Annotated in this window: 42 protein-coding genes (2 of these 42 cut by a window edge); 22 read left to right on the top strand and 20 right to left on the bottom strand. The window is 64.3% G+C overall.

Annotated elements, in window-relative coordinates:
- Positions 1 to 1,177, top strand: the 3' portion of a protein-coding gene (locus tag C2L66_RS09905; protein WP_060600313.1) for an aminotransferase class I/II-fold pyridoxal phosphate-dependent enzyme. Its footprint begins 47 nt before the window's first position; 1,177 of the gene's 1,224 nt are visible here — the last part of the coding sequence; the start codon falls outside the window, past its left edge; its stop codon occupies positions 1,175 to 1,177.
- 114 nt (positions 1,178 to 1,291) lie between these two features.
- Positions 1,292 to 2,680 (top strand): DHA2 family efflux MFS transporter permease subunit, encoded by a 1,389-nt coding sequence (locus C2L66_RS09900; protein ID WP_060600316.1) that lies wholly within the window; start codon positions 1,292 to 1,294, stop codon positions 2,678 to 2,680.
- 28 nt (positions 2,681 to 2,708) lie between these two features.
- On the opposite strand, the gene C2L66_RS09895 is transcribed toward C2L66_RS09900, so the two are convergent.
- Positions 2,709 to 3,257, bottom strand: coding sequence for a hypothetical protein (locus tag C2L66_RS09895; RefSeq protein ID WP_060600318.1), 549 nt, complete (start codon positions 3,255 to 3,257; stop codon positions 2,709 to 2,711).
- A gap of 109 nt (positions 3,258 to 3,366) precedes the next feature.
- Between C2L66_RS09895 and C2L66_RS09890 the strand changes: the two genes are divergently transcribed.
- Both C2L66_RS09890 and C2L66_RS09885 read left to right on the top strand, forming a co-directional pair.
- On the top strand, positions 3,367 to 4,302 hold the full coding sequence (locus C2L66_RS09890) for a helix-turn-helix transcriptional regulator (RefSeq protein ID WP_060600320.1): 936 nt from the start codon (positions 3,367 to 3,369) through the stop codon (positions 4,300 to 4,302).
- A complete protein-coding gene (locus C2L66_RS09885) occupies positions 4,299 to 6,191 on the top strand; it encodes a DUF3857 domain-containing transglutaminase family protein (RefSeq protein WP_060600322.1) in 1,893 nt (630 codons plus the stop codon). The genes C2L66_RS09890 and C2L66_RS09885 overlap by 4 nt, the downstream gene beginning before the upstream one ends.
- 900 nt (positions 6,192 to 7,091) lie before the next feature.
- Here C2L66_RS09885 and C2L66_RS09880 read toward each other — a convergent pair.
- From C2L66_RS09880 to glgC, 6 genes are all read right to left on the bottom strand, one after another.
- Positions 7,092 to 8,246: a branched-chain amino acid ABC transporter substrate-binding protein gene (locus C2L66_RS09880; RefSeq protein WP_054930193.1), complete on the bottom strand. Its 1,155-nt coding sequence runs from the start codon at positions 8,244 to 8,246 to the stop codon at positions 7,092 to 7,094.
- Between the two features lie 9 nt (positions 8,247 to 8,255).
- Positions 8,256 to 8,702, bottom strand: coding sequence for a hypothetical protein (locus C2L66_RS40600; RefSeq protein WP_148654571.1), 447 nt, complete (start codon positions 8,700 to 8,702; stop codon positions 8,256 to 8,258).
- A gap of 131 nt (positions 8,703 to 8,833) precedes the next feature.
- Positions 8,834 to 9,295: a hypothetical protein gene (locus C2L66_RS09870; RefSeq protein ID WP_007738430.1), complete on the bottom strand. Its 462-nt coding sequence runs from the start codon at positions 9,293 to 9,295 to the stop codon at positions 8,834 to 8,836.
- Between the two features lie 128 nt (positions 9,296 to 9,423).
- Positions 9,424 to 10,287: a pyridoxal kinase PdxY gene (gene pdxY / locus C2L66_RS09865; protein WP_060602593.1), complete on the bottom strand. Its 864-nt coding sequence runs from the start codon at positions 10,285 to 10,287 to the stop codon at positions 9,424 to 9,426.
- Between the two features lie 265 nt (positions 10,288 to 10,552).
- Positions 10,553 to 12,013, bottom strand: a complete 1,461-nt coding sequence (glgA, locus tag C2L66_RS09860) for a glycogen synthase GlgA (RefSeq protein WP_060600326.1) — start codon at positions 12,011 to 12,013, stop codon at positions 10,553 to 10,555.
- A 214-nt stretch (positions 12,014 to 12,227) separates the two neighbouring features.
- Complete coding sequence (gene glgC / locus C2L66_RS09855; protein WP_036004475.1) at positions 12,228 to 13,502, bottom strand: glucose-1-phosphate adenylyltransferase; 1,275 nt, start codon at positions 13,500 to 13,502, stop codon at positions 12,228 to 12,230.
- Between the two features lie 532 nt (positions 13,503 to 14,034).
- Here glgC and C2L66_RS09850 point away from each other — a divergent pair.
- On the top strand, positions 14,035 to 15,060 hold the full coding sequence (locus C2L66_RS09850) for an alpha/beta fold hydrolase (RefSeq protein ID WP_060600328.1): 1,026 nt from the start codon (positions 14,035 to 14,037) through the stop codon (positions 15,058 to 15,060).
- 100 nt (positions 15,061 to 15,160) lie between these two features.
- Here the strand turns inward: C2L66_RS09850 and C2L66_RS09845 are convergent, their stop codons facing one another.
- Entirely contained in the window at positions 15,161 to 16,153 is a 993-nt protein-coding gene (locus C2L66_RS09845; RefSeq protein ID WP_060602596.1) for an LLM class flavin-dependent oxidoreductase, read from the bottom strand.
- 924 nt (positions 16,154 to 17,077) lie between these two features.
- On the opposite strand from C2L66_RS09845, the gene C2L66_RS09840 reads away from it, so the two are divergent.
- Positions 17,078 to 17,647 carry a hypothetical protein gene (locus C2L66_RS09840; protein ID WP_409372555.1) on the top strand — a complete coding sequence of 190 codons (570 nt, stop codon included), beginning with the start codon at positions 17,078 to 17,080 and terminating at the stop codon, positions 17,645 to 17,647.
- 124 nt (positions 17,648 to 17,771) lie between these two features.
- Complete coding sequence (locus tag C2L66_RS09835) at positions 17,772 to 18,815, top strand: patatin-like phospholipase family protein (RefSeq protein WP_054930198.1); 1,044 nt, start codon at positions 17,772 to 17,774, stop codon at positions 18,813 to 18,815.
- Positions 18,816 to 18,846: 31 nt separating this feature from the next.
- On the opposite strand, the gene C2L66_RS09830 is transcribed toward C2L66_RS09835, so the two are convergent.
- Positions 18,847 to 19,455: a class I SAM-dependent methyltransferase gene (locus C2L66_RS09830; RefSeq protein WP_060602602.1), complete on the bottom strand. Its 609-nt coding sequence runs from the start codon at positions 19,453 to 19,455 to the stop codon at positions 18,847 to 18,849.
- A 411-nt stretch (positions 19,456 to 19,866) separates the two neighbouring features.
- Here C2L66_RS09830 and C2L66_RS09825 point away from each other — a divergent pair, with 411 nt between their 5' ends.
- The 10 genes from C2L66_RS09825 to astE all read left to right on the top strand — a co-directional run bounded on the left by C2L66_RS09825 (position 19,867) and on the right by astE (position 31,410).
- Positions 19,867 to 20,556: an ABC transporter permease gene (locus C2L66_RS09825; RefSeq protein WP_054930207.1), complete on the top strand. Its 690-nt coding sequence runs from the start codon at positions 19,867 to 19,869 to the stop codon at positions 20,554 to 20,556.
- A gap of 25 nt (positions 20,557 to 20,581) precedes the next feature.
- A complete protein-coding gene (locus tag C2L66_RS09820) occupies positions 20,582 to 21,295 on the top strand; it encodes an ABC transporter permease (RefSeq protein WP_054930199.1) in 714 nt (237 codons plus the stop codon).
- 63 nt (positions 21,296 to 21,358) lie between these two features.
- Entirely contained in the window at positions 21,359 to 22,150 is a 792-nt protein-coding gene (locus C2L66_RS09815; RefSeq protein ID WP_036004494.1) for an ABC transporter ATP-binding protein, read from the top strand.
- 24 nt (positions 22,151 to 22,174) lie between these two features.
- Complete coding sequence (locus C2L66_RS09810) at positions 22,175 to 23,230, top strand: GlxA family transcriptional regulator (RefSeq protein WP_060600330.1); 1,056 nt, start codon at positions 22,175 to 22,177, stop codon at positions 23,228 to 23,230.
- Positions 23,231 to 24,209: 979 nt separating this feature from the next.
- The gene (locus C2L66_RS09805; protein ID WP_060600332.1) at positions 24,210 to 25,439 is read left to right on the top strand and encodes an aspartate aminotransferase family protein; all 1,230 of its coding nucleotides are present in this window, start codon (positions 24,210 to 24,212) and stop codon (positions 25,437 to 25,439) included.
- A 29-nt stretch (positions 25,440 to 25,468) separates the two neighbouring features.
- The gene (gene aruF, locus C2L66_RS09800; protein WP_036004502.1) at positions 25,469 to 26,521 is read left to right on the top strand and encodes an arginine/ornithine succinyltransferase subunit alpha; all 1,053 of its coding nucleotides are present in this window, start codon (positions 25,469 to 25,471) and stop codon (positions 26,519 to 26,521) included.
- Positions 26,518 to 27,543, top strand: coding sequence for an arginine N-succinyltransferase (gene astA / locus C2L66_RS09795; protein WP_054930210.1), 1,026 nt, complete (start codon positions 26,518 to 26,520; stop codon positions 27,541 to 27,543). The genes aruF and astA overlap by 4 nt, the downstream gene beginning before the upstream one ends.
- A gap of 8 nt (positions 27,544 to 27,551) precedes the next feature.
- A complete protein-coding gene (gene astD, locus C2L66_RS09790) occupies positions 27,552 to 29,015 on the top strand; it encodes a succinylglutamate-semialdehyde dehydrogenase (protein ID WP_060600335.1) in 1,464 nt (487 codons plus the stop codon).
- A gap of 9 nt (positions 29,016 to 29,024) precedes the next feature.
- Positions 29,025 to 30,374 carry an N-succinylarginine dihydrolase gene (gene astB, locus C2L66_RS09785; RefSeq protein WP_060600337.1) on the top strand — a complete coding sequence of 450 codons (1,350 nt, stop codon included), beginning with the start codon at positions 29,025 to 29,027 and terminating at the stop codon, positions 30,372 to 30,374.
- Complete coding sequence (gene astE, locus C2L66_RS09780; RefSeq protein ID WP_060600339.1) at positions 30,358 to 31,410, top strand: succinylglutamate desuccinylase; 1,053 nt, start codon at positions 30,358 to 30,360, stop codon at positions 31,408 to 31,410. The genes astB and astE overlap by 17 nt, the downstream gene beginning before the upstream one ends.
- Before the next feature lie 18 nt (positions 31,411 to 31,428).
- On the opposite strand, the gene C2L66_RS09775 is transcribed toward astE, so the two are convergent.
- From C2L66_RS09775 to C2L66_RS09750, 6 genes are all read right to left on the bottom strand, one after another.
- On the bottom strand, positions 31,429 to 32,883 hold the full coding sequence (locus C2L66_RS09775; protein ID WP_060600341.1) for an MdtP family multidrug efflux transporter outer membrane subunit: 1,455 nt from the start codon (positions 32,881 to 32,883) through the stop codon (positions 31,429 to 31,431).
- A 1-nt stretch (position 32,884) separates the two neighbouring features.
- Positions 32,885 to 34,981, bottom strand: a complete 2,097-nt coding sequence (locus C2L66_RS09770; protein ID WP_060600343.1) for an FUSC family protein — start codon at positions 34,979 to 34,981, stop codon at positions 32,885 to 32,887.
- 7 nt (positions 34,982 to 34,988) lie between these two features.
- Positions 34,989 to 36,041 carry a multidrug transporter subunit MdtN gene (gene mdtN, locus C2L66_RS09765; RefSeq protein WP_054930215.1) on the bottom strand — a complete coding sequence of 351 codons (1,053 nt, stop codon included), beginning with the start codon at positions 36,039 to 36,041 and terminating at the stop codon, positions 34,989 to 34,991.
- Between the two features lie 30 nt (positions 36,042 to 36,071).
- Positions 36,072 to 36,329 (bottom strand): YtcA family lipoprotein, encoded by a 258-nt coding sequence (locus C2L66_RS09760; RefSeq protein ID WP_060600344.1) that lies wholly within the window; start codon positions 36,327 to 36,329, stop codon positions 36,072 to 36,074.
- Positions 36,330 to 36,439: 110 nt separating this feature from the next.
- On the bottom strand, positions 36,440 to 38,101 hold the full coding sequence (locus tag C2L66_RS09755; protein WP_176052646.1) for an arylsulfatase: 1,662 nt from the start codon (positions 38,099 to 38,101) through the stop codon (positions 36,440 to 36,442).
- A gap of 154 nt (positions 38,102 to 38,255) precedes the next feature.
- Complete coding sequence (locus tag C2L66_RS09750) at positions 38,256 to 39,542, bottom strand: anaerobic sulfatase maturase (RefSeq protein WP_060600348.1); 1,287 nt, start codon at positions 39,540 to 39,542, stop codon at positions 38,256 to 38,258.
- Positions 39,543 to 40,078: 536 nt separating this feature from the next.
- Between C2L66_RS09750 and C2L66_RS09745 the strand changes: the two genes are divergently transcribed.
- Both C2L66_RS09745 and C2L66_RS09740 read left to right on the top strand, forming a co-directional pair.
- Positions 40,079 to 40,879 carry an ABC transporter substrate-binding protein gene (locus C2L66_RS09745; RefSeq protein ID WP_054930219.1) on the top strand — a complete coding sequence of 267 codons (801 nt, stop codon included), beginning with the start codon at positions 40,079 to 40,081 and terminating at the stop codon, positions 40,877 to 40,879.
- Between the two features lie 312 nt (positions 40,880 to 41,191).
- A complete protein-coding gene (locus C2L66_RS09740) occupies positions 41,192 to 42,541 on the top strand; it encodes an EAL and HDOD domain-containing protein (RefSeq protein ID WP_060600350.1) in 1,350 nt (449 codons plus the stop codon).
- A 65-nt stretch (positions 42,542 to 42,606) separates the two neighbouring features.
- Here C2L66_RS09740 and C2L66_RS09735 read toward each other — a convergent pair whose 3' ends face one another.
- Positions 42,607 to 44,064: an HDOD domain-containing protein gene (locus C2L66_RS09735; RefSeq protein ID WP_054930221.1), complete on the bottom strand. Its 1,458-nt coding sequence runs from the start codon at positions 44,062 to 44,064 to the stop codon at positions 42,607 to 42,609.
- Positions 44,065 to 44,149: 85 nt separating this feature from the next.
- The gene (locus tag C2L66_RS09730) at positions 44,150 to 45,997 is read right to left on the bottom strand and encodes a putative bifunctional diguanylate cyclase/phosphodiesterase (RefSeq protein WP_060600352.1); all 1,848 of its coding nucleotides are present in this window, start codon (positions 45,995 to 45,997) and stop codon (positions 44,150 to 44,152) included.
- Between the two features lie 307 nt (positions 45,998 to 46,304).
- On the opposite strand from C2L66_RS09730, the gene C2L66_RS09725 reads away from it, so the two are divergent.
- From C2L66_RS09725 to C2L66_RS09715, 3 genes are all read left to right on the top strand, one after another.
- Positions 46,305 to 47,627 carry an EAL and HDOD domain-containing protein gene (locus C2L66_RS09725; RefSeq protein ID WP_060600354.1) on the top strand — a complete coding sequence of 441 codons (1,323 nt, stop codon included), beginning with the start codon at positions 46,305 to 46,307 and terminating at the stop codon, positions 47,625 to 47,627.
- Between the two features lie 181 nt (positions 47,628 to 47,808).
- Complete coding sequence (locus C2L66_RS09720) at positions 47,809 to 48,372, top strand: peroxiredoxin (protein WP_054930224.1); 564 nt, start codon at positions 47,809 to 47,811, stop codon at positions 48,370 to 48,372.
- Positions 48,373 to 48,475: 103 nt separating this feature from the next.
- Positions 48,476 to 48,940 (top strand): hypothetical protein, encoded by a 465-nt coding sequence (locus C2L66_RS09715; RefSeq protein WP_054930225.1) that lies wholly within the window; start codon positions 48,476 to 48,478, stop codon positions 48,938 to 48,940.
- Positions 48,941 to 49,832: 892 nt separating this feature from the next.
- On the opposite strand, the gene C2L66_RS09710 is transcribed toward C2L66_RS09715, so the two are convergent.
- The 3 genes in view from C2L66_RS09710 to C2L66_RS09700 are tightly spaced (at most 17 nt apart) and all read right to left on the bottom strand, a layout consistent with a single transcriptional unit that may run on beyond the window.
- Complete coding sequence (locus C2L66_RS09710; RefSeq protein ID WP_060600356.1) at positions 49,833 to 53,135, bottom strand: efflux RND transporter permease subunit; 3,303 nt, start codon at positions 53,133 to 53,135, stop codon at positions 49,833 to 49,835.
- A 17-nt stretch (positions 53,136 to 53,152) separates the two neighbouring features.
- Positions 53,153 to 56,290: an MdtB/MuxB family multidrug efflux RND transporter permease subunit gene (locus C2L66_RS09705; protein ID WP_060600357.1), complete on the bottom strand. Its 3,138-nt coding sequence runs from the start codon at positions 56,288 to 56,290 to the stop codon at positions 53,153 to 53,155.
- 17 nt (positions 56,291 to 56,307) lie between these two features.
- Positions 56,308 to 57,671, bottom strand: the 3' portion of a protein-coding gene (locus tag C2L66_RS09700) for an MdtA/MuxA family multidrug efflux RND transporter periplasmic adaptor subunit (protein ID WP_060600359.1). 61 nt of this gene lie beyond the right edge of the window; only the last 1,364 of its 1,425 coding nucleotides appear in the window; its start codon lies beyond the right edge, outside the window; its stop codon occupies positions 56,308 to 56,310.

Below are 57,671 nucleotides of genomic sequence, written 5' to 3'. Positions count from 1 at the left end.
GCTCGACATGTCGCGCGGCAAGCCGTCGCCCGAGCAACTCGATCTGTCGCGCGCACTGCTCGACGAAGCGGGCACGGTCGGTTACGTGTCGCGCGACGGCATCGACTGCCGCAACTACGGGCATGTGCTGGGCTTGCCCGAGGCGCGCGAGTTCGGCGCGCAATTGCTGGACGTGGATGCGTCGCAAGTGGTCGCGGCAGGCAATTCGAGCCTCGAACTGATGCACGATGCGCTCGCGTTCGCGATGCTGCACGGCATGCCAGGGCACGCCCCGTGGAGCCGGCAGGGCGAAGTGGCGTTCCTGTGCCCGGTGCCCGGCTACGACCGGCATTTCGCAATCTGCGAGGCGCTCGGCATTCGCATGATCCCCGTGCCGATGACCCAGGACGGCCCCGACGTGGACGCCGTGGAAGCGCACGTGAAAAGCGATCCGTCGATCAAAGGCATCTGGTGCATGCCGCTCTACAGTAACCCGAGCGGCGCGATCTGGTCGCGTGAAACCGTCGAGCGCCTTGCCGCGTTGCCCGCCGCCGCGAGCGACTTCCGGCTGTTCTGGGACGACGCATACCGCTTCCATCATCTGACGGACACGCCGCGTAGCACGCCCGGCATCGTCGAACTGTGCGAACGGGCGGGGCATGCGGACCGCGCGCTGGTGTTCGCGTCGCTGTCGAAGGTCACGGTGGCGGGCGGCGGCATCGCGTTTCTCGCGGCGTCGCAGCGCAATATCGGCTGGTGGCAAAAGCATATGAGCGTGCGCACGATCGGCCCGGACAAGCTGAACCAGCTGCGCCACGTGCGCTTTCTGCGCGACCGCGACGGACTCGAACGCCTGATGGCGAAGCACCGCGCGCTGCTGCGTCCGAAGTTCGACGCGGTGGTGGCCACGTTCGAAGCACTGCTCGCGGGCGTCCCTGGCGTGTCGTGGAATCGTCCTGAAGGCGGCTATTTCATCAGCCTGTACGCGCCGAAGGGCTATGCGAAACGCACGGTCGCGCTGGCGGCGGAGGCCGGTCTCGTGCTGACGCCGGCGGGCGCCGCGTATCCGTATGGACGCGACGACGAAGACAGGCACCTGCGCATCGCGCCGTCCTTCCCGTCGCTCGATGAAGTGACGCTCGCGGCGCGCGGCATCGCGCTTTCGTTGCGGCGCGCGCTAGAAGAAGACGCGCGCTGACGGCCCCGTGCGCACGAGATGTACTGCATCGGGCCGTAGCGGGCGCAACAAACCGTAACACCGTGCGTGCTTAGAGACTCGCCATCGGCGGCTGTTTTGCGGTAAAAGAACGGGATGACCGACCGCGCCCGCATCATTCCGCTGATCGTTGCCTGTCCGCTGTTCCTGCAAAACCTCGATACGTCCATCATGGCGACCGCGCTGCCTTCCATCGCGGGTTCGCTCGGCGTCGAGGCGCTGCATCTGAATCTCGCGATCACCTCTTATCTGCTGAGTCTCGCCGTGTTCCTGCCGGCGAGCGGCTGGCTTGCCGACCGCTTCGGCGCGCGCCGCGTGTTCTGCTCGGCAATCGGGATGTTTTCTCTCGCCTCGGCGCTGTGCGGGATCGCGACATCGCTGCCGCAACTCGTCGTATTTCGCGTGCTGCAGGGCATGGGCGGCGCGATGATGGTGCCCGTCGGCCGCTTGATCCTGCTGCGCAGCGTGCCGCCCGCGCGAATGGTCGCCGCGATGGTGTGGTTCACGGTGCCGGGTGCGGTGGGGCGCCTTGCCGGTCCGCTGCTCGGCGGGGTCGTGGTGACGCTCACGTCGTGGCGCTGGATCTTCCTGTTGAACGTGCCGTTCGGCGTGATCGGCGTGCTGTGCGCGCTTGCGTTCATCGACGACACGCACGAACGCATCGACGAGCGTTTCGATCTGCCCGGCTTCGTGCTGCTGTCGACGGGCCTCGTGGGGCTGGTCGGCGGGCTGGATACTGCTGGCCGCGGGCTCGTGCCGCAATGGGTGACGCTCGCGTTCACGGGCACGGGCGCGCTGTCGATGCTGCTGTATTGGCTGTATAGCCGCCGCCACGTCGATGCGATCATCGATCCCTTGCTGTTGCGCTACAAGGCGTACCGGACGGCCGTGCTCGGCGGCATGCCGCTGCGCATCGGCATTGGCGCGTCGCCGTTCCTGATGCCGTTGATGCTGCAACTGGGCTTCGGCCTGTCGCCGCTCACTTCGGGCTCGCTGAGCGTCGCGACGGCGGTCGGTTCGCTGGCGGTGCGCGGCGTGATGACCCAGGCGATTCAGCGCATCGGCTTTCGCACGCTGCTGATCGTCGCGACCTGCATGACGGGCTGCTTCTATGCGTGCTATGGGCTTTTCACGCCCAGTACGCCGCATCTGCTGATCTTCTGCACGCTGCTGGTGGGCGGCCTGTTCAATTCGCTCGCGATGGTCACGCTCAACACGCTCGGCTACTCCGACATGCCGAAGCCGAAGATGAGCCGCGCGACGGCGCTCTCCGGCATGGCGCAGCAGCTCTCGGTGAGCCTCGGCGTTGCGTTCGGCGCGTCGCTGCTCGCGCTGACCGCGCATCTGCACGGCGGCAGCGCCGCGCATCTCACCGCGCGCGATTTCTCGCCCGCGTTCTACGTCGTCGGCGCAGCGGTGCTGTGCTCGCTGTTCTTCTTCGTGAAGCTGTCGAAGGACGAGGGCGCGGAATTGCGGCAAGCCTGATCAGTGCGCGCGGCCCGCTGCAGATACGCTAGCCGCGTCTGCGCCGCGCGACGAATTCGCCTTCCAGATTCCACGTGACGCCATCGGCGGCGAGCGCGACGCCTGTCCAGCGGAACGAGTCGTCGGTGATGCCGGTGAAGTTCCAGCGGATCGGCGTACCGTTCGCATGCGTGCCGATCTGCACGATGTCCTGGCCAATCTTGCGGCCGATCAGTTCGTCGCGCTGTCCGCTCGCCGGATTGATGTAGGTGACGCGCCACGCTTCGATCGACGGGTCCCATACGCGCAGCGTCGTGCCGTACATGTCGAAACGTTGCTCATCGCGCGCGCCGCGATCCGCGCGGCGCGGCATGATCCAGACGTCCTGCACGGCGCGCCCTTCGAGCACCCAGCCGAAATGAATCTCGCCTGTCAGATGCCGCTCGCGCACGTCGGCGCGATAGTGCAGCACGTCCATGTCCCAACTGCCGATGAGCCAGCCGTAGAGGTCGTCGGCGGCGGCGATCCCCGCCGCGCGGCCGGGCGCGGCGAGTGCTGCGTGAAACCCGGCAGCGGCACCGTGATCCAATGCATTCATTGGGGTTGCTCCGTATGCTGAAGCTGGTTGAAAAGGGGAGGCGAACGCGTTGTGCCGCGCCTGCCGCCGTTGTGATAAAACGAGCATACGGACCTGCCGAGGTGACATCTTGGGAAAAATTGCCGTCGATCTCGAAGCCGCGCTGGCGCGCCGCGACACGCTCGGCGCGTCCGGCAGCACGCAGATGCGTGCGCTTGCCGCAGGCGACGGCTGGTCGGTGACGGACGTGCTGTGCACCTTCGGTCCGCGTGACAGGCAGTTCGAGGAGCAGCATGGGGGCGTGTGCATCGCGATCGTCGCGGCGGGCGCGTTCGGCTACCGGTCGGCGGCGGGGCGCGAACTGCTCACGCCGGGATCGCTGCTGCTCGGCAATGCGGGCGAGTGCTTCGAATGCGGGCATCGGCATGCGCCCGGCGACCGCTGCGTGTCGTTTCACTATCAGCCCGCGTACTTCGAGCGGCTCGCCGCCGACGCAGGCTTCGCTGGCGCCGCGCCATCCTTCCGGCATGCGCGCATGCCGCCGTTGCGCGCGTTTTCCGGCCTGGTCGCGCGGGCGTGCGCCGGGGCGACCGAGCGCGCGTCCGGCACGGCATGGGACGAACTCGCCGTCGAACTGGCCGGGGCCGTGCTGCGCGCGACGCAAGCGGACACGAAACCGCATGCTGCGGCGACGAGCGCATCCGCATGGTCTCGCGTCACGCAGGCCGTGCGCCTGATCGACGACACGCCCGATGCACCGCATACGCTCGCAAGTCTTTCGCAGATGTGCGGGCTGTCCGACTTCTACTTTCTGCGCACGTTCGGGCGCGTGACGGGCGTGACGCCGCATCAATACGTGCTGCGCGCGCGCCTGCGCCATGCGGCGCTGCGTCTTGCCGGAGAGGACACGAAGATCGTCGATATCGCGTTCGATAGCGGCTTTAACGACGTGTCCAATTTCAATCACGCGTTTCGCGTCGAATTCGGCATGAGCCCGCGTGCGTGGCGCATGCAGCGCGGCGTGCGCGAGAGAGTCGGGCGTCGCCGCATGGTGCGCGAGGCATGAGCCGGCGTGCGCACCGCTTGCGCGCGGCGGCCGTGTTGCCGCTGATCGTCGGCGCATGCGGCGCAGGCGCCGTGCATGCGCAGGAGCGCGTCGCTGCCGACGACCTGCCGCCATCGACGATCGAGCGCGACGTGCATCTGTTCGTCGTGCAAAAGGACGGCTCGATCGAGGAGCGTGACGACACGGTGCTGCGCGCGAACACGTCGAGCGGCGTCGACGATATCGCGCAGCGCTATGTGTGGTTCAACAAGGATATCGAGCAGGTGCAGCTGCTTGCGGCGGAAACGATCGACCCGAACGGCGTTGCGCATCCCGTAGGGCCCGACGGCATTCGCGACGTGCAGGAGCCGCGTTCGGCGGGCGCGCCGACGTTTCAGGACGGCGTGCTGCGTACGGTGATCTTTCCGGGCGTCGAGCCGGGTTCGCGTGTGCATCTGGCGTTTCGCAAGACGCGCGCGCTGCCGTTGCAGGGCGGCACCTTCGCCTATTTCGTCGAGCCGACGCGCGGCCCCGTCGACCTGCAGCAACTGATCTTCGACCTGCCCGCCGATGTCCCGCTATACGCCGACGCGCGCGGCTACGTCGCGTTGCCGCCCGTGACGGAGAATGGCCGCACGCGTTACACGTTCGAGTATCGGCATGGGCCGTATGCGCCCATCGAAGCGGGCGCCGTCGGCTACGCGACGTGGGGCGACCGTCTGATGGTCTCGACGACGCGCGACTTCGCATCGTTTGCGGAACGCTATCGGACGGCGGCGCTGGACCCGACGTGGCGCGATCCTGCCATTGCGCAGCTTGCGCAGGCGCTGACGGCGCGCACCGACGATCCGCGCGAGAAGGCGCAGATTCTGTACGACTGGGTGCGCCTGAACATTCGCTATGTCGCGCTCTTTCTGGGCGAGACGGCGGCCGTGCCGCACAAGGCGAGCGATATCCTGCGCAACCGCTATGGCGACTGCAAGGACCACGTTGCGTTGTATGGGGCGATGCTTGCGGCCGTCGGTATCGACAGTCAGGCTGTGCTTCTGAACCTTGGGCCGGTCTATGTGCTGCCCGATGTGCCGGGCTATGGCGCGAGCGCGATCAATCATGCGATCACGTGGATTCCTTCATTGCGCGTGTATGCGGATACGACGGCGGGTGGTATCGGCTTCGGTTATTTGCCGCCGGGCGCGATGGACCGGCCGGTGCTGCTGGTCGACGATGGCGTGCTCGCGCGCACGCCTGCGACGCAGGAACGCGGGCGCAGCGCGCGGCTCGAGATTGATATCGAACGGACGGGCGCGGCGGCGTTCACGTATCGCGTCGAGGACGTGGGGGTATCGGCCGAGCTGGAGCGCAATGTGTTTCGTCGCGCGACGCGGCAGCGCTGGCAGTTGATTGCCGCTGATCGCTTGCGGCAGACGGGGTTACATGGGATTGCACGGATGCAGCCAGGCGACGTGAGGCCTACCGTGGGACCGTTTACGACCTTTATGCAGGGTTCGCTGGAGCACTTTACTTGGCCTGACGGCACGACGGCATTGCCCGCGTTGACGAGCCTGTCGGGCGGGATCGCGACGCAGGTGCAGGCATGGCTCGCCGAGCCGGAACGGACGCAGCCGTGGGTCTGTATTGGCGGCGACTTCGATGAGATCGCGCAGATTGGGTTGCCTGATAGTGTGCGTGTTACGGATATGCCGCAGGATGTTGTTGTGCGGGATCGGTTTTTTGAATATGAATCGCGGTATGTGTTTGATTCCGCTACGCGGGTTGTGCAGATTTCGCGGCGCTTGCGCGCGAGGTTTGGGCATCAGGTGTGTGGTGCTGATGAGTTTGCTATGGTTCGGGGTTCGCTCGTTAAGATTGAGAGGGATGCGTTGGCGCAGATTGTTGTGAGAGCACGGTAAGAGGTTGGTTGTTGTCTGCGACGCTTGGGTGGTTTGCTGGTGTTTTTGTTGTCCTTGTGCGCTTGCCTTTGCGCTGGCATCCGCGTTACGTTAGCTCGCTTCAAGCGTCGCCCCTGTGCGGGGCGGCACCTACTTTTCTTTGCCGCCGCAAAGAAAAGTAGGCAAAAGAAAGCGGCTCACACCGCCAGTGCTAATTCTTGCCTGAGGGCCCCCAAAGGTTCTTACGCTTCACACGGCAATCACGTGACTGATGTCGGTTGCCAGCGCTCTGAATGAGCGCCTCACCCGCTTCACGCACGTGCGTTTCAGCACGCCTCACCAGACAGTCCGCGGCCGCCCAGGTGGCAAACTGTGTGTAGGCTTTCGCGCCATACGCGCACCACTCCGGACCGATAGCGCACGCGCCCCACCCGGTAGGAACGCCACCCTATACGACGCGACAACCTACACACAGTTTGCCACCTGGGCGGCACATGCCGTTCGCTGCCGCTTGACCGGGTACGGATATTTGAAGCGGGTGAGGCGCTTATTCGGCGCGCTGGCAACGCACAGGAACAAGGGCGCTGCCGTGTGAAGTGTGGGGACGCTGGGGGCCCGTGGACAAAGGTCAAGTGCTGGCGGTGTGAGCCGCTTTCTTTTGCCTACTTTTCTTTGCGGCGGCAAAGAAAAGTAGGTGCCGCCCCGCACAGGGGCGACGCGTGAAGTGAGCTAACGCATCGCGGATGCCCGCGAAAACCCAAGCAAACCAAACCAAACCAAACCAAACCACACCACACCGCCCGCGCCACGAAACGGCGCAAACGCGGATGCCAGCAAGGCCCCATGCAAACCCAAACATAGCGCCCGCTGGCAAAACCAAAAAACCCAAAACCAAAAAACCAAAACCAATAAACCTAAACCTTAAACCCCACTCTTCGTGACGACAGGCACCCAAACCCCATTCTTAACCTGATAAAGGGTAGAAGCAGCACTCTTCAACGCCCCTGTGGCATCAAAAGAAATCGTCCCCGTCACCCCTTCAAAATTGATCGACTTCAACGCAGCGCGATAAACCTTCGGATCCGTCGACTTCGCCGTCTCCATCGCCTTGATCACGGCCCACGCCGCGTCATACCCGAACGGCGCATACGACAGAATGTCATCGCCAAACCGCTTCTTGAACTTCGCCGAGAAGTCCTTGCCGCCCGGCAGCTGCGCGAGCGGACGGCCATACTCCCACGCCATCGCGCCTTCCGCCGCATCGCCAGCAAGCTTGATGAACTCCGGGTCTTCGACACCGCCGCCACCCAGCAACTGCGCCGTCATCCCAAGCTGCTTCATCTTCTTCGCAATCGCAGCCGCCTGCGTATCGAGCCCGCCGAAGAAAATCAGATCGGCATTGGTCGACTTGATCTTCGTGAGCTGCGTGCTGAAGTCGACAGCCGTGTTGCTCGTGAACTCGCGCGCGACGATGTTGCCGCCCGCCGCCTTCACCGCTTTCTCGAATTCGTCCGCTTCACCCTGGCCGAATGCCGTGCGGTCGTCGATGATCGCAATGCGCTTGGCCTTGGTGGTCTTCACCGCGTACGTGCCCGCGTTGCCGGCGTTTTGCGCGTCCGTCGAAATCACCATGAACGTGTTCGCAAACCCGCGATTCGTGATGGTCGGGTTCGTCGCGGCAGGGTCGATCATCGGTATGCCCGCCTGCTCGTAAATTTGCGAAGCCGGGATCGTCGTGCCCGAATTGAAATGGCCGACAATGCCCGACACGTTCTGATCCACCAGTTTCTGCGCAGCCTGCACGCCGATGCGCGGGTCGGCCTGATCGTCCTCGGACACGAGATCGAAGCGCGCGACCTTGTCGCCAATCTTGATCTTCTGGGCGTTGGCTTCCTCGAGGGCAAGCCGCACGCCGTTCTGCAGGTCTTTGCCGTAGCCCGCGTTGGCACCCGTCATCGGCGCGGCAAAGCCGATCTTCACGGGCAGTTCGTCAGCGGCGAAACTGCTGAGCGGCGCGATGGACAGCACGGCGCCCAACATCACGGCAAACGGGTTCAGCGTCTTGCAAAAGCTCATGGTTTCTCCTTACATCGGCAGACAGGGATGGTAGAAACAGCCGGCTTGCAGCGCGCGCCGCGCATGATTCGAAAGCGCGGCGCTGCCGGTCGGATTGCGCGATGCAGTGTGTCGACAGGTCTCCTTCAATACGTACGCAAACAATGCACGGACAAAAACACGGACGAGATTACGGACGATGCAGCGTGCAAGGCAATGCTGGAAAACACCAAAGCCAAAACGACTGCGCGCCGTCTGCCGACGAACCGGGAATGTCGCGCAACCCGCGTGCTGCAGCCGATCCGTGGCGCGAATATAGAAAGCCAATATGCGTGCGTCTTGGCAGTTCGCGGCATGTTGGATGCGCATTTCAGCACAGCGCGGCCGCACGCTTTTAAGCGTCGGCTGCGAAGGTGAACGGGAAGCTTGCCGGGGAAAGCGGGGAGGGTTTAGCGTGCCGCATGCGCGAATGCGCATGCGGCACGCCCATCGATCAGTGTGAAGCGCGCAGCGCGTGATGTCGAAAGCGCTGCGCGAGCATGCGTGTGAAGTTGTGTGCGAGGGTGCGTGCGAGCTTGTGTGTGAAGTTGCGCGTCAGCGCGGACCGTTCACTGCTCGCCCTGCATGCGCAACAGTTCTTCGCGCAGACGCAGCAGCGGCTCTTTCACGTCGTCTTCGGCCCATGTATCGAGGTCGTCGATTGCGCGGTGACATCCGTCGAGCACCACGTCGAGATCGACGGGCACGCCGTTGGCCAGCGCGAACTGGATGGTTTCCGCGAACTGCTGGCACTCGTCTTCGCCATACGAGATGTCGAGATTGTCGGCGATCACCTGGGCGATGTTGCTGCGCGCCTTGTCGTCGGGTGTCACCATATCGACGATGCCACGCGCGACGGCGGGCGAATAGTACAGCGCAATATCGAGCCATTGCGCGGCATCGAAATCCGCTTCGCCGAATTGCGCTTCGAAGAATTCGATCGCTTCCTGCTCGTGCATCTCGTCTGCGTCGACGCTGATGCACAACTCTTCAAACTGCTCTTCACGTTCGCTGCGAATCGTGCCGTCCATCTGTGCCTCTCTTGCCAGTCAACCGGTGCCAATAAAAAATGCCGCGCATTTTCACGCGCGGCACGCATTATAGGACGTCAGGCCGACGCAGGCGTGTAGCGTGTGCGCTGCGTCAATCGCGCCGCTGGCTAGGCCGACTCCACCACCCACGCATCGAACCATTCCCGCGGACGGGCAATTTCATCCTGCGCGGCGATAATCTCCAGCTCATAGCGCCCCGCGTCCCATGTTGCGCGCACGACCGCATTCACGGCGGCGACGGTATGCTCGAACGCGCTGCGCACCGAGTCGCCGAGCAGCGTGCGCGCGACGAACACGGCGCTCGTCAGATCGCCGACACCGACCGGCTGCCGCGCGAACGGATAGAGCGGCCGTTGTCCCATCCACGCTTCGCGCTCCGTCACGACGAGCATGTTGAAGCGGTCAGCAAGGCTGTTGCGATCGAGCAGATGCTTGACGAGCATCGTCTTCGGCCCGCGCTCCATCACCTCGCGGCACGCCGCGACAGCTTCCTCGACGGTCTCGATCTCGCGCCCGACGAGCCGTTGCAATTCGCTGTGGTTCGGACACATCACGTCGGATACCTCGGGCATCGTCCGGACCAGAAACTCCTGGATGCCCGGCTCGACGCGGCAGCCCGTCGACGTGCCCATCACCGGGTCGCAGAAATAGCGCGCATGCGGGTTCGCCGCCTTCACGGCGCGCACGATCTCGATCACCGACTGCGCCTGCTCGGGCGTGCCGAGATAGCCCGACAGCACAGCGTCGCAGCGCGGCAGCACGCCGATCGCGCCAATCCCTTCGACGAGCGCGAGCATCTGCGACGCATCGATCGCGCTGCCTTCCCAATGGCCGTACTGCGTATGGTTCGAGAACTGCACCGTGTTGAGCGGCCACACGTTGACGCCAAGACGCCGCATCGGGAACACCGAGGCGCTGTTGCCCGCGTGCCCGAATACGACGTGCGACTGGATGCTCAGAACGTTTTTCATGTCGAACCGATACGGCGCGGGAAGGGCGCCGGAAGAAAGAATGTGCAACGGATGGTCCTGCTTCGATGCACCGCTTTGGCGCGGCGGACAACGAACGCAGATGCGCGGCAGCGCGTCGCCGACGGGACGCGTCGCGCTCTGTTCATCACAAGATACATGAGTTTTCGCGCGCCGGAATCGATCCGGCCCCGTCGTGTTGCGTCGAACCATCAATGCGCAAGCCGATGTTGCGCAAGATCATGCGCGCGTCTGCCCGCTGAGCGGCTCACACCAGCTCGCGGTACAGCGCGAGATAGCGTTCCGCCGACGCGCCCCAGCCGAAGTCCTGGCGCATCGCGCGGCGCTGCGTGGCTTTCCAGTCGGTGCGCCGCGCGTACAGCGCGAATGCGCGGCGGATCGCCGCCGTGAGCGCTTCCGGCTCGAAGCGCTCGAACACGAAGCCTGTCGCCAGATCGTCGGCGATGTTTTCCAGCGACGCGTCGACGACGGTATCGGCAAGGCCGCCCACGCGATGCACGAGCGGCAGCGACCCATACGCGAGCGCATAGAGCTGCGTCAGCCCGCACGGCTCGAAACGCGACGGCACGGCAATCACATCGCTGCCCGCTACGATCTGATGCGCGAGCGTTTCGTCGAAGCCGAGCTCGACGGCAACGCTTTCGGGATGCGCCTGCGCGACCAGCTGCAAACCGTTTTCGAGCGCCGGGTCGCCCGTGCCGAACACCACTAGCTGGCCGCCGCGCTTGATGATTTCGGGCAGCGCCGCGAGCAGCAGATCGAGGCCTTTCTGTTCAGTCAGCCGGCTCACCACGCCGAACAGCAGCGCGTCGCTTTTCTGCGCGAGATGGAAGCGTTCCTGCAGCGCCGTCTTGCACGCACGCTTGCCGGCGAGGCGCGTGTCCGAGTAGTGCGCGGCGATCAGCTGGTCGGTGGTCGGCCGCCAGATCGTGTAGTCGACGCCGTTCAGAATCCCCGACAGATCGTGCGAGCGCTGGCTCAACAGTCCGTCCAGCCCGCCGCCTTGCGCGAGCGTCTGGATTTCGCGCGCGTAGGTCGGGCTGACGGTCGTGATGCGGTCGCTGTAGAACAGGCCCGCCTTCAGAAACGACATCTGTCCGTAGAATTCGACGCCGCTCATGTTGAAGAAGTCCGCGGGCAGTCCAAGCTGGCCGAACTGATGCGACGGAAAGACGCCCTGATACGCGAGGTTGTGGACTGTGAAGACGGTGCGCGCGACCGGCTTGCCGCGTTCGCGCTCGGCCGCTTTCAGATAGGCGGGCGCGAGTCCCGCGTGCCAGTCGTGCGCGTGGACGATCTGCGGCGCCCATGCGGGATCGAGATGCTGCGCGATCTGCGCCGCCGTCCAGCCGAGCATCGCGAAGCGTTGCGCGTTGTCGCCGTACGGCACGTGTTCGGCGTCGAGATACGGATTGCCGGTGCGGTCATACAGCGTCTGCGCGCGGATCACGTAGACGACGAGGCCGTTCGCGCTCAGCGTGCCGCGCTCCAGCGTGACGTTCGACGCGCCGAAGCGATCGCCGATCCGCGCGACGGGCTGCAGGTCCGACAGCCCGGCTACGACGGCGGGGAAGCCGGGCAGCAGCACGCGCACGTCGGCGCCCAGCTCGATCAGCGCGGGCGGCAGCGCGCCCGCGACATCGGCGAGGCCGCCCGTTTTCAGAAGGGGATACAGCTCGCTAGCGACATGCAGTGCGCGGATCGTCATGGGCTTCAGTCCTGTTCGCCGGGGTTGCGGTGGATTGGGCAGTGTCGTTTCGGTGCGTCGCACGGTGTCGATCCGCGCCGCGCAGCGCGGGCGTGGCGGAGCGCAACGGCATGCAACCGCAAGCAGCGGCACCCGCCGAAGCGCCACGCACTGCGTCGTGCGTCGTCGCGTGCCGCCTGCGATCGCCGCGCCTGCCGGGTCCGCCCGCGGGCCGCTACCGTGCAGCCGCCGACTGCCGCTTGAGCGCCTCGGCCGTCACCAGCACGACACCGCTGTCGGTCCGGTAGAAGCGTTCGCCGTCGCGCACCGGGTCTTCGCCGATCACGGTGCCGTCGGGAATCTGGCAGCCGCGGTCGATCACGACCTTGCGCAGGCGGCAGCTCGCACCGATTGACACCTGCGGCAACAAGACTGCCTCAGCGATGTTACAGAACGAATTCACCACCACATTCGACGACAGCACCGAGCGCGAAATCTGCGAGCCGGAGATCACGCAGCCGCCGCACACGATCAGGTTGGTGCCCGAGCCTTGCAGCCCGTTCAGGTCGCGCACGAACTTGGCGGGCGGCAACTGTTCCTGGTGCGTCCAGATCGGCCAGTTGCGGTCGTAGAGGTCGAGCGCGGGAATCGTCGACGCCAGATCCAGATTCGCAGCCCAGTACGCGTCGATCGTGCCGACGTCGCGCCAGTAAGGCTCGACGCTCGGGTCCGACGACACGCACGACATGCTGAACGGATGCGCGATCGCCGTCCCCGACGTGACGACGCGCGGAATGATGTCCTTGCCGAAGTCGTGATCCGTCGCGACGCTGCTGATGTTCTCCTCGAGCAGCGAGTACAGGTAATCGGCGCTGAACACGTAGATGCCCATGCTGGCTAGCGCGATGTCTGGGCGGCCGGGCATCGCGGGCGGGTCGGCGGGCTTTTCGACGAAGCCCGTCACGCGGCGCTGTTCGTCGACGTGCATCACGCCGAACGCCGTGGCTTCCATGCGCGGCACCTCGATACAGCCGACCGTGCAATCGGCGCCCGATTCGACGTGATCCATCACCATCCGCGTGTAGTCCATCTTGTAGATGTGATCGCCCGCCAGCACGACGACGTATTTCGGGCCGATCGAGCGGATGATGTCGAGGTTCTGGAACACGGCGTCGGCCGTGCCGCGATACCAGTGCGCGCCTTCCACACGCTGCTGCGCCGGCCACAGGTCGATGAACTCGTTGAACTCGCCGCGCAGGAAGCCCCAGCCGCGCTGCACATGCCGCAACAGCGAATGCGCCTTGTACTGCGTGACGACGGCGATGCGGCGGATGCCCGAGTTCAGGCAGTTGGACAGCGCGAAGTCGATGATCCGGTATTTGCCGCCGAAGTGCACGGCGGGCTTCACGCGCTTGTTGGTCAGCGGCCCGAGGCGCGTGCCGCGTCCGCCTGCGAGGACGATGGCGAGTGTCGTGTGTTGCAGATCGTTGAGGCTTGCCGGCGAATCCATGTGCGTCTCCGTTTATGGGTGAGCCCTGGTGGAAGCTTTTCTTTGCCCCGGCGTTGCTGTGTTTTTCTGTTTTATCTGGCGCTGTGCGTTGCCGTCGTGGTCTTGTTCTGATGCGCGTTGCTTCTCGCCTGCCTGGCGGCTGGCGTTCGCCATGCACGTTCCCGCCAGCCAGCGATTAGTCTGGACCATGCGCCTGCCGCGCGCAACATGCCGCGTTCGCCATGCCACATTCGTGCGCGATCAGGCGGGAGAGGCCGCGCGCGGGCCGGTAGAAAGGGCGGGCTCGCGGCGCAGGATCGTCAGCCGTTCGGGCAAATTATGCCGGACCGACCACGCGGAACCTGAAACGGCTGTTTGGCGCACACGGCCGCGGCAGCTTCGGGCGCGGCCGTGTGCGCGGCGCTGCAAGCGGGCCGCGACGCGGGCATCATGACGGACCTGTGGTTCCCGTGCTCCTGTCCTTGCCTTTGTCCGCCACCCTATGACAATCCGTTCATCCCTCGTTGCTGTTTCCCTGTCCGCCTGCGTCGCCATGCTGGGCCTCGATGCGTGCGCCGCCGATGCCGTCAATGCCGCCGCCCCGCCTGCGCCGGGCGCGGTCGCTGACGACGGGCCTGCGTACGGTCCCGAGTTGCAGGGCTTCAACTATCCCGCGCCCGTGCGGCAGTTCGAGTTCACGTCGCAGGGCGAGGCGCTGCATATGGCTTACATGGACATCGCGCCCGAGCATCCGAACGGCCGCACCGTCGTGTTGCTGCACGGCAAGAATTTTTGCGGCGCGACATGGGAAAGCACGATCGAGCGGTTGTCGGTGGCGGGGTATCGCGTGATCGCGCCCGACCAGATCGGCTTTTGCAAGTCGAGCAAGCCGCAGCGCTACCAGTTCAGCTTCCAGCAGCTCGCGCGCAACACGCATGCGCTGCTCGAATCGATCGGTGTGAAGAACGCGACGATCGTCGGACATTCGACGGGCGGCATGCTGGCCGTCCGCTACGCGCTGATGTACCCGGCGCAGACGCAGCAACTGGTGCTCGTCAATCCCATCGGGCTGGAGGACTGGAAGGCGAAGGGCGTGCCGTCGCTATCCGTCGACCAGTGGTACGAGCGCGAACTGAAGACCACGGCCGACGGCATCCGCCGCTACGAGCAGGCGACCTACTACTCGGGCCAGTGGCGCAGCGATTTCGAGCCGTGGGTGCAGATGCTCGCGGGCATGTATCGCGGGCCGGGCAAGAAGGAAGTGGCGTGGGATTCGGCGCTGCTGTACGACATGATCTACACGCAGCCTGTCGTCTACGAACTCGGGCAGTTGAGCATGCCGACGCTGCTGCTGATCGGTCAGAAGGACACCACCGCGATCGGCAAGGACGCCGCGCCGCCTCAGGTCCGCGCGAAGATCGGTCACTATCCGGAACTGGGCAAGGCGGCCGCGCAGGCGATTCCGCACGCGACGCTGGTCGAGTTCGCCGAACTCGGTCATGCGCCGCAGATGCAGGACCCGGCGGCATTTCACAAAGCGTTGCTGGAAGGACTCGCCGCTGTGCCCGCGAACCATTGAGCGGGCGGTGGTGGCCGGTTGGAAGCGAAGCCAGCCATGTGCCTTCGCTTCAGCCAGGCGCGGGCGTTCGTGCACGCGCCGTTGACGGGAATCGGCGGCCTCAGGCTTCGCCCAGTTCGTCGCGCACCTGCGCGCCGATTTCGAACGAACGCAGCCGCGCCGCGTGATCGTAGATTTGCGCGGTGAGCATCAACTCGTCGGCGCCCGTTTGCTGGATGATCGAGCGCAGTCCGTTGCGAACCGTCTCGCGATCGCCGATCACCGAGCACGCGAGCGAATGCTGCACGCTGCTCAATTCCATCTCCGACACCGCGAGGTGATCGACGGGCGGCTGCAACTGGCCCGGCGTGCCGCGCCGCAGATTGATGAACTGCTGCTGAAGCGACGTGAAGAGGCGGCGCGCTTCGTCATCGGTGTCGGCGGCGAACAGGTTCACGCCGACCATCGCGTAAGGCTTGTCGAGCGTCTCCGACGGACGGAACTGCGCGCGATACACATGCAGTGCCTGCGTCATGTAGTCGGGCGCGAAGTGCGACGCGAACGCGAACGGCAGACCGAGCGCGGCCGCCAGCTGCGCGCTGAACAGGCTCGAACCCAGCAGCCACAACGGCACCTTCAGGCCCGCGCCCGGCACGGCACGCACGCGCTGACCCGGCACGGGATCGGCGAAGTAGCGCTGCAGTTCGACGACGTCGTCAGGGAAAGAATCGGCGCTGCCGTTCAGATCGCGGCGCAACGCGCGGGCGGTGGTCTGATCGGTGCCGGGCGCGCGGCCCAGGCCCAGATCGATGCGCCCCGGAAACAGCGACGCCAGCGTGCCGAACTGCTCGGCGATCACGAGCGGCGCGTGATTCGGCAGCATCACACCGCCCGAGCCGACGCGGATCGTCTTCGTGCCGCCCGCGACATGCGCGATCACGACCGACGTCGCGGCGCTCGCGATACCCGTCATGTTGTGATGCTCGGCGAGCCAGAAGCGCTTGTAGTCCCAGCGCTCGGCGTGCTGCGCGAGATCGAGCGAATTGCGGAACGCATCGGCCGCGCTCGCGCCGGCTGTGATGGGAGAAAGGTCGAGGACGGAAAAAGGAGTCATGGTATTGATGTGCGGCCAACCATCGTCCTTTGCAAGGGCGAAGCGCAGGTCCGCGTGGCGTGCGGGAAACAGCGATTGTGCCAAAGCGCTCCCGTTCCTGCTGGCGGGCTGATCATGCCCCTGCCGGCAGCAGGGTCGGCGTGTGCGCGAATCCGACGCTGCGCGGCCAGCGATGCAGAAAACCCCTGAAAACAGGGCTCGAAATGCGTTGGCGGCTGCTTCGAGAAGGTTCGATGCGTGTGCCGTCGCACGGAAATACGCGCGCGCGAGCGTTAATGTGTCATCGTCGCCGCCAACGACGCGAATCTGCGCAACGCATGCCCGCGTGACGAGGCGGCGGCCTCCACGGACCTCGACGCCGGTCGGCCCCTCACGTCACGCGTAGGTCGGCTACGCAGTGCACACCCGGACGAACCGGGCCGGCCGGGTCAGCCGGGTGCGGGTATGCAGGCCGGCGCGTCGACGCGACGACTTCATACGCATCACGTAGTGGCGTGGCTGGCGTGCCGACGCTAATCGCTGGCCGCCGCGCGCGAGATCGCATGCGATTCGTCAGCCGATTCGGTGTAAACGCGCTCTCGCGCATTTTCGAACCTGACGCTAGATTGTCACCACTTGCCGGATAGTCGAGGGGCCAGCGGCCGCTGCCGTTTGCGGTCGTCATAGCAGTGAAAATTGCGTCACGGCCAGAGGCACATGCGGCCTCTGGCCGAAACGCTTTCGATGTCGCCGCATGCGCCGCCACGTTCCCGATCGCAAGCCCTCCCAGGTTTCATCGCAGGTTCCGTTTTTCGCGCGCCAGAAATCTCGCGTAGCAATTCTTTAACTTTCCATACACATCTGCGCAGCCATCGTTCGCGATCCGGGTGTCGACCGGGTTATGCTCTGGGTCGTTCACATCGTTTGTGTCTGAAGTTACCGAAGATGGTCAATCGCACCTCGTTGCGCAACATGATGCTTTCCGTGGCCATGGCTGGCGCGCTGTCCGCGCTCGCCGGCTGCGACGACCAGCAGAGCGAGCAAGCCGTGCAAAAGCTCAAGGAATTTTTCAACGCCGTCAAACCGGATGCGCTGCTTCTGAAAGGACTCACGCCCGGCATTACGACCGAGGCGCAGATCCGCGACCAGATGGGCAAGCCCGAAACCGAGCGCCAGTTCACCGACGGCTCGAAACGCTTCGAATATCCGCGCGGTCCGCAAGGCCTCAACACCTACATGGTCGACATCGGCCCGGACGGCACGTTGCAGGCGATCACGCAGGTGCTGACCGCCGCGAACTTCGCGAAGATCCGCGCCGGCATGACGGAAGACGAAGTGCGCCGCCTGCTCGGCAAGCCCGGCGAAGTGGCCGTATATCCGCTCAAGCCCGAGACGGTATGGAGCTGGAAGTGGCGCGAGGGCGGCGTCACGGAAGAGGGCTTCTTCAACGTGCATTTCGACGTCAATCACGTCGTCTACACGACCTCGCGCTCGGACGTGATGCGCGGGCACTGACGGAGGCGGATCAGCCGGGGCGAGCAGGGCGGCAGGAAGCGAGGGCTTCGAAAGAGGGCCGAAAACGAAAGCAGAACGCCACGGTCCAAACAGAAAACGCCTGCAAACAAGGGAGAAAACAACAATGGCCACACGAAGGCGATACAAGCGCATCGGCCTCGTGCTCGGCGGCGGGGCCGCGCGCGGCTGGGCGCACATCGGGGCGATCCGGGCGCTGCACGAGGCGGGCATCAAGCCGGACCTCGTGGCGGGCACGTCGATCGGCGCGCTGGTCGGCGCTGTCTATGCGAACGGCGATCTCGACTGGCTCGAAGAGTGGGTGACGGGGCTCACGTGGCAGTCGGTCGTGCGTCTGCTCGATCTGCGTTTCTCGGGCGGCCTGCTGGGCGGCAGGAAGGTCATCCAGGTGTTTGCGAACCGCTTCAACGGACGCGAGATCAGTCAGTTGCAGATGCCGTTCGCCGCCGTCGCGACGGAGCTCGATTCGGGCCGCGAGACGTGGCTGCAGGACGGTGGCGTGGTGGACGCGGTGCGCGCGTCGATTGCGATTCCGGGCATTTTCACGCCGGTGCTGCACGAGGGCGTGTGGCTCGTCGACGGCGGGCTGTCGAACCCCGTGCCCGTGTCGGCGGCGCGCGGCATGCGGGCCGATTGCGTGATCGCCGTGGACCTGAACAACGACATTCTGAATGGCCGTGACTTCGGCGGCGCGGTGGTCGATCTGCCGCCCATGCCGACGGAAGAATCCATCGAGGCCGTGATCGAACGGGCCGTCGGGGAATCCGAGCCGCTGCCGCTCGATCCCGATGCGCCGCCACCCGCTATCGCGACGCCTGCTCCGCCCGTTCTGCTAAGGCGCAACGGCAGGCCGTTTCCCGCCTGGCTGCAGCCGTCGCCCGAACAGTATTCGCGCGACGTGCGCGTGCCGCCCGCGCCCAGCGCGCGCGTGCCGTCGATGCTCAGTTCGATCGCGCAAAGCATCGACATCATGCAGGTGCGGATCACGCGCAGCCGCCTTGCGGGCGAGCCCGCCGACATCCTGATCCAGCCGCGCCTCGCCGGCATGGGCATCTTCGATTTTCACCGCGCGAGGCCCGCGATAGAGGAAGGGCGCGCGGCCGTCGAGGCCATGCTGCCCGCGATCCGCGCGTGTCTCGGCATCACCTGAGACGTGACCCGAGGCGCGCTCGGTTCTCCGCTCAGTCTTCCGACCGCTTCGACGCGATGACGCGGCACACGCGCTTGCCGGAGCTTGCGCTGGTCGTGTCGTCGGCGAACAGGATCACGCAACTGGCCAGCGCGTCCGTGACGAGCGACGGCTCGAACGCCGAGTAAAGCCGTCCGTCCGGCTGGCGCGCGTCCGCGCCTTCCGTCACGCGCCACGACAGATACAGCATGCCGTTGGGCCGCAGGATGCGCACGAGGTTGTCGACGGCATCGGTGATGGCGTCGACGGGCAGATGCATCAGCACGGTTTCGCAGACCACGTTGTCGAACTGCTCGTCGATCTCGACGAGCCACGGCAGCACGGCGACGCGAAACGCAATCTGCGGATAAAGCCGCCGCGCCTCTTCGAGCAAGCCCGCCGACGCGTCGAACCCCGTCACGCGATACCCATGATCCGCGAGCCATGCGGCATCGCGCCCGTTGCCGCAGCCGATATCGGCCGTCTTGCCCGCAGGCAGCAGATGGTTTGCCCACAGCGCGTACATATCGTCGGGCGGCGGCTGGTCGAGCCACTCGCGCGAATAGCGGGCGGCGCCTTGGGTGTAGGCGTCGAGCGTCGTGGCGTCGGGGCGAAGTGTCATGCGGCGATCCTTGTCGCGGAAGCGTCGGGTGTCGGAAGAGAGAAGCCAGTCTACCGCGTGCGTATCCGGACGGCGCCGATGGGGATCGCCTGACAGCATCGGGCCCGCCTGTCTTTCAGGGAAAGCCCCAATCGGCGCGGGTTTGCGAGCATGTGGGCGGCTTCGCGCGTCTATCGAAAAAGCGACCGCAAACTTGCGAATTCGCGGCGCCTGCCGCGTGCGCGCCATCCGCTTACAAACAGATAGCGCCTGCTACGCCGGGCGTCCAACGCCCGCCACGTAGCGCCTTCCAGGATGTTGCGGTGCACAACAAGCGCATGTCCCGGTTTGAGCAAATTATTTTTGCTTGCGAGTATCCGCGCCATGCCGCAGTTCGTGGCGGCTTTCCGGATAACCTCAAAGGAGACACGCGTGTTCTTATATGGCTTTGGCCCGGTGCTCCTCGACGGCACGATCAAGACGATCGAGCTGTCGGTTCTGTCTCTGGCGACGGCCGTGGTGCTCGGCCTGATCGGCGCGGCGGCGAAGCTGTCGCTCAACCGGCCGATGCGCGCGATCGCGACGGGCTACACGACGCTGATCCGCTCGGTGCCCGATCTGGTTCTGATGCTGCTGCTGTTCTACAGCATCCAGATCGCCGTCAACAACCTGACCGACGCGTTGAACCTGCCGCAATTCGACATCGACCCGTTCGTCGCGGGCGTGCTGACACTTGGCTTCATCTACGGCGCGTACTTCACCGAGACGTTTCGCGGCGCGTTTCTCGCCGTGCCGCGCGGCCAGCTCGAAGCGGGCGCGGCGTACGGCATGAGCGGCGCGCGCGTGTTCGCGCGCATCCTGTTCCCGCAGATGATGCGCTTTGCACTGCCGGGCATCGGCAACAACTGGCAGGTGCTCGTGAAGGCGACGGCGCTGGTGTCGATCATCGGACTCGCCGATGTCGTCAAGGCCGCGCAGGACGCCGGCAAGAGCACCTTCAACATGTTCTTCTTCATCCTCGTTGCCGCGGCGATCTATCTGGCCATCACGACCGTGTCGAACCTCGTGCTGATCTGGCTGGAGAAGCGCTATTCGATCGGCGTTCGACACGCCGAACTCTAATTCGCGCCAAGCGCAGGAGACGACCATGATCGACATTCTCAACCAGTTCTGGCGCGCGTTCCTTTACTGGGACGGGCAACGTATCTCGGGGCTTGCCGTCACGTTGTGGCTGCTGGTCGCATCGATCGGCATCGGTTTCGTGGCGTCGATTCCGCTGGCCGTTGCGCGGGTATCGAGGAAGCGCTGGCTGTCGACGCCCGTGCGCCTCTACACCTACGTGTTTCGCGGCACGCCGCTCTATGTGCAGCTGCTGCTGATCTACACGGGCATGTACAGCCTCGAGTTCGTGCGCTCGCATACGCTGCTCGATTCGTTTTTCCGCAGCGGCTTCCACTGCGCGATTCTCGCGTTCGCGCTGAACACCTGCGCGTACACGACGGAGATCTTCGCGGGCGCGATTCGCGCGACCTCGCACGGCGAAGTCGAAGCCGCGCGCGCCTATGGCATGAGCTGGTTCACGATGTACCGGCGGATTGTGATACCGTCCGCGCTGCGCCGCGCGCTGCCGTTGTACAGTAACGAAGTGATCCTGATGCTGCACGCGACCACCGTCGCCTTCACGGCCACCGTGCCCGACGTGCTGAAGGTCGCACGCGATGCGAACTCCGCGACGTACCGCTCGTTCGAGGCGTTCGGGCTCGCGGCGCTGATTTATCTTGCTGTATCGTTCGCGCTGGTTGCATTGTTCCGGCGCGCCGAGCGCCACTGGCTCGCGTATCTGGCCGTGCGCGGGCATTGACCGCGCTGCGACCCGGCTACACGTCTGCATCCGTTTCACCCGTCTTCACTCTGGGAGAGCATCTTGCTCCACACGACTCAAACGGAAGCCTGCAAGCTCGCCGTGCAGGACATCCACAAGCGCTATGGCGATAACGAAGTGCTGAAGGGCGTCTCGCTGAATGCCAACAAGGGCGACGTGATCAGCATCATCGGTGCGAGCGGGTCGGGCAAGAGTACGTTCCTGCGCTGCATCAATTTTCTCGAGCGGCCGAACGCCGGGCAGATCGTCGTCGATGGCGAAGCGGTGCGCACGAAGGTCGATCGTCACGGCAACTTCGAGGTCGCGGATCACAAGCAGCTGCAGCGCATCCGCACGAAGCTCGCGATGGTGTTCCAGCATTTCAACCTGTGGGCGCACATGAACGTGCTGGAAAACGTGGTCGAAGCGCCGATTCACGTGCTCGGCCTGTCGCGCAAGGAAGCCGAAGACCGCGCGCGCGAGTATCTGGAGAAGGTGGGCCTCGCGCCGCGTCTGGAGAAGCAGTATCCGTCGCATCTGTCGGGCGGGCAGCAGCAGCGTGTCGCGATTGCGCGCGCGCTGGCGATGAACCCGGACGTGATGCTGTTCGACGAGCCGACTTCCGCGCTCGACCCCGAGCTGGTCGGTGAAGTATTGAAGGTGATGCAGAAGCTCGCCGAAGAAGGCCGCACGATGATCGTCGTGACGCACGAAATGGGTTTTGCGCGCAATGTGTCGAACCATGTGATGTTCCTGCATCAGGGGCGCACGGAGGAAGAGGGCGTGCCGTCCGAGGTGCTCACCGCGCCGAAGAGCGAGCGGCTCAAGCAGTTCCTGTCGGGCAGCCTCAAGTAAGCGGGCGACCCGCAGCACACGTTGATGGCACGTCCGTCGTCCAGTCCGGCGCGCACGACTCAGGTCGCGATTGTCGCGCTGCCGCCCGTTTCGATGTCGGGCGTGGGGCCTATTGTCGATGCGTTGAATCTTGCCAACGAGATCGATGGCCGCGCGTTGTACCGTTGGCAGGTGTGCTCGTGGGACGGCCGGCCGGTGCCGCTGTCGGGCGGCGCGCAGTGGCCTGCCGATGCCGCCTTCGGCGACGCGATTTCGTGCGACTGGCTGATTATCGTTAGTGAGCGCTTTCAGCAGTTTGCGGATTACCGGTTGTTTCTTGCCAGTCTGTCGCGGGTTGGGCAGCGTACGCCGTTGGTGACGGGCATTCACCACGGCGTGTGGTGGCTGGCGATGGCGGGGCAGTTGTCCGGGTATCGCGTGAGCGTGAACTGGGAGACGTATCAGCAGTTCACGGAGCAGTTCGAGCGGTCCATCGTTACGCAGCAGATCTTCGAGATCGATCGTGATCGCGCGACCTGCGCGGGCGGGCAGGCGACGGTCGATTTCATGCTGGCGATGATTGGGCGGGAGCATGGGCCTGAACTGGCTGACCGTATCGCCGATACTTTAGGCGTTGGCACGCTGCGGTCGGGTGAAGAGCGGCAGCGTATTCCGTTTGTGACCGCGCCTGGCGAGCGGCATCCTCGTTTGAATGACGCTTTGCTGTTGATGGAAGCGAATATTGAGGATCCGCTGACTTCGGATGAGATAGCGGGGCTTGTTGGCGTTTCGCGCCGGCAACTGGAGCGGCTCTTTCGGCAGTATCTTGGGTCGATGCCTTCGAAGTATTACCTGGGTTTGCGCCTTGCGAAGGCGCGCACGCAGTTGCAGCGGACCAGCAAGTCGGTGGTGCAGATTAGTCTCGCGTGTGGGTTTTCTTCTGCTGCGCATTTTTCTAATGCTTATCGGGAGAAGTTTGGGGTTACGCCGCGGGAAGAGCGTCGGAATTTCATCGAGAAGCAGCATGGCAGTGGTGCTAATGCGGCTATTAGCGAGCCGCGGCCCGCGGCGATGATTGAGCCGCCTGAGCGTGGGGGTTAGTGGTTTTTTTGTCTTGCGACGCGGGGTGTTTTGTTTTTTTCGCTGGCATCCGCGATGCGTTATCTAGCTTCACGCGTCGCCCCTGTGCGGGGCGGCACCTACTTTTCTTTGCCGCCGCAAAGAAAAGTAGGCAAAAGAAAGCGGCTCACACCGCCAGCGCTAATTCTTGCCTGAGGGCCCCCAAAGGGTCTTACGCTTCACACGGCAACCACATGACCCACGTTCGTTGCCAACGCTCTGAATGAGCGCCTCACCCGCTTCACACACCCGCGTCTCAGCACGCCGCGCCAGACACTCCACCGCCGCCCAGGTGGCAAACTGTGTGTCGGCCCTCGGTGCTCCACACGCTTCACTCCAGACCGATTGCGCACGCGCCCCACCCGGTAAGAGCGCCACCCTATACGACGCGACAACCTACACACAGTTTGCCACCTGGGCGGCGCATACCATTCGCTGCCGCTGGCTCATGTACGGGTGTTTGAAGCGGGTGAGGCGTTCATTCGAAGCGTTGGCAACGGGCACTAAGCACGGCACTGGCGTGTGAAGTGTGGGGACGTTGGGGGCCCGTGGGTAAACGTCAAGAATTGGCGGTGTGAGCCGCTTTCTTTTGCCTACTTTTCTTTGCGGCGGCAAAGAAAAGTAGGTGCCGCCCCGCACAGGGGCGACGCGTGAGGCGAGCTAACGTATCGCGGATGCCAGCGCTAAGGCGCGCCAAGGCAAACGCACAGGAGCGTGAAGCGCGAAAGCAACACGCGGACGCCAGCGCAAGCGTTGGAACAACCAAAAAACCACCCGTGCCCCGCCCCGCGCCGCGAGCAAAAAAACCAGCAAACCACCCACCGCCGCAAGGCAAAAAAAAACCAACCCCACCCAGCGTCGCAGACATAAAAAAAAGAACCCGTCGCTTCCACGCAAGACGCCCCGCCCACCGTCACCTAAACTAGGTACCGTTACAGCGACCAAACCCCGAGGCCCCGCCATGCACGACCAAAATGTCACCCGCCAGACTTTCGACGAAGTCATGGTCCCCGTCTTCGCGCCCGCGTCCTTCGTACCGGACCGCGGCGCCGGTTCCCGCGTATGGGACACGCAAGGCAAGGACTACATCGACTTCGCCGGCGGCATCGCCGTCACGGCGCTGGGCCACGCGCATCCCGAACTGCTGAAGGTTCTGCACGATCAGGGCGCCAAACTGTGGCACATCGGTAACGGTTACACGAACGAACCCGTCCTGCGTCTCGCAAAACGCCTCGAAGAACTGACCTTCGCTGACCGCGCGTTCTTCGCGAACTCAGGCGCGGAAGCCAATGAAGCCGCCCTCAAACTCGCGCGCCGCGTCGCCTTCGACCGCCACGGACCACAGAAGGACGAAATCGTCTCGTTCACCCAGTCGTTCCACGGCCGCACGTTCTTCACGGTCAGCGTCGGCGGTCAGCCTAAGTACTCGGAAGGCTTCGGCCCCGTGCCCGCCGGCATCAGGCACCTGCCTTACAACGATATCGAAGCGGCGCGCGCCGCGATCGGCCCGAAAACCTGCGCAGTCATCGTCGAGCCGGTGCAGGGCGAAGGCGGCGTGATCCCCGCCGATCCCGCGTTCCTGAAGGCGCTGCGCGAAGCCTGCGACCAGCACGGCGCACTGCTGATTTTCGACGAAGTGCAAACGGGTGTCGGCCGTACGGGCTTCTTCTATGCATATCAGGACACGGGCGTCACGCCCGACATCCTGACCACCGCGAAGGCGCTCGGCAACGGCTTCCCGATCGGCGCCATGCTGACCACCAACGAACTCGCCGCCCACTTCAAGGTCGGCGTGCACGGCACCACCTACGGCGGTAATCCGCTCGCGACAGCGATCGCGCTGAAGGTGGTCGATCTCGTCAGCGACCCGAAACTGCTGGAAGGCGTGCGCTCGCGCAGCGAACAGTTCAAGGCGACGCTCGCGAAGGTCAACGAACGCTTCGGCATCTTCAAAGACGTGCGCGGCAAGGGGCTGCTGCTCGGCATGGAACTCACGGACGCCTTCAAGGGCCGCGCGAAAGATTTCGTCACGGCAGCCGGCAAGCATGGCGTCATCATGCTGATGGCAGGCCCCGATGTGCTGCGCTTCGCGCCGTCGCTGATCATCCCCGTCGACGACCTGAACGAAGGTCTCGCGCGCTTCGAAAAGGCGATCGAGGAAGTCGTCGGCGCAACGGCGCTCGCGAAGTAATCCGTCAAGCCACATTACACGAGACCACGATGCTCTTCGTCCGCCCTGGCCGCCTGGCCGATCTCGACGCGTTGCAACAGATGGCGCGCACCGCGCAGCCCGTGCTGCACTCGTTGCCGCACGACCGGCGCGCGCTGGAGGCGCGCGTCGCGTTGTCGGAAGACTCGTTTCGCGCGGAAGTCGATTTTCCGGGCGAAGAGTTCTATCTCTTCGTGCTGGAAGACAGCGAGACGGGCAAGCTGCACGGCACGTCGAGCATCGTCGCGGCAGCGGGCTATTCGGAGCCGTTCTATGTGTTCCGCAACGATGCCCTCATTCATGCGTCGCGCGAACTGCATGTGAACCGCAAGATTCATGCGCTGACGATGTCGCATGAACTGACGGGCAAAAGCCGTCTCGCCGGTTTCTATATCGACCCCGCGATGCGCGGCGACGCCGCCGCGCATCTGATGTCGCGCGCGCGGATGATGTACATCGCCGCGAACCGCAAGCGCTTCACGTCCGAAGTGTTCTCGCTGCTGCTCGGCGTGACCGACGATACGGGCGTGTCGCCCTTCTGGGAAGCCGTGGGCCGCAAGTTCTTCGGCCGCAATTTCGCCGATATCGAAGTGCAGTCGGGCGGCCGCAGCAGCACGTTCATCGCCGAAGTGATGCCGAGCTATCCGATCTATGTGCCGCTGTTGCCCGAAGCCGCGCAGCGCGTGCTCGGCGAGCCCGACGAAAAGGCGCTGCTCGCCTACGACATCCACATGGAAGAGGGCTTCGAAACGGACCGCTACGTCGATATCTTCGATGCGGGCCCCGTGCTGACGGCACAAATAGAACGCAGCGCATGCGTGAAGCGCAACGAGACGCGTACCGTGCGCGAAGCATCGGCGCAACAGGGCGCGACCTATCTGATCGCCAGCAACAAGCCGGGCGAATTCCGCTGCGTGCTCGCCGATCTGCCCGCGCAGACGGACGGCGGCGCGCCGCTGCCGGCTGCCGCGCGTCATGCGCTCGACGTGCAGGACGGCGATACGGTGCGCTGCGTGCCGTTGCATCAGCAGGAACCGACACATACCACGGGAGAAGCACAATGATCGTCGTTCGCGTCGTGCAAACGGGCGATGTGGACGCGCTCGTCGCGCTCGCTCAGGAGACGGGTCCCGGTCTCACGACCTTCAAGCCGGATCGCGATGCGCTCGCCGCGCGCATCGAGCGCGCGCGCCGCACGATCGAGGACAAGGCCGCGCCGCACGAAAAGGGCTACTTCTTCGTGATGGAGGATTCGCAGACAAAGGACATCGCCGGCGTCTGCGGGATCGAAACGGCGGTGGGACTCGAGCAGCCGTTCTACAACTATCGTGTGAGCACGGTCGTGCATGCGTCGCAGGATCTCGGCATCTGGACGCGCATGCGCGCGCTCAACATCTCGCACGACCTGACGGGCTACGCGGAAGTGTGCTCGCTGTTTCTCAGCCCGCGTTATCGCGCGCATGGCGTGGGCGGCTTGCTGTCGCGCTCGCGCTTCATGTTCATCGCGCAGTTTCGCGAGCGCTTTCCGCAGCGTATCTGCGCGGAACTGCGCGGCCATTTCGACGCGGACGGCACGTCGCCGTTCTGGCGCGCGGTCGGCTCGCATTTCTATCAGATCGACTTCAACGCCGCCGACTATCTCAGCTCGCACGGCCGCAAGTCGTTTCTGGCCGAGCTGATGCCGCGTTTTCCCGTGTACGTCGAACTGCTGCCCGACGAAGCGCAGCAGGCCATCGGCCTCACGCATAGCGACACGCTGCCTGCCCGCAAGATGCTCGAAGCGGAAGGGCTGCGTTATGAGAACCACGTCGATATTTTCGACGCGGGCCCCGTGCTCGAATGCCACGTTGCCGATCTGCGCACGGTGCGCGAGAGCGTCGTCGTGCCCGTCGAGATTGCTGCCGTCGCCGCGCAGGAGGGCGGACCGCGTTCGCTCGTGTCGAATACGTCACTGGACGATTTCCGTACGGGCGTGGCGGCGGGCGTCGTCGATAACGGCGTGTTCCGTCTGACGGCGGACGAAGCGGCGGCATTGAACGTGAAGGCAGGCGAGCCGGTGCGCGTGCTGCCCCTGAAACAGAAATAAGGACTGACATGAGCGAGCTTTTCATCGACGGCGAATGGGTCGCCGGCACAGGACACGCATTCGCATCGCGCAACCCGGGCACGGGCGCGACGGTGTGGGAAGGCAACAGCGCGTCGGCGGAAGATGTCGATCGCGCCGTGATGAGCGCGCGCCGTGCGTTCGCGTTGTGGTCGGCCGTGAGTCTCGACGAGCGCGTCGCCGTGGTGCGCCGCTTCGCTGCGTTGATCAACGAGCGCAAGGAAACGATCGCCGAGGCGATCGGCCGCGAGACGGGCAAGCCGTTGTGGGAAGCGCGCACGGAAGTCGCGTCGATGGCGGCCAAGGTCGATATCTCGGTCCAGTCGTACAACGAGCGCACGGGCGAGCGGCGCGCCGCGATGGCCGACGGCACGGCGGTGCTGCGGCACCGTCCGCATGGCGTCGTCGCAGTGTTCGGGCCGTACAACTTTCCCGGACACCTGCCGAACGGACATATCGTGCCGGCGCTGATCGCGGGTAACGCGGTCGTGTTCAAGCCCTCGGAGCTTGCGCCAGGCGTCGCGCGCGCGACCGTCGAAGTGTGGCGCGACGCGGGCCTGCCCGCCGGCGTGCTGAATCTCGTGCAGGGCGAGAAGGACACGGGCGTGGCGCTCGCGAATCATCGGCAGATCGACGGGCTGTTTTTCACGGGCAGTTCCGACACGGGCACGCTGCTGCACAAGCAGTTCGGCGGCCGTCCCGAGATCGTGCTCGCGCTGGAAATGGGCGGCAACAATCCGCTCGTGGTCGCGCCAGTCGCCGATCTCGATGCCGCCGTGCATCACACTATTCAATCGGCGTTTCTGTCGGCCGGGCAGCGCTGCACGTGCGCGCGCCGCATCTTCGTGCCGAACGATGCGTTCGGCGACCAGTTCCTCGCGCGTCTCGTCGAAGTGAGTTCGCGCATTGCGGTCGGTGAGTACAACGCCGACCCGCAGCCGTACATGGGCGCGGTGATTTCGGCGCGTGCGGCGGCGCGTCTGGTCGAAGCGCAGTCGCGTCTGATCGCGGACGGCGCAAAACCTTTGCTGAAGATGGAGCAGCGCGATCCGAAGCTCGGTTTCGTTTCGCCCGCCATTCTCGACGTCACGAACGTGAGCAACCTGCCCGACGAAGAGCACTTCGGTCCGCTCGCGCAGATCGTCCGTTACGGCTCGTTCGATGACGCGATCTCGGGTGCGAACGACACGGAGTTCGGTTTGTCAGCCGGCCTGCTCGCCGACGACGAAGCGCTGTGGACGCACTTCCAGCGCGCGATCCGCGCCGGCATCGTGAACTGGAACCGGCCCACCAACGGCGCTTCTTCGGCGGCGCCGTTCGGCGGCACGGGCCGCTCGGGCAACAACCGGCCGAGCGCGTACTACGCGGCCGATTACTGCGCATACCCGATGGCCTCCGTCGAAAGCGCGCAACTGCAAATGCCCGCGAGCGTGTCGCCGGGTCTTCATTTCTAAGGATCGACGATGCAAGCCACTGAAGCCAATTTCGACGGACTTGTTGGACCGACCCACAACTACGCGGGGCTGTCGTTCGGTAACGTCGCGTCGCAGAACAACGAGAAGTCCATCGCGAATCCGAAGGCCGCTGCCAAGCAGGGCCTGCGCAAGATGAAGCAGCTCGCGGACCTCGGTTTCAGGCAGGGCGTGCTGCCGCCGCAAGAGCGGCCGTCGATCCGCCTGTTGCGCGAGCTCGGCTTTTCCGGCGACGACGCGAGCGTGATCGAGCGCGTCGCGAAGAATGCGCCGGAACTGCTCGCGGCAGCGAGTTCCGCATCGGCGATGTGGACGGCGAATGCCGCGACGGTCAGCCCTTCGGCGGATACGCAAGACGGCCGCGTGCATTTCACGCCCGCGAACCTGACCAGCAAGCTGCATCGCGCGATCGAGCATGAAGCGACGCGCCGCACGCTGCGCGCGATTTTCGCGGACCCGTCGCGCTTCGTCGTGCACGAGGCATTGCCCGGCACGCCCGCGCTCGGCGACGAAGGCGCGGCCAACCACACGCGTTTCTGCGCGGAATATGGCGCGAAGGGCGTCGAGTTCTTCGTATACGGACGCAGCGAATACCGGCGCGGGCCGGAGCCGAAGCGCTATCCCGCGCGCCAGACGTTCGAGGCGAGCCGCGCGGTTGCGCACCGTCACGGCCTTGCCGACGACGCGACCGTGTACGCGCAACAGACGCCCGAAGTCATCGATGCTGGCGTGTTCCATAACGACGTGATCGCGGTCGGCAATGCGCGCACGCTGTTTTGCCATCAGCTTGCGTTCGTCGAGCAGAAAGCCGTGTACGACGAACTGCGCTCGAAGCTCTCGAAGCTCAACGGCGAGTTCAACGTGATCGAAGTGCCCGACGCGCAGGTGAGCGTCGCCGATGCCGTGTCGTCGTATCTGTTCAACAGCCAGTTGCTGCTGCTCAACGACGGAACCAGCAGCAAACAGGTGCTGGTCGTGCCGCAGGAGTCCCGTGAGAATCCGCGCGTAGCGGCTTATCTCGACGAACTGGTCGCCAGCACGGCGCCCATCGACGACGTGCTGGTGTTCGATCTGCGCGAGAGCATGAAAAACGGCGGCGGCCCGGCATGCCTGCGCTTGCGGGTCGTGCTGAACGAGGCGGAGCGCGGTGCGGTCACGCCGGGCGTGTGGATCGACGACAAGCTTTTCACGCGTCTCGATAGCTGGATCGACACGCACTATCGCGATCGCCTCGCGCCGACCGATCTCGCCGATCCGAAATTGCTGGTCGAATCGCGCACGGCACTGGATGAGTTGACGCAGATTCTCGGTCTGGGTTCGCTGTATGACTTCCAGCGCTGATCCGTCCGTGCCGGCGATGCTCGACGATTTCCTCGCGTTCACGCTGGCCGGACATCGCCCCGCCGACGAGGCGCGCGAAGGCGTGTGCGCGAAGGGCGTGCGTTGGAGATGGATCGACGATGGCGTGCTGCAGTTCGAGCCCGGCGCGCCTGTCGACGGCGATGGCCGCAGCGTGCTGGCGTCAGCGGGCATTCATGGCGACGAGACGGCGCCGATCGAACTGCTGTCGTTTATGGTGCGCGATATCGCGCACGGACAGGTGCCGCTAGCTTGCCGCTTGCTGGTGATTCTCGGCAACGTGCAGGCAATGCGCGAATCGTGCCGTTATATCGACGACGATCTGAACCGGCTGTTCAGCGGACGTCACGCGCAATTGTCCGCGAGTCACGAGGCGCCGCGCGCGGTGGCGCTGGAGCACATTGCGCAGCAGTTCTTCGCCGAGGCATCCGATGCGCCTGGCGCGCGATGGCACGTCGATTTGCACACGGCGATTCGCGCGTCCGTGTTCGAACAGTTCGCGCTGCTGCCGCATACGGGTGCGCCGTTGTCGCGCGCGATGTTCGAATGGTTGCGCGATGCGCGGATCGCGGCGGTGCTGTTGCATACCACCAAAGGCAACACGTACTCGCATTTCACCGCCGAGGTTTGCGGTGCGGATGCCTGCACGCTGGAGCTAGGGAAGGTTCGCCCCTTCGGCCAGAACGATCTTGCGCGGTTTGCCGCCACCGATGCCGCGCTGCGCCAGCTGATTGCCGGCGAGCCCGGCGACGCTTCCTTGCCGCTGCCGCGTGTCTTCACCGTCGTCGATCAGATCACCAAGCAAAGCGATGCATTCGAGTTGCTGCTCGCGAAAGATGTGGCCAATTTCACCGCATTCACACGCGATACGGTTCTCGCGCGCGACGGCGAATATCGCTATGTCGTGCGCCATGACGAAGAGCGCATCGTGTTTCCGAACGCGACAGTGAAACCCGGATTGCGGGCGGGGCTGCTGGTTGTCGAGACGACGGATCAAACGCATTCGCAACTCGCGTAGCCGGAACGGGCGCGAAGCTCACGGTTTGGCGGTGTCGCTCGTATAACCGCCTCCCAGCGCCTTGGTCAACTCGATACCTTGCGCAAGCCGCTGGCCGTCGAGCAGCAAGAGCGCCATCTGTTCAGCCAGCACGGGCAAGCGTGTCTCAGTGGCGATCTGACGGCTCACGAGACCACGCTCGTAGTGCGCCTCGGCTGATTTCTGCGCGAAGCGGGTTGCGTCGACCTTTTCCATTTGAAGTGCCCGCTCGTCGTCGAGTGCCTGCAGACGGCTGCTGCTGACGGCAACGTCGCGCACGGCGTTCAACACTGCCTGATTGTACTGTTCGATCAACATGTCGCTGGCGGCGCGCGTGCCGTGCAGATTGGCGTTCAGACGCCCGCCGTCGAAGATCGGCAGGTACAGACCCGGTATCAGGTTGATCTGCTGGCTGGCGCTGCGAAACAGCTTGTCGAGGTGAAGCGAGTCGAGACCGATCAACGCCTTGATGTCCAGACTGGGATAGAAAGCGGCCTTGGCGGCATCGATCTGGCTGAACGACGATTGCACGTACCAGCGCAGAGCCTGAAGATCGGCGCGCCGGGCGAGCAGGTCGTATTGGAGCGTGTGGGGCAGGCTTGCGTCCACTTGCGGCAACGGCACGGGTTGGATGTTCAGATCGTCAGGCCCCGCGCCGATCAGCGCCCGCATGGATTCGCGCAACGCCTTGACCTGTCCTTGCGCGGCGACGATCTGACGGTCGACGGCCAGCACCTGTGCACGCGCGCCGAGCAATGGCGTGTTCGCTTCCAGCCCACGCTGAACCTTGCTCCGATGCGCGTCGACCGCGTAGTCGAGCGTATCCCGCGTTTGTTGCAGCAGGTCGAGCATCTGATACGTGGTCTGCATGCTGTAGTAAAGCTGTGCGAGGCCCGCCGAAATATCCAGTTCGGCGGCGGCTGTTTCGGCGACCCGCGCGTTTTGCACGCCCAGCGCGGCTTCGACGGCGGACCGATGCATGCCCCACAAGTCGATATTGAGATCGGCGACGACCCCGAGCGCACCTTCCGTGTACCAGGGACCCGTGATGCCGAGACGCGGCAGATTCAGCGCATAAGGACCCAGAAAACCATTCGCCGATGCGCGTTGCTCGTTGATGAGCGCGAACGCAGCCATTTGCAAGCCCATGCCCGCACGCAGCACGTCCGCCTGGGAACCCGCCTGGGTCACACGTGTGCGCACCATCGCGATAGTCGGTGAGCCCGCCAGTGCGCGCTGGATCAGCGCGTCGAGTTGCGGGTCGCCGTAGCGCTTCCACCATTGCGCGTCGGGCCAGCCGTCGTGGGCGAGATGGATGTCGTCGGCGAGCCGGATCTGGTCGGGCGCGATCTGTGCGTGCGGCGCCGTATCGTTGTGGATCAACGCGCAGCCCGACAGCAGGGCAGCGCAGCAGATCAGTACGTCGAGCCTGAAGCGAGAGAGTGAGTGTGTCATGTCAAATGCGCTTTTCCGGTTGCATAGCGGCTGTGTCGATGCTGCAAGCATCCGTGGTCCAGTCCGGTAGTTCGACAACCTGCGCGGCCAGTTGCCGCGCCTGTGCGGCGAGGGTGGATGACGCGTCGGCGGATGGGGCGATGGGCAGCGAGCGGGGCGGGGCGGCCGTGGGCGGCTGCGCAGTCAGGCCGTCGGCGTAGTGGTCCAGGGCGTCTGCAGTCTGCTGGCGCCATGCGTCCCATGCCGTATCGACGGCCGGTGGGTGGCCTTCGGCGTCGAGCCTGTCGCGCAGGATGTCCCACTGGTCGAGCATCTTGCGGCCGCCGTCCAGAACGTTGCGCGTGCGTTGCAACAGGGCTTGCCGCGTTTCGGGTCGCAGGTTGACTTCCAGTGCGACGCGCTCGTACATGTCTTCGCAGTTCTTGAACGCGTTCCAGCACACCGCGCGCTGTTGCAGGTAGCCCAGTTGTTCGGAACCGCCGGCGCACTCGGAACGGCGAATCAGCCTGGCTGCTTCGCGCAGCGCATCGGCCAGTTTCTGACGGAGCGTATCCGCCTCGCTCTCGGGCCAGATGAACGTATAGACGACGGTCGACACAACGATGCCAATCAGGATGCCGATTGCGCGATCGCGAATCTCGCCGAGGTCGGCGGATGGACCGAAGCCGCTTTCCAGCGTGGCCATTGCGAAGGTGAACACGAACTGCGTGCCGATGTACGACGAACGTTCGGAACCCGTTGCCACCCAGGCGCCCGCGAAGAATATCGGGGCGAGCATCAGCAGAAAGCCGTCGATGCCGTCGAGGTGCGGGATGATGAAGATGGTCGTCAGCAACGCGAGCAGCGCGCCGATCAGTGCGCCGCTACAGCGCAGCATCATTTTCTGGAATGACGCGCCCGTGCTGGGATACGCGACGATCACGCAGGTCAGCATGCTGGTATGGATGCCGTCCCACTGCGCGCCGTGATAGAACGCGTAGCAGATCAACGAGGCCAACGTCACTTTGAGCGCAAAGCGCAAATACGCGGGGTTCGTCAGGGTATCGGCGACGAATAATGGATCTTTGGGAGCCTTGGGCGCGGGCTGCGCGGGATCGAAACGCGCAAGTTCTTGCAAGGTGCGGCATGGGCCATCCAGGCTGAACGCCGCAGCGGTGGCGCGTTCGGTGCCGCCCGGTGTCCATGTGCACCGATAGGGCTCGGCGCGCTCGACCGACGCCTGCAAGGCTGCCACTTCGTCCCTTAGTCTGCATATCAGCGCGCGTCCGGCATCGCCCAGCGGGAGGCTGCGCGCCGCGAGCACGTTCGTCCTCGCACGCAGGTAGCCGACGGCGGCGATGCACGCTTTCCAGTACGGTGCGCACGCGCGATAGCCGGCGTCGTCAGAACTGGCGAAGGTGTGCAGCCCTTGCAGCGCGAGCGTGTCCTTTTCGATGCGGGTGACAGGCGATGCCGCGGGCGCATCGATGTGCGCCGCCGCGCCGCGCATCTGTTCGAGACGCGCCGATACCTCGGAGAGCTGACGATGCAATTCGCGCTGCAACAGGGCGACCGGACGGGACGGGAACAGAAACCCGCACACGATCACCATGAGCAAAACGGGATACATGCCGGCGACGACCGCCCACATCAACGCGCGTACCCCGATCTCGGGAAAATCCAGCGAATCGGGAATGGTTTGACCGTAAACAGCCACGAGCGCAACCGCGAAAAACATCAGCCCGAGCTTGTTGACCCGCATCAGGTACATGCTGCCGAACAGAATCAGGCCGGCTGCCGCGATGCGGATCAACGGATAACCGTAAGCGTATTTGAGCACCAGAAACAGGCAGCCGACGTCGAGCACGGTCGCGACGACGAATACGACCGCGACGACCTTCGTGAAAAAGGCGTTCTGCTGCACGCCGTAAAACAGCACGATCAGCGACACCGCGATCAACGGCACGCGCAGTGTCATCGACACGAAAACGACGAGCAGACAGAGCGAGCCCAATTGAGTGGCCTGAGCAGCGCGCCCCGGACGCGTCTCGGTTAGTTCCTCGCGGAGAAAGCTCGCCAGAGCGCGCAGCGGCTCCGGCATGTAGTCGGCCAGGCTCATCGCGACCTCAGGAGCGGGGTTGGTCGGCGGCTTGCGGATGCAGCTGCGCGACGGCCGACGCGCCGATCCTGAACAGGTCCGCATCGGGCTGTTCGACCCGGATCTTTACGGGAAAGCGCTGCGCAACCCGCACCCAGTTGATGCTGCGCTGTACGCGCGGCAGCCCGCCGAGCACGAGGCCGCCGTCGTCGGGCAACACGCCGTAGCCGATCGAATCGACCGTGCCCTTGAAGCGCTTGCCTGTATCGCTCATCAGATAAACGGTCGCGGGCGTGCCGGGGCGAATGTTCTTCAGGTCGGTTTCGCGGAAGTTGGCGACGATGTACCAGTTCCGTGTATCGATCAGCGTAAAGATCGGCTTGAGCGCCGAGGCGAACTGGCCGACCGAGGTTTTCAGCGACACGACGCGGCCGTCGAACGGCGCGCGCACTGTCGTCATGTCGAGGCGGAACTGCATCAGCGCGATATCGGCGAGGACCACGTCGCGTTGCGCGACCAGCGCGTCGACGCCCGTGACGGCTGCCGTGGCCTGCTGGGCCTGGAGCCGCGCGGCGACCAGGTCGGCCTCGGCCGCGCGTTGCGCGGTGCGGACGCGGTCGACGTCTTCTGCGGACACATAGCCCGGCGCCAGCAGCGGCTGCGTGCGCCGCAGCGTTTGCGCCGTTTGCGCCGCCGTGACGCGGGCACGCTCGACGAGCGCATGCACGGAATCGGCGCCGTACTGCTGCGCCGTGACGACACGCTGCGTGAGGGCGATCTGTTTGTCGAGTGCAACCAGCGTGGCCCTGGCACGCGCCAGCTCATCCTCGAACGGGCGCGGATCGACGCGGAACAGCAGGTCGCCCTTGTTGACCCGCTGATTGTCCTTGACGGCCATTTCGACGATGCGTCCGCTCACGTCGGGCACGACGTCGATCGTGTCGGCCTGGGCATAGGCGTCGTCGGTGCCGGGCGACGTATCCACGCGCCAGATGACATAGGCGAGCAGGGCCAGTGTGACGACGGCCAGCAGCAGCGCGGGCCACTTTCTGCTTTTCAAGGTGTTGGGGCGAACGGCCATCGGAAGGCTCTGATTGTCGAGATTGCAGCGTTAAAAGAAGACCAGCCAGACCAGCAGCGAAAAGAGCAGCATCAATGTGGGCTGCACCATGGCGGGCGGGCCGAATGCGCGCTCCTGTCCGAACCGGATCAGCAGGCCGCGCACGATCAGCGCGAGTACGAGTCCGGCAATGGCGCAGAACAGCCAGTCCGGAAAGAACGAGCCAAGCACGGAAATGGATCGCGGCATCGTGCAGCCTGAGGCGGCCATGCTGAGCATGATCAACAGGATCGGTCTAATCACAGGCATAGCCTTCGAAGAATGATGTCGACGCCGGCAGGCGTCGCGAATCGGGGACTGGTGCGCCGTCAGCCGCGAGGCACGCGGGAACTGCGTGCCTCGCGAGACGGAATGGCGCGTCAGTCGGACTTTTTGGTCAACGCCTGGGCGCGTGCGTTGTTGCGCGCGATCTCTGCATCGACGCCGGCGCGGATGCCATCCACCGTGAAGCTGGCGGGCGTCTGCGCGGGTGGATACGCGACGAAGGAGTCGAGGAACTTCGCCGTCTCCGCAATCGCGCCATACAGGACGTAGACGTTCTTGGTCGTCCAGTCGTAGTACTGGTCGGAGACGACGTCAGCGCGCTCGTACGGGTCCATGCGCAGATTGAAGATCTTCGGCACGCGCAGGCAGGTCAACGGGTTGTTCCATACCGCGAAGCCGCCGGGCGCGCGCTGTTCGCAATAGACGAACTTCCAGTCGTTGTAACGCATGTCGACCAGAACGCCGTCGTCGTCGAAGTAATAGAACTCCTTGCGCTCGCCTTTGGCCTGCTTGCCTTCGAGGTACGGCAACTGGTTGTAGCCGTCCAGATGGTTCTTGAAGCTTCGCCCGCCGATGCTCGCACCCTTGAGCAGGCGCTCCTTGATGTCCGTGTCGCCCGCGGCGGCAAGCAGCGTGGGGAACCAGTCCATGCCGGAAACGAGTTCATTGGAGATCTGTCCCGGCTTGATGTGCCCGGGCCAGCGCACCAGCGCGGGCACGCGGAACGCGCCTTCGTAGTTCGAGTCTTTCTCGTTGCGGAACGGCGTCGTCGCGGCGTCCGGCCATGTGAACTGGTTCGGGCCGTTGTCCGTCGTATAGACGACGATCGTGTTGTCGGCGATGCCCATTTCGTCGAGTGACTTGAGCAGCTTGCCGACGTCCTGGTCGTGCTCCCACATGCCGTCCGCGTACATGTTGCCGGGCATCCCGCCCTTGTCCTTGTACTCCGGGCGCACGTGGGTGAACACGTGCATGCGCGTCGTGTTCATCCAGACGAAGAACGGTTTGTCCGACCGGGCCTGCTCCTTCATGAAGTCGATGGCGCGGCCCGTCGTCTCGTCGTCGATGGTTTCCATGCGTTTGGACGTGAGCGGGCCCGTGTCCGTGCAGACCTGCCTGCCGACCTTGCCGAAGCGCGCGTCGACAGTGGGATCGTCATGGTCCGAGGCCTTGCAGTCCAGCACGCCGCGCGGCATGAAATACTTCGCATAGGCCTTGCCTTGTGGCGTATCGGCTTTGGGCCAGTATGGACGCTCCGGCTCTTCTTCCGCATTCAGATGATAGAGGTTGCCGTAGAACACATCGAAGCCGTGGACGGTCGGCAGATACTCGTTGCGATCACCCAGGTGATTCTTGCCGAACTGGCCCGTCGCATAGCCGAGCGGCTTGAGCGCCTGGGCGATCGTGACATCCGAGGCCTGCAGCCCCTGTGTTGCGCCGGGAATGCCGACCTTGCTCAAGCCCGTGCGCAGCGGCGACTGGCCCGTGATGAAGGACGAGCGGCCAGCCGTCGAACTGTTCTCCGCGTAGTAGTCGGTGAACATCATCCCTTCGTGAGCGAGGCGGTCGATGTTCGGTGTCTGATAACCGACGACACCCTGGCCGTACGCGCTGATGTTGGTCTGACCGATGTCGTCGCCGAAGATGACGAGAATATTCGGCGGGCGGGTCGTGTCCGCTGCATGCGCGACGGGGCTCAACGCCAGCCATCCGGATACCGCTGCGGACAGCGCCGTGACGGCCTTGCGTTTGAGCATGTGTCTGAGAGGCCTGGTCTTTTTTTTCATTGGTTGCTCTTGTTGGCTATGGGTGCAGCACTTGAATCTCCTGCGAAGACGAGTTGGCAGGAGGCGACGCAGACGAATTTCCATCCGCTTTCTGTTTGAACGCGTGGATGACGGGCGGGTCCCGCTATCCGGCGCGCAGGCCCCGGGCGATCTGCCGCAGCCTTGGGCCCGCATGCGCGTGAAACTGCCTGATCCCCGGGCATAGATAGTTGAGTCCGGGCTCGCCGTCCGGCGCGCGTACGAGCCGGTTCTTCGGACATTCGCCCCAGCACAGGTTCAGGTGCGGACATTGCAGGCAGTACTTCGGAAGGGTGTCCTTCTTGCCGAAGCCGAAGGCTTTCTGGCGCTCGGAAAACGCAACGTGATGAAGCGGGTGGCTGAAGATGTCGCCGAGTTCGTATTCGGGGTAGACGTAGTGATCGCAGGAGTAGACCCGGCCATCGTGCTCCATGGCGAGCCCCTTGCCGCAAAAAGGCGCGGTGATGCAAAGCTGCGAGGGCAGGCCCATGGTCTGCGCGACGGCCGTTTCGAAAAGGTTGACCAGCACCCTGCCGAGATCCTCGCGATACCACTCGTCGAACGTACGGCTCAGGAAATAGCCCCAGTCGTCGGGGTCGACGGACCAGTCGGTGACGACGGAATCCGCCGCGCCCGGTTTCGCCCTTTCGGTGCCGACCACAGGAATCGATGCCTCGTCCCAGAATTGCGGCGCGACCTGCTTGAATGTCCTGGCCTCGACGCACGGATTGAACTGCAGGTAAGTCGCGCCGACTTCTCGCGTGAGGAAGCGATAGACGTCGGTCGGTCTGCGCGCATTGAGCCGGTTGATCACGGCGAGCGCGTTGAAGGCGACTCCGTGACGGTGGATGCATTCGAGTCCCCGCATGACCCTGTCGAACGTGGGCTTGCCCGAGCGCGACACGCGGTAGGCGTCGTGCAGTTCGCGCGGCCCGTCGATGGACAGACCGACGAGAAAATCGTGCTGCTTGAGAAACGCGCACCACGCGTCGTCGAGCGCGGTGCCGTTGGTTTGCAGGTTGTTTTCAATGCGCTGGCCTGCGCTCTTGTACTTCTCCTGCAGAAGGACGACCTTGCGAAAGAATTCGAGCCCCATGAGCGTCGGCTCGCCGCCTTGCCACGAAAAGACGATCTGCTCGCCGTCCTGCGCTTCGATGTATTGACGGATGAACGTTTCCAGCGTCCGGTCGTTCATGAAATTACCGCGGCGCTGGTCGAGCAGCTGTTCCTTGTGCAGATAGAAGCAATACGTGCAATCGAGATTGCACGCCGACCCGGTTGGCTTGGCCATGACGTGAAAACGCCGCTTGAAGCGCGGGCCCGATGGCGGCGCGTCGACGTCGCCCAAGCTGGTCGCTAGTGGTGTCAGCGGAATGGCCGTGCTGTGTTTCATTGCAGTCGATGCTCGAAGATTCGCGGTGTCTGCTCGGAGGCGTGAATTGCTTGAATTACGTGGAGTGCCGACACGATTTTCGTAAAAATATAATGTCGGAATCCTTATTGAAAATATCATACGCAATACGAAGTAACTTACGTATTAGACTAAAGGCGTATTGCGCCATCCTGCGTCGCCGGGTAGGCTGATGCGCCACAAGCAAATCCCGCATCCGGTTATCTGAATCCGTCGACAGATTCGCATCAAAACCTCAAGCTGTTTCCTGTGTGCCGGCGAATTTCCTAAGGAGGATTGCGTCGTTGCGACAGGATTTTTCTGATTTGAACCGATCTCGATCAGCGCACCACGCAATGCAAAACCGGTGCACTCGACGGGCCGCCGGGGAAGACCCTGTAAAATCCCGCGCTCGCGTTGCCTTGTGCGTCGCACCAAACCGGACGACGGCGTTTGAACCGTATTTTTGGCGTGCCCATGATCGCGGCATGCCCGAGGCGGGGCATTCCGCCCACCAGCACTTCTTGAGGAAAGCTTTGATGAAAATGAGTTGGCAAAAGATGGCCGCGCTCGCCGCAGTGGCGGGCACCCTGATGGCAGCGACGGCAACGGCCGCAACCGCGGCGGAGATCAAGGAAATCCGCTTCGGCGTCGAGGCGTCGTATGCGCCGTTCGAATCGAAGTCGCCCGCCGGCGAGTTGCAGGGCTTCGACATCGACATCGGCAACGCCGTCTGCGCGAAGCTCAAGGCGAAGTGCGTATGGGTCGAGAATGCGTTCGACGGTCTGATTCCCGCGCTCCAGGCCCGCAAGTTCAACGCGATCAACTCGGACATGTCGATCACCGACCAGCGCCGCGCCGTCATCGACTTCACCGATCCCATCTACGTGATTCCCAACCAGATGATCGCGAAGAAGGGCAGCGGCCTGCAGCCGACAGCGGCATCGCTGAAGGGCAAGCACGTCGGCGTGCTGCAGGGCACGATCCAGGAAACCTACGCGAAGGCGAAGTGGGCGCCCGCAGGCGTCGACGTGATTCCGTATCAGACCCAGGACCAGGTCTATGCCGACCTCGTCGCCGGACGTCTCGACGCGTCGTTCCAGGACGCGGAAGCGGCCTCGAAGGGCTTCCTCAAGAAGCCGCAAGGAGCAGGATTCGAATTTGCGGGCCCGGCCGTGTCGGATGAAAAGCTGCTCGGTTCGGGCGTGGGCTTCGGTCTGCGCAAGGGCGACGCTCAGCTGAAGGACGCCGTCAACCAGGCACTCAAGGAACTGAAAGCCGACGGCACGATCGACAAGCTCGCAGCGAAGTATTTCGACGTCAAGGTCACATTGAAGTAATGCATTTCGTGCGGCGCGGATTGTCGCGCCGGCGTCGAACGTCGAAACGGCCGCTTCATGCGGCCGTTTTTTTTGCCCTTGTTTTTCCAGTCTTTTTTAGCTTCTTCATGCTCCTGCACATGGCGGCGTGCGCTAAAATCTGCCCACGGGGAAAGACGGCCCGACATGCCGGGGGCAGCGAGGCATGCCGGATCAAGCCGCCAGTACGAAACTCAACAGACGAGAGCACGAAGCACGATGCTTCGCCGCAACTACTTGCATGGGACCAGCGCAAGCAACGAAGCGCGAACGCTGGCCGGACAGGGGACCGGAATGACCACCACCGCAGTCGCTGAGGAACGCCAGGCAGAAGACGTTCCGGGCTTTGCGCAGGCCGCGCGCGCAAACGTTTCGTTTGCCCGTCAGCCCATCCTGAACCGCGACAACATGTTGTGCGCGTTCGAACTCAAGCTATATGAGGCGCCCGCCGCCGGGTCCGGCGATCAGGAAGCGGGCGGCGAACAGCCAGAAGCGCAAACCCGCCGGGCCGAATCCATCATCCACGCGGTCCTGCAGCCCGACGTGCGCGCGGCGCTCGCCAATCATCCCGGCTATCTGCCCGTCACGCGCGACCTGTTGTTCGACGACGCGATCCGCAGCCTGCCCGCCGAGCGCTTGATGTTGGAACTGCCGCCCGACATCGTCGCGGACGATCAACTGATCTCCCGCATCGTCGAGCTGCATGGCCGCCGCTATCGCTTCGTGATCGACAACGTCGCACAGGCCAACGACACCTTCGCGCGTCTGCTGCCGTATGCCGACGCCGTGAAGATCGACATGCATCGCATCCCGCAAGCCATGCTTCCCAAGTTCGCGAGCGTGCTGAAATCGGCGGGCAAGCTGTTGATCGCGCAGGGCGTCGAATCGCAGGAAGTGTACGGGCAGGCGCTCGATCTCGGCTTCGACCGCTTTCAGGGCTATTACTTCGCGCATCCGCAGGGCGCGGCCGCGCGCAAGGTCAGCGCGCCGCGCCACGCTCTGTTGAATCTGCTGCAACTTCTCGGCGGCGAGCCGACCGTCGCGCAGCTCGAAGCCGAGCTGAAACTGAACCCGGTGCTGGTGATGCATCTGATGCGTCTTGCCAATTCGAGCGGCCTCGCGATGGGCCGCAAGGTCACGACCTTGCGCGAAGCGATCAATGCGACGGGCACGAACCGCATCGCGCGCTGGACCCAACTGCTGCTGTACGCGGACGGCCGCAAGGTCGCGCTCGAAGACGATCCGCTGCTGCAACTCGCCGCAACGCGCGCGCGCTTCATGGAACTGGCCGTCCAGCGTCTGCCCGAAGCGGGGCGCGACGAAACCGACGCGGCCTTTCTCACGGGCGTGTTCTCGTTCGTCGACTCGGTGTTCGGCGGTTCGCTCGAACACACGCTCAATGTGTTGGTGCTGTCCAAGCCGATCCGCGACGCGATCCTGTTGCGCGAAGGCGTGCTGGGCACGTTGCTGACGGTGGTCGAGGCGCTCGAACGCGGCGCATGGGCCGACGTCGAAAGCGCGTGCGAGCGGCTCGACGGTTTGCAAGCGCTCGATGTCGCGCAAATGGGCCTCGTCTCGGCCGCATGGGCGGGCGTCGCCGACCGCAGCGCCGAGGCGACGGGGCTGGAGCGGCTGGAGGACTGATACGGGAGAACGCGCGGCTCGAACGCACGAGCCGCGCAGGTCGATGGAAGCGGGCGCGTCTTTCGTTAGAGCGTTTCGACTTCGCTCACGGGCGCATGCGCGAAGAACCGGCCCAACTCGCGCGCCAGTTCGTTGAGCGCGGCCATTTCCCGCTGCGAGATGCGGCGCCGCACGTCATGATGCGCCCAGTCGCCATAGAGCAGGGCGACCGTCGACTTGTTTTCCAGCACCACGGGCAGCAGCACGAACGAATGCACGCCTTCGAAGGCGCGGCGATACCAGTCGGGCAGGCGCGCATACATCTTCGGATCGCGCGCATTCTCGATGAAGATGCCGACCGAGTTCGCGATCGCGAGATGGAACACGTCGGGCGCGAAGGCAGTTGCGAAGCTGAGCTTCGGCAGCGCGGCTTCGATCTTCGCGCCGAAGCCCATCGTCGCCTTGAAGATGCCGCTGCCATGGCGCACGAATACGACGGTGCGCTCGAACTGCAAACCCGCGAGCACCGTTTCCGACGCCATCGCCAGCGCGGGTGCAAGTCCGCTGTCGCTCGGCAGCGCCTGCAGTTCGCCGACCCCTGCGCGGATGCACGACTCCGGGTCGAGCGCTTCGCGCGCGATCGCATCGGCATTCGCGCGCAGTTCGAAGATCTCGCGCATCACGCCGTCGCGGGTCTCTTCTTCGGCGAGCGTCAGGCTCATGTCGACGAGCACTTCGGGCTCTGTGTTGAGCGTGCGGCCGTAGCGCTGCGCCAGCTCGGCGATGCGCACGTCGCGCTGCGCCTGAGGCAGATGCGGCTGCGTGAGCACGTTCGCGACTTCCGTCGAGTAGTTCGTGATCGCGCGCAGCCACTGCACCTGACGCGGCTCGTCGTCCTGCAGCGGGTCGAACTCGGTCATGCCGACGCGGATCATCTCCGGCAAGCGCCAGCGCGACGCCGCTTCGAGGCCGATTTCATGGAACGTCACGCCGAGCACGGTTTCGCAGGCTTCGTTCTCGCCCATGCCCGTATCGATCTGGCGGCGAATATGGTCCCACTCGGCATCCAGGTAGAACACCACGAGCAGCTTGCCGATCTGGCGCATCAGCGTGCAGACTACCGCCTCTTCGCCGTCGCGCAGATCGCCGCGCTCGGTGAGCTTGCGGGCCACGCAGCCCGACAGCATGGTGCGGTTGAGTTCGAGCTTCGCGTCGATGCGGCGCGGCGCGCTGTGATGAAAGTGATCGACGATCTTCAGTCCGACCACGAGATGCCCGACGGCATCCATGCCGAGCACCATCAGTGCCCGCGAAACCGTCGTGATGTTGCCGCCGAACGCCATGTACATCGCCGAATTCGCGAGACGCAGCACCTTCTGTGTCAGCGCGAAGTCGGAGAGCACGATCTGCACGAGGGCGCTGAAATCGAGGTCGTCGTTATTCATCGCGGCCATCGTCGAGCGGAGCGACTGCTGCAGCATCGGGAAGTCGCCGCGCTCGTTCATGCGAGCCCAGAGCCGGTCAAGCAGCGCAGCCTTTAGCATGAGAGTCCCGCAAGAGCCATACAAGTTCCAGTGAGCGGCAAGTCGTGACGAGAACTGTGCCTGGTATCAACACGCGTCATGTCTGTCACGCTTCACCATGCACGTGAAGCGCGCGCGATGCGAAGCGCTGTGCGAGTTCTTCCGATGGGAGCGCCTTGCAGACGAGCCAGCCCTGAATGTGACCGCAGCCCATCTCGGTGAGCAGTTCACGCTGCGCTTCCGTTTCGACGCCTTCGGCGACGAGTTCGAGATCGAGCGTTTGCGCGAGGCCCACGACGGCGCTGACGATCGCCTGATCGTTGCGCGAGGTTAACAGATTCTCCACGAAACTCCGGTCGATTTTCAGTTTCGCGAGCGGGAAGCGTTGCAGATAGGCGAGGCTCGAATAGCCCGTGCCGAAGTCGTCGACCGCGAAGCGGATGCCGAGGCCCGTGAGTTCTTCGAGCAACGCGGTTGCGTGCTGCGGGTCGTGCATCAGCAGGCTTTCCGTGATCTCGAACACGAGCCGGTGCGGATCGATGCCCGTGAGCGCGATCGCTTCGCGCACGCTTTCCTTGAAGCGCGGATCGCGGAACTGCTGCGGCGAGACGTTGACCGCGACGTATTGCAGCCGGATGCCCTGTATGTCCCAGCGGATCAACTGCATGCACGCGGCCTTCAGCACCCAGTTGCCCAGGTAGTTGATGAGGCCGACGGATTCGGCGAGCGGGATGAACATCGACGGCGGCACGAGCCCGTGGACGGGATGCTGCCAGCGAATCAACGCCTCGACGCCGACCACGCCGTGCGACTGACTGCTCGTGATGGGCTGGAAGTGCAGCGAGAACTCGCCGTTGCGCACGCCGTCGTACAGGTCCGATTCGAGCTTCAGGCGCTCGGCGTCGGCGGGGCTGTCGTCGGGCACGTAGAACGCGAGCGTGTTGCCGCCCGCGGCTTTCGCGCGCGCCAGCGCATGATCGGCCCAGCGCAATAGCTGGCTGTCGCGCGGTGCGGGTTCGGCCGATTCGCCCGCGTGCTGCGTGTCGGGATACAGCGCGATGCCGACGCTCGCCGACAGGTGCACCGGCTGGCGGTTGAACGTGTACGGTTGCTGGATCGCCGTCAACAGACGCCGCGCGAGTGCTTCGGCGGCGATCGCGGTGTCGGCGCGCGCGTGCGCGGGCGGCAGCAGGATCGCGAACTCGTCGCTGGAAATGCGCGCGATCACTTCGCCTTGCGTCGTCATGTTGGACAGGCGGCGCGCGGTGTCGCGCAGCATTTCGTCGCCGGCGTCGTAGCCGAGCGCGCGGTTCACGCGCTGGTAGTCGTCGAGATCGAGCAGCAGCAGGGCGGCCGACTTGCCCGTCGCGTCCGCCTTCTGCTGCGCGTGACGCATTTCCTCGACGAGCGCGGGCACGTTCGCGAGGCCCGTCAGGTTGTCGTGATGCAGTTGATGCTTGAGGCTCGCTTCCGTCGCGCGCCAGCTCGACACGTCGAAGCCCGCGATCGCATATCCTTCGATGCCGTCGTGACAGTTGCGCGCAATGCGCAACTCGACGGGCACGGGATAGGTCAGCGACTTGATCAGATCCAGCGTGATTTTCTCGACGGCGCCGCTTTCGTTGGCGCGTCGCAGCGCGGCGTCGAGGCGGGCCACGTCGCCGGGCGCGACGAGTTCGTGCAGCGTGACGGTTTGCAGATATTCGCGGTGATAGCCGATGAAGCGCAGGCTCGCCTCGGAAACATAGAGAAAGGTGAGATTGCGCGCCACGTGCGCGAGGAAGTCGACGGCGTGCGCGGCCTGTTCGAGCCCGTGCGAAGCATCTGGCAAGCCAGCCGCGCCCGGTGCGCCCGATGCGACCGTCGTGCGCGCGGGCTGACGGGCCGCGCGGAATCGCTCGATTGCCGTGCGCAGCAAGCCCCGGCGGGCTGGGGTGATCCTGGTCGCTTCCATGTGTGTCGCTGACTACCCGGTTCGTCTTGAGGCTGGACGTTCTGGCGATGCCCGTCGGCAGACCGATCGGGGCAGGCGCGAGGCCGTCCATCAGAACGGGATAACGACGTTTGCGGCAGAATCTTTAGCTTTCAGACACAAAAAGCGCCATAACAAATGGTAAGGATTCGCGGGTGCCCTGGACGCCTGTGCATCGCCGATGGATTCCGCTAAAGTGGCGGCGAACGCGCTCCGTTATTCCCCTTACGGGGCGCGAGGTGGCAACCCCGCAAGCAAGCCGTTTTCCGAATCCAAGCAGCCGTTAAACATGCCTGATCCGTTTCAAAACGACGAAGCCGGCCGGCCCCAAACGTTTGCGCAAGCAGGCGAAGAGGACGAGGCGATCTCATCGGCGCAGTTCGTCTATGTCGGGCGTCAGCCGATTCTCGACCGCGACGGCGCGCTGCACGCTTACGAACTGCTGTTTCGCGGCAGCGCGCAAAATTACGCGCAGGTCTCCGACGACGCGCAGGCCACCGCGCAGGTGGTGGTGCGCACGATCGGCAGCATCGGCGTGCCTTCCGTGCTCGGCACGCACCGCGGCTATGTGAACATCGGCCGCGATCTGCTGTTCGACGACATCGTGCATCTGATGGAGCCTGAGCGCTTCGTGCTTGAAATTCTCGAGACGGTGCAGTTCGACGAGCGGCTCATCGCGCGCATCGCCGATCTGCGCCGCGCGGGCTTTCGGGTCGCGCTCGACGACGTATGCGAACTGTCGCCGAACCTGCTCGCTGCGCTGCCGTACGCGGATATCGTCAAGGTGGATTTCCTGCAGACGGACCGCGCGCAACTGCCGGGCCTCGCGAAAACGCTTGCCGGTCACGGCAAGACGTTGATTGCGGAAAAGGTCGAGACGCGCGAAGACTTCGCGCTTGCCCGCGATCTCGGCTTCGATCTCTTCCAGGGTTATTTCTTCGCGCGGCCGCAGGTGCTGTCGACGCGCCGCACGCGCTCGTCGCGTACCTCGCTGCTGCGGCTGCTCGCGCTGCTCGCGCGTGACGCGGGCATCGTCGAACTCGAAGACGAACTCAAGCGCAATCCGAATGTCGTGATGCAACTGTTGCGGCTCGTCAATTCGAGCGCGTTCGGGCTCGGGCGCAATATCGCGTCGCTGCGCGAAGCGATCATCGCGACGGGCACGCGGCAGATCGCGCGCTGGGCGCAACTGCTGCTGTACGCGGGCGGCGGCGATCTGCCGTGGCGCTCCGATCCCCTCGTGCAACTGGCGGGGACGCGGGCGCGCTTCATGGAGCTGGCGGCGCGCTGGATTCGCCCGAACGACGAGGCGTTTGCGGACGCTGCGTTTCTGACGGGCGTGTTTTCGCTGGTGCATGTGCTGGTCGATTCGACGCCGGACGCCACACTCGATCCGCTCGATCTGTCGCCGCTGATTCGCGATGCGATCGTCGAGCGGGCGGGGCAGATGGGTGCGCTGCTGAGCATCGCGGAAGCGGCGGGCGAGGCGCAGGATGCGGCGGCCGTGGCGAGCGCCCAGTCGCTTGAGGAATTCGGCGCGCTCACGCCGATCGTGCTGGCCGAGTTGAATCTGTCGGCGGCTGCCTGGTTTGGCGCGCATCTGGGCGACTGATAGCCATTGATGGGCGGCTGACTTGCGCGTCGCGTCGATCCGGCTGGTCCGGCTGACGACGCGTAATGGTCAAACGTGGTCCAATATGAGGCGCAAGTTGAGCCTCGACGCTTCATGTTGCAGGGCATAGCGTCGCGAGGCGTTGCACGGGCATCGTGCGCTTACGATTCGAGGATTCGACATGAAGCTGAAGATTGTGCCGTTCGCGCTGGCGGCTGCGCTGTGCGCGAGTATGTCGCTGTATGCGTTGACGGCGTCCGCAACGCTCAAGCCGGGCGACAGCGCGCCGGACTTTACCACGCAGGCGTCGCTGGGCGGCAAGACGTACACGTATGCGCTGGCCGACGCGTTGAAGAAGGGTCCTGTGGTGCTGTACTTCTATCCGGCTGCTTTCACGAAGGGCTGCACGATCGAGGCGCACGAATTCGCGGAAGCGGTGGATGAGTACAAGAAGTACGGCGCGACTGTGATTGGTGTGTCGCACGACAACATCGACACGCTGACGAAGTTCTCGGTCAGCGAATGCCGCAGCAAATTCCCCGTTGCGGCCGATCCCGACTCGAAGGTGATCAACGCGTATGACGCGGGGCTGCCGATGCACGCGTCGATGGCGAACCGCGTGTCGTATGTGATTGCACCGGACGGCAAGATCATTTACGAGTACACGAGCCTTTCGCCCGACAAGCATGTCGAGAACACGATGCAGGCGCTCAAGGAGTGGGCTGCGACGCATAAGCAGCCCTGAGCGGGCGTAGGTCGCTGTTTGCCTTTTACGCTGCGCGGCATCTGATTACTGTTTTGGTTGTTTGTGTTATTGGTATCGCTTTGCCATTGCTGGATACGTTGTCATGCCGATTGTCGTTGCGCTGTTTGCTCTGATTGCGTTGATTTATGGCTGTGTGCAGGCGTTTCATGCGCTCTCTGCACAGTTTGGGCTTGGCGTGGCCGTGGGTGTCGCGATCCTCTTTGCTGCGCTCGTGCTTGCGGCGCTGGCATGGTGGTGGCGTCGGCATAAGGAAGTGTCGGCGAATATTCGCGATGGCGACTGGACTCACGAACTCAAGGGCGAATGGGGTGGGGTTCGCCTCGCGGCGGGGAAGCGGTTGTGCGATTTGCAGGTCGCCGGTGTGCGGGGGGCGTATATTTTTGCCGATCTTCGGGAGGCACAGCCGGTGCGGGAAGGGGAGCGCTGGCAGGTCAGGCTGGATGTCAAGGATGCGGCGCATCCCGAGTGGCGCTTACCGGTGAGGTCCGAGCGCGAGGCTCGGCAGTGGGTCAGGATTTTTGATCTGGCGATGGCGCAGAAGCTTTAAGGGTTTTTTGTTTGTCTGCGACGCTGGGTGGATGGGGGTTTTTGCTGGTGGCGGTGGTGGGTTGGACTTTGGTTTCGCTGGCATCCGCGATTTGTTAGCGTGCTTCACGCGTTGTCCTTGTGCGCTTGCCTTTGCGCTGGCATCCGCGATGCGTTAGCTCACTTCACGCGTCGCCCCTGTGCGGGGCGGCACCTACTTTTCTTTGCCGCCGCAAAGAAAAGTAGGCAAAAGAAAGCGGCTCACACCGCCAATTCTTGACCTTTGCCCACGGGCCCCCAACGTCCCCATCCTTCACACGCCAGTGCCGTGGTTAGTGCCCGTTGCCAACGCTTCGAATGAACGCCTCACCCGCTTCAAACACCCGTACATGAGCCAGCGGCAGCGAATGGTATGCGCCGCCCAGGTGGCAAACTGTGTGTAGGTTGTCGCGTCGTATAGCTTGGCGCTCTTACCGGGTGGGGCGCGTGCGCATTCGGTCTGGAGTGAAGCGTGTGGAGCACCGAGAGCCGACACACAGTTTGCCACCTGGGCGGCCGTGGCCTGTCTGGCGCGGCGTGCTGAAGCGCAGGTGCGTGAAGCGGGTGAGGCGCACCGCAAGAGCGCTGGCAACGAACACGAATGACGTGATTGCCGTGTGAAGCGTAAGAACCTTCGGGGGCCCTCAGGCAAGAACAAGGGCTGGCGGTGTGAGCCGCTTTCTTTTGCCTACTTTTCTTTGCGGCGGCAAAGAAAAGTAGGTGCCGCCCCGCACAGGGGCGACGCGTGAAGCGAGCTAACGTAAAGCGGATGCCAGCGCAAAGGCAAACGCTCAGAAGCATGAAGCACGAAGGCAAATCGCGCATGCCAGCGCAAACACTGGCAGACCACCTAGCGTCGCAGACAAACAAAAACCTTACACACCCGAAGCCGCCGCCCCACGATTCCGCCTTCCCTCCCACCGAACCCGAATCCGATCCATATAAAGATAAACCACAGGCGTGGTATAGAGCGTAAGCATCTGACTCACAATCAACCCACCAACAATAGCAAGCCCAAGCGGAGCCCGCAGCTCCGCCCCTTCCCCGCGTCCAAACGCGAGCGGCAACGCGCCGAGCAGCGCCGCGCACGTGGTCATCATGATCGGACGGAACCGCAGCAAACAAGCCTGCTCGATCGCATCACGAGAAGACAGCCCTTGCCGCGACGCATCGATCGCAAAATCGACCATCATGATCGCGTTCTTCTTCACAATACCAATCAGAAGAATCACCGCAATCAGCGCAATGATGCTGAACTCGGTATTAAAGAGCAGCAGCGCCAGCAACGCCCCGACCCCCGCCGACGGCAACGTCGACAAAATGGTCAGCGGATGAATATAGCTCTCGTACAAAATCCCCAACACGATATAAACCGCCGCAAGCGCCGCGAGAATCAAAATGGGCTGATCGGACATCGACTGCTGAAACGCCTGCGCCGTTCCCTGGAAGCTGCCGTGAATCGTCGCCGGCATGCCGATCTCGGCCATCGTCTGATAGATGATATTCGTCGCCTCCGACAACGACTTGCCCGGTGGCAAGTTGAACGAAATCGTCGACGCGACGAACTGGCTCTGGTGGTTCACCGCCAGCGGTGTGTTGCCCGGCCCGAAGCTCGCGATCGCGGACAGCGGAATCATCGTTTCCTTCGACGTCGACACGGCCGCGCCCGTCGATGCACTCGACTTGCCGCTCGCCGCAATCGAGTTGTTCGCCAGATTGCGCGCGGCATCGCTCGCGACGGCAGCCGCGCTCGACGAGGTCGTGCCACCCGTGCCGCCTGACGAAGCCCTCGACGTCGCACTCGACGTCACCGTGCCCGCCGTCGCATTGGTCGATTGCGAACCGCTCGCGCTGCCGCCCGACGTGCTGACCCACACCTGTTTGAGCATGTCGGGGCTCTGCCAGTACTTCGGTGCGACTTCCATCACGACGTGATACTGGTTCAACGGGTTGTAGATGGTCGAGACCTGGCGCTGGCCGAAGGCGTCATACAGCGTGTTGTCGATCTGCGCGGGCTTGATGTTCAGGCGCGCCGCCGTCGCCCGGTCGATCGTCACCATCGCTTCCAGACCGCCTTGCTGCTGGTCGGAGTTGACGTCGGTGAGCTCAGGGCGCTTTTGCAGCGCTTCCGTCAGAATGGGCGCCCATTTGTAGAGATCGGCAGTCGTGTCCGATAGCAGCGTGAACTGATATTGCGCGTTCGACTGCCGGCCGCCCACGCGGATGTCCTGCACCGCCTGCAGGAAGGTGCGCGCGCCAGCGACGTCCGACAGCGGCCCGCGCAACTGCTGGATCACCTGGTCGGCGGAAACCTTGCGCTCGCTCTTCGACTTGAGCGACACGAACATGAAACCCGAGTTGGTCTGCCGTCCGCCCGTGAAGCCGACCACGCTGTCGACGGCTGGGTTCGCCTGGACGATCTTCATCATCTCGGAGAACTTCACCTTCATCGCCTGGAACGATGTGGACTGGTCGGCCTGAATGCCGCCGACCAGCCGCCCCGTGTCCTGCTGCGGGAAAAAGCCCTTCGGCACGATGATGTACAGATACACGTTCAGCCCGATCGTCGCGATCAGCACGGCGAGAATCAGCCGCGGATGAAGCAGCGACCAGCCGAGCGTGCGCGCATAGCCGCGCTGCATCCAGTCGAAGCCGCGCTCCAGCCAGCGTCCGAAACGGCCTTCCTGTTTCTTTTCGTGCGGCTCGGACAGCAGCCGCGAACACATCATCGGCGTGAGCGTCAGCGACACGATCAGCGACACGCCGATCGCCAGCGACAGCGTCAGCGCAAACTCGCGGAACAGCCGCCCGACGATCCCGCCCATCAGCAGAATGGGCAGGAACACGGCGACCAGCGAGATGCTGATCGACATCACCGTGAAGCCGACTTCGCGCGCGCCGACGAAGGCCGCCTTCATGCGCGGCATGCCGTTCTCGATGTGCCGCGAAATGTTCTCCAGCACTACGATCGCGTCGTCGACGACGAAGCCCGTCGCGATGGTGAGCGCCATCAGCGACAGGTTGTCGATCGAAAAATCGAGCAGGTACATGGCCGCGAACGTGCCGATGATCGAGATCGGCACCGCGACGCTCGGAATCAACGTGGCGCGCCAGTTGCGCAGGAACAGGAACACGACCATCACGACAAGCGCCACGGCGATCATCAGCGTGAGTTGCGTGTCCTTCAGCGACGCCCGGATGGTCGTGGAGCGGTCGGCCGTCGGCGTGACTTCGACGGCGGCGGGTAGCGATGCCTTCAGCTGCGGAATCATCGCCTTCACGCGGTCGATCGTCTCGATGATGTTCGCGCCCGGCTGCCGGTACAGAATCACGAGGACCGAGCGCTCGTTGTTCATCAGGCCGAGGTTGCGCAGGTCTTCGACGGAATCGACGACTTCCGAGACATCGGACAGATGCACGGCCGCGCCGTCGCGATACGCGATCACGAGGTCTTTGTATTGCGCGGCCTTCTTCGCCTGGTCGTTGGTGTAAAGCTGCACGCGGTTCGGGCCGAACTCGATCGAGCCCTTCGGGCTGTTGGCGTTCGCCGACGCCAGCGCCGCGCGCACGTCTTCGAGACCGATGCCGTAGTGAAAGAGCGCCTGCGGCTCCAGCTCGACGCGCACGGCCGGGTTCGCCGAGCCGCTCACGTCGACTTCGCCGACGCCGTCCACCTGCGACAGCGATTGCTGCAACACGGTCGCCGCCGAATCGTATAGCTGGCCCGCCGTCATCGTCTTCGATGTGAGCGCGAGAATCAGGATCGGCGCGTCGGCGGGATTGACCTTGTGATACGTCGGGTTCGAGCGCAGGCTCGCGGGCAGGTCGGCGCGCGCCGCGTTGATGGCGGCCTGCACGTCGCGCGCGGCGCCGTCGATGTTGCGGTTCAGGCCGAACTGCATCGTGATGCGGGCCGAGCCGACCGAGCTCGACGAGGTCATCTCGGTGACGTCGGCGATCGTGCCGAGATGCCGTTCGAGCGGGCTGGCCACGCTGGTCGCGACGGTCTCGGGGCTCGCGCCCGGCAGGCTCGCCTGAACCGAGATGGTCGGGAAATCGACCTGCGGCAACGGCGCGACGGGCAGCCTCGCGAACGCGAAGAGGCCCGCCAGCGCAATGCCGATGGCGAGCAGCGTGGTGGCGACGGGGCGTTGAATGAAGGGGCGCGACAGGTTCATCGGTTCGGCCTTTTCATTCAGACGTCGGCGTCGGTGACGGGCGGCCGGGTCGGACCATCGCCATGATCTTCACGATGAAAGCGCGCGCGCAGGCTCCGCGCAATCGAATCGAAGCCGAGATAGATCACGGGCGTCGTGAAGAGGGTCAGCAACTGGCTGACGATCAGGCCGCCCGCGATCGCGATACCGAGCGGGCGGCGCAGTTCCGAACCGGCGCCCGTGCCGAGCATCAGCGGCAGCGCGCCGAGCAGCGCCGCCATGGTCGTCATCAGGATAGGGCGGAAGCGCAAGAGACACGCCTGATAAATCGCTTCGCGCGGCGGCTTGCCGTGCTCGCGCTCGGCTTCGAGCGCGAAGTCGATCATCATGATCGCGTTCTTCTTCACGATGCCGATCAGCAGCACGATCCCGATGATGCCGATGATGTCGAGATCGTGGCCTGTCACCAGCAGCGCCAGCAGCGCGCCGACGCCCGCCGACGGCAGCGTCGAAAGAATCGTGATGGGGTGCACGAAGCTCTCGTACAGCACGCCGAGCACGATGTACATCGTGACGATGGCGGCGAGGATCAGGAACAGCTCGTTCGACAGCGACGCCTGGAACGCGAGCGCCGCGCCCTGGAAGCGGGTCTGGAACGAAGCAGGCAGGCCGATGTCCTTTTCCGCCTGCTGGATCGCCTTCACGGCCTCGCCAAGCGATGCGCCGGGCGCCAGGTTGAACGAGACGGTGGTGGCCGGGAACTGGCTCAGGTGCGTGACGAGCAGCGGCGCGGGCCGTTCGTGGAAGCTCGCAATGGAGTTGAGCGGCACCTGTCCGCCTGACGACGTCGACGACGGCAGATAGATCGAGTTCAGCGACTCCGTGTAGTGCTGCATGGTCGGCTGCGCTTCGAGAATCACGCGGTACTGGTTCGACTGCGTGAAGATCGTCGAGATGATGCGCTGGCCGAATGCGTCGTAGAGCGCGTTGTCGACGGTGGCGGGCGTGATGCCGTAGCGGGCCGCCGACGCGCGGTCGATCTCGACATACACCGACTGGCCGTTGTTCTGCAGGTCGGTGGCGACGTCGACGATTTCAGGCGACTGCGCGAGCCGCTCCATCAGCTTCGGCACCCAGGTCGCGAATTCGTCGATATTCGGATCGGTCAGCATGAACTGGTATTGCGTCGGGCTGACGGTCGAATCGATGGTCAGATCCTGCACCGGCTGCATATAGAGCGTCGCGCCCGGAATGTGCGACGTGTCGCGCTGCAACTGGCGGATCACCTGGCTCGCCGTCGCGTCGCGGTCGTCGCGCGGCTTCAGATTGATCAGCATGCGGCCGCTGTTCAGCGTGATATTGCTGCCGTCCACACCGATGAACGAGGTCAGGCTTTCGACATTCGGGTTCTTCAGGATTTCGGCGGCGAGCTGCTGCTGGCGCTCGGCCATCGACGCATACGACACCGACTGCGACGCCTGCGTGATCGCCTGGATCACGCCCGTGTCCTGTACCGGGAAGAAGCCCTTTGGAATGTAGACGTACAGCACGCCCGTCAGCACGAGCGTGAGCACGGCGACGACGAGCGTCGAGCGTTGCCGGTCGAGCACCCATTCGAGCGCGACCGCATAGCGTGCGATCACCCAGTCGATGGCCGCGTGCGCGCGTGCTTCGAAGCGGTGGCTCTCCTTCGGCGGGGTGTGGCGCAAGAGCTTCGCGCACATCATCGGCACCAGCGTCAGCGACACGACGGCCGAGATCACGATGGTCACCGCGAGCGTGATCGCGAACTCATGGAACAGCCGTCCGACCACGTCGCCCATGAACAGCAGAGGGATCAGCACCGCGATCAGCGAGACCGTCAGCGAAATGATCGTGAAGCCGATCTGCTTCGAGCCTTTCAGCGCGGCCTCCAACGGCGACTCGCCTTCCTCCACGTAGCGCGCGATGTTCTCGATCATCACGATCGCGTCGTCGACCACGAAGCCCGTCGCGATCGTCAATGCCATCAGCGATAAGTTGTCCAGCGAAAAACCGCACAGGTACATGACGGCGAGCGTGCCGATCAGCGAGAGCGGCACCGACAGGCTCGGGATGATGGTTGCGTAGATGTTCGCGAGGAACAGATACATGACCAGCACGACGAGCACGACCGACATCATCAGTTCGAACTGCACGTCGCGCACCGACGCGCGGATCGTCGTGGTGCGGTCGGTGACGACCCGTACGTCGAGCGCGGCGGGCAGCGACTGCTGCAGCGTGGGCAACAGCGTCTTGATGCTGTCCACCACCTGGATCACGTTCGCGCCCGGCTGGCGTTGCACGTTGAGGATGATCGCGGGCGTGCTGTCGACCCATGCGCCGAGCTTCGTGTTCTCGGCACCGGACACGACGGTCGCGACGTCCGTCAGCATCACCGGCCGGCCGTTCTTGTACGCGACGACAGCGCTCTTGTACGCGTCGGCGTCCGTCAACTGGTCGTTCGCGTTGATCGTGTACGAGCGCGACGGGCCGTCGAAGTTGCCCTTCGGCGTGTTGACGTTGAGGTTCGAGATGGTGGTGCGCAGATCGTCGAGGTTCAGCCCATACGACGCCAGCGCGCGCGGGTTGGCCTGGATGCGCACCGCGGGGCGCTGGCCGCCCGACAGGCTGACGAGGCCGACGCCCGCGACCTGCGAGATCTTCTGCGCGAGGCGTGTGTCGGCGATGTCCTGGATCTGCGTGAGCGGCAGCGTCTTCGAAGTGATCGCGAGCGTGATGATGGGCGCGTCGGCGGGGTTGACCTTCGCGTAGATAGGAGGCGCGGGCAGGTCGGACGGCAGCAGGTTGCCCGCCGCGTTGATGGCCGCCTGGACTTCCTGCTCGGCGACGTCGAGGGGCAGGTCGAGGCTGAACTGCAGCGTGATGATCGACGAGCCGGCCGAGCTTTGCGACGACATCTGGTTCAGCGACGGCATCTGACCGAACTGGCGCTCGAGCGGCGCCGTGACCGACGACGTCATCACGTCGGGGCTCGCGCCCGGATAGAAGGTCTGCACCTGGATGGTCGGGTAGTCGACTTCGGGCAGCGCGGACAGCGGCAGAAAACGCAATGCGACGAGCCCGACCAGCATGATCGCCGCCATCAGAAGGGCGGTGCCGACCGGGCGCAGGATAAAGGCGCGGGATGGATTCATGCGGTATCAGCCGTGCCTTATTCCGCCGACGTCTGCGACGCGTGCCGGTGACGGTGCGTGCCGGAGGCACCTATCACACCCGCGGCACCCGCGGCCCCCGATGCACCCGACGCCGCATGGGCCGCCGATGCGCCCGACGCCCCCGAAGCGCCACGCGGACGATCGGCGGGAATGGTGATCTTCGCGCCTTCCTTCAACCGGTCCGAGCCGTCGATCACGACGCGCTCGCCGACCTGCAGGCCCGACGCGATGCTGGTGCGCTCGCCGTCGACGGGGCCGACCTTCACCTGGCGCACCGTCACCGTGTTGTCGGGCTTCGCGACATACACGAACGCGCCCATCGAGCCGTTCAGCACGGCTGAAGTCGGCACGATCACGGCATCCTTCACGACGTTCACGAGCAGGCGCGTGTTGACGAACTGGTTCGGGAACAGCAGGCCTTCGTTGTTCTGGAAGGTCGCGCGCAGCTTCACGGTGCCCGTGGTGGTGTCGATCTGGTTGTCGATGGTCTCCAGATAGCCGGCTTCGAGCGAGGTCGTGTTGCTGCGGTCGTACGCCGTCACCGACATCTTCTGGTTCGCGCGCATGCCTTTGAGAATGGCGGGCAGGTTGTCTTCCGAGGTCGTGAAGATCACGCTGATCGGCTGCAATTGCGTAATCACCACGACGCCGTTCGTGTCGCCCGGCGTCACGTAATTGCCGGCGTCGACCTGGCGCAGGCCGACGCGGCCGGAGACGGGCGCCGTGATGCGCGCGTAGGTGAGATCGAGCTTGAAGGTGTCGATGTTCGCCTGATCCGCCTTCACCTGGCCTTCGTACTGCTTGACGAGCGACGCCTGCGTGTCCACCTGCTGGCTCGCAATCGAGTCTTGGGAGAGCAGCGTCTGATAGCGCTTCAGGTCGAGACGTGCCGTTTGCAGAAGCGCCATGTCCTTGGCGAGCGTGCCTTCGGCATTCGCAAGACTGATCTGATACGGACGCGGGTCGACCTGCGCGAGCAGATCGCCTTTCTTGACCATCTGACCTTCCTGGAAGGCGACCGTTTGCAGCGTGCCCGTCAACTGCGTGCGCACGGTGACGTTCGCGAGCGGCGTGACGGTGCCGAGCGCATTCAGCACGACGGGCATTTCGCCTTGCTTCACGGTCGCCACGTGAACGGGTTGCGGCTGGTTCATGCCGCCCGCGGCGCCGCGGCGGCCACCGCCGGCGCGTCCTGTCTGCGCGCCGCTGGCGCCTGCTGCCGCGCTCGCGCCGTCAGCGGTCCTGTTCCACGGATGCCAGCGCACCAGCACGATGCCCGCGATTACCACGACGGCGACGATCAGCGCGATCGTACGGCCGCGGTGCCGCTTGACGGCGCCGGGACCGGGATCGCGCCCTG

This window comes from Paraburkholderia caribensis (assembly GCF_002902945.1).
GTDB classification, from domain to species: domain Bacteria; phylum Pseudomonadota; class Gammaproteobacteria; order Burkholderiales; family Burkholderiaceae; genus Paraburkholderia; species Paraburkholderia caribensis.
Note: the sequence above shows the minus strand (reverse complement) of the source record. Positions and strands in the feature narration are given on the sequence as shown.

What these genes read in the sequence shown, in the direction of transcription:
- C2L66_RS09900 (WP_060600316.1), top strand. Translation starts at nt 1,292, where the DNA reads ATGACCGACCGCGCCCGCATCATTCCGCTGATCGTTGCCTGTCCGCTG.
- C2L66_RS09770 (WP_060600343.1), bottom strand. Translation starts at nt 34,981, where the DNA reads ATGAGCCTGGCCGACTACATGCCGGAGCCGCTGCGCGCTCTGGCGAGC.
- C2L66_RS09845 (WP_060602596.1), bottom strand. Translation starts at nt 16,153, where the DNA reads ATGACTCCTTTTTCCGTCCTCGACCTTTCTCCCATCACAGCCGGCGCG.
- C2L66_RS09720 (WP_054930224.1), top strand. Translation starts at nt 47,809, where the DNA reads ATGAAGCTGAAGATTGTGCCGTTCGCGCTGGCGGCTGCGCTGTGCGCG.
- C2L66_RS09715 (WP_054930225.1), top strand. Translation starts at nt 48,476, where the DNA reads ATGCCGATTGTCGTTGCGCTGTTTGCTCTGATTGCGTTGATTTATGGC.
- C2L66_RS09750 (WP_060600348.1), bottom strand. Translation starts at nt 39,542, where the DNA reads ATGAAACACAGCACGGCCATTCCGCTGACACCACTAGCGACCAGCTTG.
- C2L66_RS09760 (WP_060600344.1), bottom strand. Translation starts at nt 36,329, where the DNA reads ATGCCTGTGATTAGACCGATCCTGTTGATCATGCTCAGCATGGCCGCC.
- C2L66_RS09850 (WP_060600328.1), top strand. Translation starts at nt 14,035, where the DNA reads ATGCTGGGCCTCGATGCGTGCGCCGCCGATGCCGTCAATGCCGCCGCC.
- C2L66_RS09840 (WP_409372555.1), top strand. Translation starts at nt 17,078, where the DNA reads ATGGTCAATCGCACCTCGTTGCGCAACATGATGCTTTCCGTGGCCATG.
- C2L66_RS09755 (WP_176052646.1), bottom strand. Translation starts at nt 38,101, where the DNA reads ATGCTCAAACGCAAGGCCGTCACGGCGCTGTCCGCAGCGGTATCCGGA.
- C2L66_RS09735 (WP_054930221.1), bottom strand. Translation starts at nt 44,064, where the DNA reads ATGCTAAAGGCTGCGCTGCTTGACCGGCTCTGGGCTCGCATGAACGAG.
- astA (WP_054930210.1), top strand. Translation starts at nt 26,518, where the DNA reads ATGATCGTCGTTCGCGTCGTGCAAACGGGCGATGTGGACGCGCTCGTC.
- C2L66_RS09895 (WP_060600318.1), bottom strand. Translation starts at nt 3,257, where the DNA reads ATGAATGCATTGGATCACGGTGCCGCTGCCGGGTTTCACGCAGCACTC.
- C2L66_RS09835 (WP_054930198.1), top strand. Translation starts at nt 17,772, where the DNA reads ATGGCCACACGAAGGCGATACAAGCGCATCGGCCTCGTGCTCGGCGGC.
- C2L66_RS09880 (WP_054930193.1), bottom strand. Translation starts at nt 8,246, where the DNA reads ATGAGCTTTTGCAAGACGCTGAACCCGTTTGCCGTGATGTTGGGCGCC.
- aruF (WP_036004502.1), top strand. Translation starts at nt 25,469, where the DNA reads ATGCTCTTCGTCCGCCCTGGCCGCCTGGCCGATCTCGACGCGTTGCAA.
- C2L66_RS09775 (WP_060600341.1), bottom strand. Translation starts at nt 32,883, where the DNA reads ATGACACACTCACTCTCTCGCTTCAGGCTCGACGTACTGATCTGCTGC.
- astB (WP_060600337.1), top strand. Translation starts at nt 29,025, where the DNA reads ATGCAAGCCACTGAAGCCAATTTCGACGGACTTGTTGGACCGACCCAC.
- astD (WP_060600335.1), top strand. Translation starts at nt 27,552, where the DNA reads ATGAGCGAGCTTTTCATCGACGGCGAATGGGTCGCCGGCACAGGACAC.
- C2L66_RS09805 (WP_060600332.1), top strand. Translation starts at nt 24,210, where the DNA reads ATGCACGACCAAAATGTCACCCGCCAGACTTTCGACGAAGTCATGGTC.
- astE (WP_060600339.1), top strand. Translation starts at nt 30,358, where the DNA reads ATGACTTCCAGCGCTGATCCGTCCGTGCCGGCGATGCTCGACGATTTC.
- C2L66_RS09870 (WP_007738430.1), bottom strand. Translation starts at nt 9,295, where the DNA reads ATGGACGGCACGATTCGCAGCGAACGTGAAGAGCAGTTTGAAGAGTTG.
- C2L66_RS09730 (WP_060600352.1), bottom strand. Translation starts at nt 45,997, where the DNA reads ATGGAAGCGACCAGGATCACCCCAGCCCGCCGGGGCTTGCTGCGCACG.
- C2L66_RS09885 (WP_060600322.1), top strand. Translation starts at nt 4,299, where the DNA reads ATGAGCCGGCGTGCGCACCGCTTGCGCGCGGCGGCCGTGTTGCCGCTG.
- C2L66_RS09820 (WP_054930199.1), top strand. Translation starts at nt 20,582, where the DNA reads ATGATCGACATTCTCAACCAGTTCTGGCGCGCGTTCCTTTACTGGGAC.
- glgC (WP_036004475.1), bottom strand. Translation starts at nt 13,502, where the DNA reads ATGGATTCGCCGGCAAGCCTCAACGATCTGCAACACACGACACTCGCC.
- C2L66_RS09830 (WP_060602602.1), bottom strand. Translation starts at nt 19,455, where the DNA reads ATGACACTTCGCCCCGACGCCACGACGCTCGACGCCTACACCCAAGGC.
- C2L66_RS09710 (WP_060600356.1), bottom strand. Translation starts at nt 53,135, where the DNA reads ATGAACCTGTCGCGCCCCTTCATTCAACGCCCCGTCGCCACCACGCTG.
- C2L66_RS09705 (WP_060600357.1), bottom strand. Translation starts at nt 56,290, where the DNA reads ATGAATCCATCCCGCGCCTTTATCCTGCGCCCGGTCGGCACCGCCCTT.
- C2L66_RS09740 (WP_060600350.1), top strand. Translation starts at nt 41,192, where the DNA reads ATGACCACCACCGCAGTCGCTGAGGAACGCCAGGCAGAAGACGTTCCG.
- C2L66_RS40600 (WP_148654571.1), bottom strand. Translation starts at nt 8,702, where the DNA reads ATGCGCATTCGCGCATGCGGCACGCTAAACCCTCCCCGCTTTCCCCGG.
- mdtN (WP_054930215.1), bottom strand. Translation starts at nt 36,041, where the DNA reads ATGGCCGTTCGCCCCAACACCTTGAAAAGCAGAAAGTGGCCCGCGCTG.
- pdxY (WP_060602593.1), bottom strand. Translation starts at nt 10,287, where the DNA reads ATGAAAAACGTTCTGAGCATCCAGTCGCACGTCGTATTCGGGCACGCG.
- C2L66_RS09810 (WP_060600330.1), top strand. Translation starts at nt 22,175, where the DNA reads ATGGCACGTCCGTCGTCCAGTCCGGCGCGCACGACTCAGGTCGCGATT.
- C2L66_RS09725 (WP_060600354.1), top strand. Translation starts at nt 46,305, where the DNA reads ATGCCTGATCCGTTTCAAAACGACGAAGCCGGCCGGCCCCAAACGTTT.
- C2L66_RS09745 (WP_054930219.1), top strand. Translation starts at nt 40,079, where the DNA reads ATGAAAATGAGTTGGCAAAAGATGGCCGCGCTCGCCGCAGTGGCGGGC.
- glgA (WP_060600326.1), bottom strand. Translation starts at nt 12,013, where the DNA reads ATGACGATCCGCGCACTGCATGTCGCTAGCGAGCTGTATCCCCTTCTG.